This is a genomic window from Harryflintia acetispora, assembly GCA_004340125.1.
In the GTDB taxonomy this organism is placed as follows: Bacteria; Bacillota; Clostridia; order Oscillospirales; family Ruminococcaceae; genus Harryflintia; species Harryflintia acetispora.
Genome location: SLUK01000009.1, coordinates 68,381 through 124,197, shown reverse-complemented (window position 1 = coordinate 124,197; position 55,817 = coordinate 68,381). Strand labels below are relative to the sequence as shown.

The following is a 55,817-nucleotide window of genomic DNA, read 5'->3' as shown; positions in this document are numbered from 1 at the left end:
GGCGCAGGCAAGCGGGGAGAGCTCCATGTCGTCCACAAAGTAGATTTTTTTCAGCGTATCGCTCAGCGGCAGCCCCAGCGCCGCCCCGGCGGGGCTGACGTGCTTGAAGGAGGCGGCCGCCGGCAGCCCGGTGGCCGCTTTCAGCTCGCGCACCAGCTGCCAGCTGTTGAAGGCGTCGAGGAAATTGATGTACCCCGGCTTGCCGTTTAACACCTCGATGGGCAGCTCGCCCTGCTTCATGAAAATTTTCGACGGCTTTTGGTTGGGGTTGCAGCCGTATTTGAGTTCCAGTTCCTTCGCCATGGCAGACACTCCTCTCCCTTACTGATGTTTGTTGACGATCTGGTTGTCGGTCTGCCCGGTGCGAACGTCGATGAAGCGCACGAAGAGGGAGACCTTGTTCTGTTCATTGAGGCTCTCCCACACCCGTTCGGTGAACCCGTCGATGTCGTCCTCGATTGCCACCAGCTCGGGCTCCCCCTCGAAGGAGGGGATGGGGTTGCCGTCACAGCGGTAGGTGTGGATGAAATGCCCCTGCCCGGGGATGGGGTCCTGGTACTCGTAGAAGTACCGCCGCGCCGCCCGCTCGTCCCCCTCGGCGCTCTTGAGGATTGAGAGCTTGTAGTCGAATCCCCTGAGCACCCCGGAGATGCGGGGGGTGAAGTTCGGCCCGTCCGGCTCGAAGGTGCGGGTGCGCAGCGCCTCCTCGAAGGTCCTCCCGTTCTTTAAAAACTCATAGACCGTATCGGTCTGGTCCCCGTTGGTGACGATGGTGGTCTCCCCCAAAACCCGTACCGGGGAATAGATCACCAGCGAGGGGTCCACCATTTTCTGCGGGTCGTGCGCCTGGGTGCGCAGTCCGCCGCCGTCCTCGACGAACACCCGGTTGCGGCTGTTCTCGCTGCGGCCCATGATGAAATAGGCGATGACCGCCTTTTCCCCGTCCTTACTGCGCCCGATCATGATCCCCCGCCCGGGATAATCGTTGCCGCGCAGCAGCTCATAAAAGCTCTCACATTTCATTTAGCTTACCTCCCCTTCTGCCTGCTCGCAGACGAGCTCCACCGCCCTGGGCAGCAGCTCCCATTCCGCCTGCTCCATGATCCGGCGCTGCAGCGTCTCGGGAGTGTCCCCCTCCAGCACCGGCACCGCCTTTTGCAGGATGATCCTTCCCCCGTCGGTGATCTCGTTGACAAAGTGCACCGTCGCGCCGCTCACCTTGACGCCATACGCCAGCGCCGCCTCGTGCACCCGCAGCCCGTAAAAGCCGTCGCCGCAAAACGACGGGATCAGCGAGGGATGGACATTAATGATCCTATTTGTATATTTTTTGCAAAATTCTCCCGAAAGGATACACAAAAAACCCGCCAGGACGACGATTTTCGCCCCGTACCGCGAAAGCGCCTCATCCAGCGCGCGGGAATATTCCTCCTTGCCGGGGTAGGCCTTTCTCGGCACCACCTCGGCCGGGATCCCGGCGGCCCCGGCCCGCTGCAGGGCATACGCCCCCTCCTTGGAGGAGAGCACGCAGACAAAATTGACGTGGGGCAGCTTGCCCGCCGCCTGCGCATCGATGAGGGCCTGCAGGTTGGTCCCGCCGCCCGACACCAGTACCGCCACGTTTACCACTTCGATCATTTCCCTTCCGCGCCCGCTCCCCGGGCGTTTAATCCAGCACGACCGAGCCGTCGCCCGCCATGACCTCGCCGATGATCTGCGCGCGCTCGCCGCACCCATTTAGAATGCGCACCGCCTCGTCCGCCTGCGCGGCGGGCAGGACGGCGATCATGCCGATCCCCATGTTGAAGGTGTTGTACATGTCCCGTTCGGGGATGTTCCCCTCCTTCTGGATCAGGGGGAAGATGGGGGGCAGCGGGAAGCTGCCCTTGTGGATGACGGCGTTCACGTCCTTGGTCAGCGCGCGCGGGATGTTCTCATAAAACCCGCCGCCGGTGACGTGGCAGACCGACTTGACCGCTATTTTTTCAAAAAGGGCGAGCATCGGCTTCACATAAATCCTGGTCGGGGTCAGCAGGGTCCCGAGCAGGGAACCCGAGAGCTCGGGGACCTGCTTATCAAACGAGCGGTCCTCCCCGATCCCGAACACCTTGCGCACCAGCGAGAAGCCGTTGGAATGCACCCCGCTCGAGGAGAGCCCGACGATCGCGTCGCCGGGGCAAATCGCAGTCTTGTCCAGGACCTTTGCGCGGTCCACCACCCCGACCGAGAAGCCGGCCAGGTCGTATTCGTCGACGCCGTAGAAGCCGGGCATCTCGGCGGTCTCGCCGCCCACCAGGGCGCAGCCCGCCTGCACGCAGCCCTCCGCCACGCCCGAAACGATCTCGGCGACCCGCTCGGGGACGTTTTTGCCCACCGCCAGGTAATCGAGGAAGAGCAGCGGCTTCGCCCCGCAGCAGATGATGTCGTTGACGCACATCGCCACGCAGTCGATCCCGATGGTGTCGTGCTTGTCCGCGATCTGGGCGAGGCGCAGCTTGGTGCCCACCCCGTCGGTCCCGCTGACCAGCACCGGGCGGGTGAGCCCCGTCATGTCCAGCTCGAACATCCCGCCAAAGCCGCCGATCCCGTCGATCGAGCCGGCGGTCATGGTGCGCGCGACGTGCTGCTTCATCAGCTCCACCGCACGGTAGCCCGCGGTGACGTCCACCCCGGCCGCCTTGTAACTTTCACTAAAGCTTTTCTGCATAGCTGTCCCGTCCTCCATGTCGCACTGGGCGACGGTAATGTATTGTGTGGCGGACCCGAGAACGGGTCCTCTATTTTTTCTTGTTCTTGACCGATTCGGGGATCGGGCAGTCGAACTTATTGGCGGGCATCTCGGCCGGCACCTCGATGGGATATTTGCCGGTGAAGCACCCGGTACAGAAGCCGCAGTGCGCCCCCTCGGCGATCCGCTCGACGTCGGGCACGCTCAAAAACCCGATCGAGTCCACCCCGGTCTCCCTGGCGATCTCGGGCAGCGAGAGCCGGCAGGCGATCAGCTTGTCCCGGCTGTCGATGTCGGTACCGAAATAGCAGGGGTTCATAAAGGGCGGGGAGGAGATGCGCATATGCACCTCCCTGGCGCCCGCGGCGCGCAGCAGCTCGACGATGTGGGCGGTGGTCGTGCCGCGCACGATCGAGTCGTCCACCATCACCACCCGCTTATCCTTGACGGTGGCGGCCACGGCGTTTAATTTGATCCGCACCAGCGCCTCGCGCTCCATCTGGGTGGGCTGGATGAAGGTGCGCCCGACATAGCGGTTCTTGATGAAGCCCACCCCATAGGGGATCCCGCTCTCGCGGGCGTAGCCCATCGCGGCGTCCAGCCCGCTGTCCGGCACGCCAATGACCACATCCGCCTCTACGGGATGCTCCTTGGCCAGGAACGCCCCCGCGCGCTGGCGGGCCATATGTACGCTCGCCCCCTCGATCACCGAGTCGGGCCGCGCGAAGTAGACATATTCAAAGACGCAGACGTTGCCCCTGCGGCCGCAGTGCGTCTCGATCGAGCGCTCGCCCTTCGGGTCCACCACCACGATCTCGCCGGGACGCAGGTCCCGCACGAAGGTGGCCCCAATGCTGTCGAAGGCGCAGGTCTCGGAGGCGAAGACGATCTGATCGTCCCCGATCCTGCCCATCGACAGCGGCCGAAAGCCCCATGGGTCGCGCACCGCGATCAGCTTGGTGGGCGAGGAGATCACCATCGAGAAGGCGCCGCGAAGTCTCGGCACCGCGCGCTCGACCGCGACCTCGATCGAAGGGGCACTCAGCCGCTCGCGGGTGATCATGTAGGAGATGACCTCGGCGTCGGTGTCGGTGTGGAAAATGCCGCCGCTGCGCTCGATCTCCTCGCGCAGCTCGTGGGCGTTGACCAGCGCCCCGTTGGTGCCCAGGGCCATCGGCCCCTTGACGTGGCGCACCATCAGCGGCTGCGCGCTCGAGCGCGACTGGACCGGCTTGGCGGCGTAGAGCACATGCCCGATGGCGATCTGCCCCTTGCCAAGCCGCTCGAGCGCGCCGTGCCCAAACACGTCGGGCACCAGTCCGCGGTCCTTGTGCGAGCGCATGACGCCCTCGTCGTTGACCACGATCCCGCAGGTCTCCTGCCCGCGGTGCTGCAGCGCGTAGAGCGCCAGGTAGGTCTTGGCCGCCACCTCGTCCTCGCCGCTGCGGTCGTAGATGCCGAATACCCCGCATTCCTCGTGTAGCTTCTCGTTTTGCATGCGCAGGCCTCCCTTATTCGCCCAGCAGGCGCTTCATGACTTCCTTGTAAGCGTCCTCGACCCCGCCCATGTCGCGGCGGAAGCGGTCCTTGTCCAGCTTTTCGCCGGTGGTGGAATCCCAGAAGCGGCAGGTGTCCGGAGAAATCTCGTCGGCCAGGATGATGGTGCCGTCCGAGGTCTTGCCGAACTCCAGCTTGAAGTCGATCAGCTCGATGTTCAGGTCCTTCAGGTACTCGCTGAGGATTTCGTTGACCTTCAGCGCGTAGCCCGCGATGGTCTCGAGCTCCTCCTTGGTGGCCAGGCCCATGGCGGCGATGTGGTAGTCGTTGACCATCGGGTCGCCCAGCGCGTCGTCCTTATAGGAATATTCGAGCACGGTGGATTTCATCTTGGTGCCCTCGGGCAGGCCCAGGCGCTTGGAAAGGCTGCCGGCGGCAATGTTGCGCACGATGACCTCGAGCGGCACGATGGTGACTTTCTTGACCACCGTCTCGCGCTCGGAAATCTCCTCGACAAAGTGGGTGGGGATGCCGTGGGTCTCGAGCATTTTCATCAGGTGGTTGCTCACCCGGTTGTTGATGACCCCCTTGCCCATGATGGTGCCCTTCTTCTCGCCGTTGAAGGCGGTGGCGTCGTCCTTGTAATCGACGATGTAAAGCTCCGGGTCGTCGGTCTTAAAGACCTTTTTCGCTTTTCCCTCGTACAGCTGCTCCAACTTTTTCATGCTTGCTTCCTCCTGTATCGTCTTATATTGTTTATGTATTAGTACTGCTCCTGCAGCTTCTGGTCCTTTTTGACGACCCCTTCGGTCATTTCCTTCTTCATCGCCGCGAGCTTCGTTTCCAACTCCCCGTCGCTCACCGCCAGAATCTGGATGGCCAGCAGCGCGGCGTTCTTCGCCCCGTCGATGGCCACAGTCGCCACCGGGATCCCGCTTGGCATCTGCACCGTCGCCAGCAGCGCGTCCAGCCCGTCGAGTGTGGAGCTTTTCACCGGAATCCCGATCACCGGCAGGGTGGTGTGCGCCGCGAGCACCCCGGCCAGGTGCGCGGCCTTGCCCGCCGCCGCAATGATCGCCCCGAAGCCGTTCTCCCGGGCATTGGCGGCGAAGGAGCAGGCGAGCTCGGGCGTGCGGTGCGCGCTCATGACGTGCGCCTCCACCGGTACCCCATATTCCTTCAGCGTCTCGACCGCGGCCTTGACGATCCCCCAGTCGCTGTCGCTGCCCATGATGACCGCAACCTTTTTCGACATCCTGCATCCATCCTTTCGTATTCAAAACGTAAAAGGACTGCGGCCCACTAAAGGGGTCGCAGTCCTGCTATGCGCCTATCGAATCTGAGCCGGGAGGCAGTCCGCCAGCTTACAGCTTTCCCGCATATGGGAGAAGGGGCTGCCGATGAGAGAGCGGGTGAAAAACGCCATTGTGTTTCCTCCGGTACTGCCTGTCGGTTTAAATTCACTACTTATCCAGTGTAAACCATCGCCAGGTAAAATTCAATGGTTTTTCCCCGTTTCGGCAAAAATCAGCAGAAAGCAGAGAAGCCCTTTGACGCTTCCAATCGGATTTAGGCAGATTGACGGCAGGGTGCCGCTGCCGGTTCGCGAAGCAAAGCGAACTCACAGCGGAGCTGTTTACCCCGCGTTCTAAGTAAAAGGGTTCCAAGGGGGCGACGCCCCTTTGGCGGGTGCGGGCAGTTAGGCGCACGCATTTTTGGCGCCCGACCAAAAATGCAGGCTCGCTTTGCGAGCGGTGCGCCTCACGGGCTAGAAACGAGCCGTTTCCCTAGACGCCTTTTAAGACGTTGGACCCCCTTTCGGGTTTATTTTTGGTTTCCAAAGGACTAAGTCCTTTGGAAACCGATCGGGAAAGCTCCGACGAGGGAGACCCCCTGCGCGGGGAAACGCACAATCGTCGTTGCAATCAGTGTCCTGCGCGGGCAAAAAGCCCCGCTCCGGAAAACCGGAGCGGGGCTTCGCATTTCGCGGCGAGCGCAAATGTGTATAGTCCGCGCGTGGTCGCGCGTGGGGTGGTCTCAAAGGAGGGGCGTCCCCTCCTTTGTTTGCTTCTTTTGGGTCTTTTCTTTCAAACAAAGAAAAGACCTCAGGGTTTGGAGCGGACAGCCCCACAAAAAGAGACTACTATTTTGTAATTTTTCTCCATATCCCCGAGCGCTCCAGCACCGTGTGGAAGGCCGGTGCGAGCAGCACCGCCACCACCACGGCCAGCAACGCGTTGAGCAGCGACGCACCCGCCTTGGTCGCCAGCAGCGCCATGACGGTGGGCATGGGATTCTTAATCAGGAAATACTGCTCGATGAAATTTTTAACCAGATACAGCACGATGTAGCTGACGCTCCCCACGCACGCGCCGAGGATGTTGGAGCCCATCTTTTTGCCCTGCCTGCCGCCCCGGTTGGCGATCAGGCCCGCGAAAAAGCCGATCACGAATTTCATGATGAACGTCAGCGGCGCTTCCGCCGCATAGAGCGGGTTGGTCAGATCGTAAAAGAAGCCGCCCAGTCCCGCGCAAAGTCCCCCGCGCACCGCGCCGAGCAAAATACCCGACAGCACGCAGAACACGTTGCCGAAGTGGATTCTTGTCACATCTCCGATCGGGATGGAAAGAAAGTTTGCCGCAAAGACCACCGCCGCCATCACGCCCACCAGCACAATGTCGTAGGTGTTGAATTTCCGTTTCTCCTGCGTGTTTTCCATAGTAAGCCCTCCCCGGAATACATGTTGTGGCGAAAGGACCAAATGTGTTTAGAGCAGGCTGAAGCTCTTGCTGACCTCGCGGCTCTCCAGCAGCCCGATGTCCCGCTCGAACATCACGCCGAAGCGGGGGTCGCTGCTGTAGCTGAAGGTGTTTTTGATGGTGCGCTCCAAAAACCCGGTCGCGCGCGCCATCGCGATGGGCAGGCTGTCCCCGCGCAGGAAGCCGCCGACCAGGACGCTGGCGAACATGTCCCCCGTCCCCGGGTAGCTCACCGGCGTGTAGTCGCACCCCACCATCCAGTAGCTGCCGCGTTCCCGGTCAAACCCGAGGTTGGCGATCTTCCCGTCGGCCATCTGCACCCCGGTGATCACCGCGTACTTCGGTCCGAGCTCGCAAAGGCGGGCCAGCATGCTCTTGGCCTGCGTGCGCGTCAGCGGCTCGAAGCGGTAATCCTCGTGCAGCAGCATGCACGCCTCGGTCAGGTTGGGGGTGATCACGTCGGCCCCCGCCACCAGCTCCCCCATCCGCCGGATCATGTCGGCGTTCATGGTGCGGTACGCTTTTCCGTGGTCGCCCATCACCGGGTCCACCACCGCCAGCGCCTTTGGATAGAGCGCCAGCGCCCGCAGGCAGGAGTCGATCTGCCCCGCCCCGCCGAGAAAGCCGGTGTACACGCACTCAAAGTCGATGCCCAGCCGCTCATAGTGCGCCAGCGCGGGGGCGATGAAGTCGGTCAGGTCGCGCATCTCCACGTCCCCCAGGTTTCCCGTGTGGGTGCTGAGCACCGCCGTGGGCAGCGGGCAGACCTGTACCCCCATCGCCGACAGGATCGGCAGGATCACCGTGAGGGAGCAGCGCCCGAACCCCGAAAGGTCATGGATCGCCAGCACCCTGCCTGGTCTGTTTTCCATAAGGTTCCTCCACAATCGGGCGGGTCTCCCCGTCCTGCATTTATTCTAGTCTTTGCCCTCTATTTTATCAAAATCTAAAAAAATTGCTATCCCAAGCGTGTTTTTGTACGATTCCTCCACAGAATACTATTATTTAAATTTGGTATTTATATATATTGACGGCAAATCCATCCAGCATCTTCCGCCCGAAATCCGCCCCGGTCGGATTGCACAACCGGATGGAGGCAATCTGGTTTTCCCGTTGTACAAATTGTAGAATTCCCGCTCCCAGACTTTTTCTCGGTTAGCAGGAAGTGCCCCGGACAAACTAATACCGGTTTGCCGGGCAGACCAAAGAAAAAACGGGGAGATGAAGAATTTGAACAAGATGGTTTCCAACGCACTGACCGGGGTTGCCGTCACCATGGCGGTCGGGACCGCCGCTTATATGATGACCCAGAAGAGCCCCGCCAAGAAGCGCCGCCAGATGAAGAAGACCGCCGACCGCGCCATCCACGCCGTGGGCGAGATCGTGGACGGGATTTCCTCGGTCATGCACTAACCCTCCCAAAAAAGCAGCCGGTCCCCTGCACAGTACATGCTGTGCAGGGGACCGGCTGATCTATGTAAAACCCTGCCGCTATGCGCGGGAGGGATGTCAGCGAAGCGCCATCCAGGCGTAGGTCTTCCCGGTCTGGTTGAGGATCGGCCCGACCCCGATCACCGAGTCCTCGACGTTTTCCACCGAAAAGCCGGTATCGCTCAGCGTGATCCCCATGCTGGCGCCGTTTTCGGTGGCCACCCCCGAATAAAGGTCGGCGGTGCGGTAGTTCCAGTCGTAGTAGATCAGCGGCTGCCCCACGGCATAGACCAATAAAAATTTCGGCTTGAAGCCGACCGTGACCTGCCGCGACGAGGTGCCGTCCCCGCTGTAGCTGCCGTATTCCATCGGGGCGCGCAGCCACCCGTGCTCCTCCTCGCTCAGATGAAGCGTCGCATTGGCCGCGTGGGCCCCCAGCGCGGCGTCCAGCTTTTCGTTGTCCAGGTTAAAGTCGTCCATCTTCGGCTTGTCGCTGCCGGTCCATTTGTTGAGCCCGTAGTTTGGCGTCTTGTAAGTGCTTGGCATAATTCACTCCTCTTTTATTGGCGCGGGCTTTACAGCATATCCCCCGCCAGGTCGAATTCCTCCCAGGTGAAGTCCCGCTCGTCGAACCTATCGCAGTCCCACCCCTTTTCCTCGAAATCCACCCAGGTCATCTCCCCGATGACCAGCTCGTACTCCAGATGGGCGGGCAGCATTTTCCCGATCATCGCCTTGAGCTTGTCCAGGGTGGTAAACTCCCCCAGCAGCTCCAAAAACACGACCTCCAGGCGCTCCTCGGCCGGATGCTCGATCAGCTGCGAATGGAGCCCCGCCGCGCGCAGCGAGGCGAGCATCCCCTCGTGGGTGAAGTCGCTCTGCGCCACGCTCAGGCGGTAGATGATCAGCTCCCGCCGCCGCTCCAGCGTCAGCTTGGGGTTGAAGGGGAGCGAGAGCAGCCGTTCATAGCGCGCCACCGTCTCCTCGCTCGCCGTTTGGATGTACATATCCCGCCAGAGGGTAGAAAGTTCCTCCTGGACGAGCGCCAGCGCGCAGAGGTAGCTTTCCAGCTCGGCCTCGATCAGGCTGCCCTGCAGCCGGTAGATCCCCAAAGAGCCCATCAGCGAATAGACCGAGCGGCGGCAATCAAAGCGCTCCATCACACGACCTCCATCCTGGCGATCGCGATCTCTCCGGGGCGGATGATCTCGTCCGCCGCCGCGCGCACGTCGGCGGCCGGGGAGAGTAGCGTGACGTTGCGCACCCCCTCCAGTGCGCAGAGTGCCGCCAGGAGCCTTGCGCACATCAGGCTCTCCCCCACCTGCTGCGACAAAAAGTAGTCGTGCAGCGCCGCCTGGCACCGGGCCTTGACCTCCTCGAAGGAATCGTTCTCCATAGGATCCAGCAGCAGCGAGAGATCGGCCCTTTTTTCGACGGCGTTTTTGACCAGCACGTCCACGTTGATCTCCTTCTTCTGCGCCAGCGACTGCTGCAGCTGCTGCACCCGCCCGGCCGGCAGGTCCTCCAAAAACCCGCTGACCGCGATGTCCACCGTCCCCCGGCCGCGCACGCGCGGCAGCACCGCCGCCGAGGCGACGAACTCATGCTGTGTGACCTCGCCGTAGTAAAAGGCGCTGTTGGTGCTGTTCGAGACCGAGCGGTAGCTCTCAAAGAGCCGCTCGCGCAGCTGCTCGTCGCTCTCCTCGTCGGTGCCCCCCGTAAAGGGGGCCGGGTTCTGCACCCCGCTGATCCCCACCACCGGGGTCACCATGGTGTCGATCCGGTTCGCCGCCAGGTTCCCGCCCGCCCCCGCGGTGCAGGCGCTGGCAGGCGCCTGCACCGTCAGCTCGCCCGCCGCCAGGGTCGCCGCCGCATCGGTGGCAAACTCCACCCCGCCGCCCGAGACGAGCGTCCCCTGCGGGATGAGCAGGTCCTCCTCCCCGGCGCTGCGGCGGGAAAAGGTGAGCGTGCCCCGCGCGAAAAGCGCGCCCTTGCGTGAAAGGCCCCGCGTCTCGGCATGCCTTTCCAGGCTCTCGCCCCCCGCGGTGGCCGGGAAGAGCTCCCGGCGCAGCTGCGCGCATTCCTCGAGGAGGCTTGCGACCTGCTCGCTGAGCACCGCCATGCGGATTCCCACGTCCGACCCGTCGTCCGGATCGAACCCGGCCAGCTCGGCGTACCGCGTCTTCATCATCTGTAAAATCTCCTGCTGTCCCACTAAAGCGCCACCCCCAATTCCACTGTTTTTTTGCTCTCCCGCAGCGTCAGGCTGACGTGTACGGTGAGCCTGTCTCCCGCGTAGGCGCAGGAGGCCCCGTCCACCTGCACCCCCCGCAGCGGGCCCAGCGCCTCCTGTACATAGCCGCTCACCAGGGCATTCGCCCCGGCCGTGTCGCGGGGAAGGCGCCAAAGCAGGCTCCCCAGCTCCCGGTTCAGCGGGAAGCTGCCCTTTTTCACCATCAGGCGGATCATGGCGTTCTGTATGAGCAGCCCGTCCGCATCGAGCGGGATGCTCAGCCCCCGCGCGTCCCGCGCATGGTCCCCGTTTTTCAGCTTACTGTCCATTGCTTCCCTCCGTCTTGCCGACGATCTCCCCGTTTTGGGAGACGGTCAGCCCGTTTAGCTTGATCGTCCCGTCGGCGCACAGCCGCAGCACGGCACCGCCGGTGCTGCGCAGCTCCACCTCGCCGGGCCGCAGCCCACCGTCACCCTCGTCGATCACCCCGGCGATCACCTGCTCTCCCCCCGCGTTCAGCAGGAGCAGCCGGTCCCCCTCGCTGGGGATGTAGCGGCAGCCGCCGTACAGATAGCGCGGGTCCTGGAGGGTGGTGTCCCCCTGTACGGTCACCTTGCCCTCCTTAGCGTCGATGACGCGCACCGCCTGTGCGTTCGGGCGCCCCGGCGCGCCGGGGCGCATCCGCTCGGTCATCCACATCCTTTCCCTTCCTTTCCATCATCTGATAAAGCGGTGGTCCCGCAGCTCGACCTCCTCGCGAAAGCCGTCCTCGTTGAGAATATAGCGCACCTCCCACACCGCCCAGCCGATTTCGCTGTCATACGGCTCGTAGAAGTCGCCCGGGTAAATGGCACGGTAGTGCGCAAGCACCTCACGCCGCACCAGTCTGGTTGCGGCCGCCCGCTTGTATGCGTTGTACTGGCTCTGCCACCATTTACTCTCGTCCTCCACGCCGGCCGAATAGAGGTACCGCCGCCGGGTGATCCCGAGCTCGGGGGTATACTCCCGGCTGTAGACCAGCCGGCCCAGCTCGTCCAAAATCCCTGTCTCGGAGACGTATTGGGTCCGGTCGATCTCCTGTCCGAAGGCGAGATGCACCCCCTTGATCCGGCCGCCCTCGACGGGCAGCCCCCGCTCAGGGACATACTCGGTGCGCACCACCCCATCCCGGTCGATGTACGGGTCGGGCCTCCAGGAGGCCCGGCAATAATTTTTGAGCACGTCCCATTCGCTCATCCCCTTGCGCACCACAAATTCCGAGGGGCGCGTCTCGAAGCTGTCCGAAAGGCGGGTGAAGCCGTAGGGCTCGATATGCCGCTCGAAGATCCGCCCGATCGAGGGGTTGTAGTAGGTCTGCGGCTTTGCCTCGCAGTCGAGCAGGCAGGCCCCCCTGGTGCGCGCCTCGATTTTTAAAAGGCTCCCGTCCCTCTCCTCGCTGTAGCACTGCTTGTCCATCAGCCCGTCGAAGAGGGTCTCGCCGTCGAGCAGGAGGCGCACCGTTTTCTGCTCGGGCAGCGGACCGCTCATGGCGAAGGACGCCTTGCAGCTGTAAACCGGGGAGGCGAAGGGGCGCACCACCTCGAAGCCGATGCAGCTGTAAAGGGTGGTGTCCTCCCCGCCGGTCCCGGTAAAACAGGCCGTAACCGTCATATGCCGCCCTCCAGCGTGCGCCGCTGGTCCTCGATGAAGCGAAAGGAAAAGCGCAGCGTCACCCCACCCTGCCCGACCGCCTCGAGATAGGCGAAATAGGCGTACATCGGCCCGGCCACCGGGGAGATCAGCAGCGCCGGCTCCTGGGCGCGGTAGCTCTGGCAAAGCGCCTCCCACTGGGCGGCCACGTCGCCGCCGAACAGCTCGCCCTCGCCCTCGATGATCCGCGCGTTCTCCCCGATGTTCTGCGCATCCTGCCACCTGCCCGGGCAGCTGCGCAGCCGGATGTTCTTCTCCTGCCGCAGCACGATCCTCGACGGGTTATACCGGAACTGGTAGTCCCCGAACTGCATGATCGCCGCAATTTTCTCCAAACCTTGCCCCTCCTTTAAAAGTCCTCTTCCACCCGCGGGTATTGCCGCGACTCGAATTCCATCTCATCCGAAATCTCTCTGAGCGCCACCCGCCTCTGGCGCGGGTAGAGCACCTCGCGCGGCTGCGGCCCCGTCCTCTGCTCCTCCTGTGCGGGGGCGGCCACCTCGTAGACATCCATGGGGGCCCCCACGGTGACCCCCGCAGTGATTCCGGCCGTGCGCGCCGCCGTACCCTGCGCGAAGGCCGGCCTCGATGGCTGATACGTGCTCGGCGCGTAAAGCGCCGGCTCCTGCCGCGGCTGCTGCGGCAGGGACCAAGCCTCGTGCTCCTCACCGGTCTGCCGCGGCGGCGCCTCTTCCCCGGCCTCCCGCAGCAGGGAGGCGACGGGGCGCCTCCCCGCGGATGCGCGCTCCTGCCGCGCGGACTGCTCCTGCAGCTCTAACAGTTCCTCAAGCATGCTCCCCCTCCTCCTGCTGCCGATAGAGGGCGGCGAGAGACGCGATCTGCTCCATCGGCAGGAGCGCCGCCACCTGCTGTGGCGTGTAAAGCTCTTGTCCCTGCTCGTCGCACAGCGCCAGAGAGAGCAGCGCGATGTTGCGGCAGAGCGGCAGCAGCCGCCCAGCGTCCGGGTAATGCGGCAGAAACTCTCCCAGCAGCCCGCGCACCAGCTCGTGCTCGCAGAGCATGCGCCCGGCCGGCACCTGCCGCAGGAACACCCCGTCCCCAAGCGGCGTCATCTTTTTTGGCAGCGCCATCAGCGCACCTCCATGCGCTTTTGGGCCACCAGCGAGATCCACTCGATCACCGTGTCGTTGAGATTGGCGTTTTCGCTGATCTCGCTCCACTCGCAGCCCGAGTAGATCAGCTTGCGGTCGGGCTTCACGATCACCAGGTTGAAGCCGGAAAGCGCATAAAAGTCGACCCCGTCGCTCAGGGCCCCCTCGCTGATCACGACCCTGGAAAGCTCCACCACATGCCGGGTCCTCCCGCCGATCGTCCCGACCGGCTCCTCGCTTCCGAACGCCTCGACGTACCGGCTCTCGCGGGTGGTTTTCACCTTGTAGCTCTGCGCCACCGCCAGCTTTTGCCCGTTGATCTCGATGTAGATGTCCCGGCTGGTCGGCACCGTAATAATTGCCATTCTTCTATCCCCCTCAAACCGTAATCTGCGCGACGATGCGGATCTGGCTGATCACGCCCGCCACATGGAACCCGACCTCGAGCAGCAGCACCCCCGGCTCGTCCGGCTGTTCGCTGACGAGCGGCACGTCGAAGTCGTCGATCAGCCCCTCGTCCTGCTTTGCCGCCAGCTCGATGGTCGCCTGCGAGGCGATCGCCCCGCGGGTGAGCGCGTTGTTGCGCGCGCCGCGCAGGCGCTGCTTCATCGCGGTGCGCAGGGCGGCCATCACCTCGTCGATGATCAGCATGGTGTTGAGTGCCGCGAGGCTGTAGTCCGCCGCGCCGCCGCTCATGCTGCGGGTGGTCAGCGCCTTTACGCACTGAACCTGCCCGCCCACGCTCTCGAAGGCGCAGACGCCGAGGCCCAGCATCTCCTCGAGCGCGCTCTCGCTGATCGCCTCGACAAGCGCATCCACCCCGCCGAGTACCAGCCCGTTGAGGTTGTAGCCGGCGCTCTCGGCCGTCAGCACCCCGGCCGCGAAGGCCGCGGCGGTGAAGGCCGCGCTCTCCCCTTCCCCATACCGGGCCGCCGGGGCGCAGAGCACCATCCGCTCGCAGCCCAGGCTCTGCGCCAGTACAGGCGCACCACTGCTCTCCTTCGCCCCGCAAAAGCCGAGGCGTTCCTTCTGGCGCTCGCTGCAGTAAACGCAGTGGCCGCGCAGCTCCTGCAGTACCGCTTCCTCCCCGCTGTCGCAGACGACGGCGTAGAGGTTTTCGATCCCCTCGAGCCGCGCGAAGGCCGCCTTGTAGTCCTCGGCCGTCGCCCCCGTAGGCACCGGCGCGCAGTAAACCTTGCTCACCCCGCCCTCCAGCAGGATTTTGCAAAGCGGGTAAAGCCCCGCGTCCCCCTGGCTTGGCAGGGCGGCGGCGAGCTCTTCCACGCTCTTTACTTCATAGAGCGCCTCGGGGTTCTCCCCCGTATAGACGCCGACCGCCGCCGCAAATTTCTGCGAGCTTGCCGCCGCGTACCGGCTCTTGACCGTATATTCGGAATAGACCCCCGGCCGCTTGGTCCAAAAGCTCAATCTTCCTTCCTCCTTATCACAACGTTTTGATATCCCCCGCTCTCCTCCTGGCGGGTGATCAGGCAGCGCAGGGTGAAGCGGCAGCATAGGCTGACGCTGCGCTCGGCCGCGTCATACTGCGCGCGCTCGGTCTGCACGCTGTGCAGATAGAGCTCTCCCGCCTCAAAAAACAGCACCTGCAATACGCTGTCCAGCAGCTCGTAGCACCCCTTTGCGCCGCGCTCCCCGCCGAGGAGGACCATGCGCAGGGTCAGATCCACCAGCCGCCCGCGCAGCAGGGCTTCCTCCTGAGAGCTTAGAGCGCCGAGATAGTCGTTTGCGTTCTCTACCGTCTCGGCCCCTTCGAGCGAGAGGGTCACCGTCCTGCGCGGCGCTCCCGGCCCGGCGTTCTGGGGGTCGTACGCGGTGACGATACGCACCCCCGGCAGGGCGGGGCGAAGCAGCTCCTGCACATGCTCCAGCAGGTCCCACAGATGGTTCACGTCGCGTCCTCCTCTCCCAGCTCCTCGCAGAGCCCCGTGCGGTAGATTTCATGCTCCCCAAGCCAGTAGCCGCTCACCTGCAGCAGTAGATACCGCTTCCCGTCCGCTTGCAGCACCTCGTGCTCGCGGGCGCACGCCTCCCCGGGGAGCGCATAGTACCGCCACAGGGCGCGGCGAAGGCCTCCGCTCTCCCCGAGACGGTACCCTTCGCCCGGGTCCTCGCTGTGGGGGAAGAGCAGCGCCTTGTGCCCGCTGCCCGCTTTCCCCTCCACCGAGACCTGCCGCCCGTATTGGCGCAGCAGGGTGGCGAGTGTTTGCTCCAAATTCATGCCGCCCACCCCGCTACACACAAAAGAACTGCGCGCCCTCGGGCAGCAGCAGCTCTCCGATCAGCAGCCGCCATTCGTCCGGGGAGGGCTCACTGCGCCCAGCGCTCACCGACAGCTCGCCCAGGCGCACCGAGCTCTGGGAGCCGGATGACTCGTACCGCTCGCGCATCCAATAGGCCGCCGCAAGTGCCAGCCGCCCGCTGTTTTCCCCGCAGTCCGCCCCCGGGCGCAGCCGGGAGCGGATCGCCCCGGCTGCGGCCTCGGCGAGGGAGGCGTACTGCTGCGCCTGCTCGCTTGTCAGCGCGCAGAGCTTGCCGAATTCCTCCAGAATCGCTTCGATCGTCATACCGCTATGCCTTCAGTCCCAGCACCTTGACCGCCTGCGGGAAGATCTTGGCAAAGCCGGCGGTCGCGGTGATGGCGGTGCGCTCGAGCTGGCAGTCGATCAGCCGGTCGGAATCCACCGACACCTCCCCGGCGCAAACCATCTCCAGCGCACAGCGGCTGTCCAGGGCCACGATGGTCCCGGCCGGCACCGCGCTCGAACGGATGAGGGAGGCGCCCAGCGGGGTCGCCAGCTTCCCGGTGCCCTGGAAGTTGAGCCCGGCCGCCGCGTCCTGCATCTCGGGCAGGGCCAGGACTTTGAGCATCATGTCGGGCGAGGCGAGCAGCACGTTCATCTCATAGTCCTCGAACTCGCCCCACAGCCCGACGAGATCCCCATAGGAGAGCTTTCCGCTCTCGGCGGTTTCGATCCGGTCGGCGGCGTTGTCGTTGCCGTCCCCGTCGATCAGGACGCGCACCGCGTCGGCGAACTGGCTCTTGGCGATGTAGGCGCCGATCTGCTTGAGCGCGACGCTGAAGAGGTCGATGTGCTGGAATTTGATCGCCTCATAGGAGGCCGCGAGCATCCTGCCGCGCTTATAGAGCCGCACGAGGTTGTCCTTGAGGCGGATCTGCACCTGCGGGATCATGCCGCCCTCGAGCACCACCTTGAGCTCCTTGTCGTCCTCGCTAAAGTCGGTGGTGATGGTGCGGTAATCCAAAGAATTGATCATGGTCTTGGCCGCGATGACGCTCCCCAGATGATCACTCTGCTCCATCCCGGCGCCCACCGCCCTGGCCACGTACTCCGGGAAGAGGCTGGCGCTCTCGCCGGTGGAGAAGAACTTCTGCAGCAGGTCGCTGCGCTCGCCCGAAACCTTGATGTCGAAGCGCTTGAGCTGGCGCTCAAAGGCGTCGAGCCCGGCCAGCTCGCCGCTGTAGCCGGCGCTCGGATCGAGCCGCTCGAGCTGGCTGGTCAGCCGCTCGCCGTTTTTGTACATATCCTTGGTGATCGCAATATTCTGATAATTCATTCGCTTTCCTCCTACAGTATGATGGTGGCCGCGCCGTTTTCCGCCGAGACCACTGTGACCGCGCGCCCGGCACTCTCGCCCTCGCCCAGGGCGGCGATCCCGCCGTTCGCGTCCGCCTTGAGCGTGGTGTAGCCGAGTGCGGGCGCCGTGCCGCTATAGGGCACGCTGACAGCGCCGCTCGTCTGCACCAGCGCATAGTCCCCCACAACCCCCGCGATGAAACCGATAAACGCCCCGCTGGTGCAGGGGCCGACGGTGCCGTTTTGGGTGATGGTGGCGGCGCTCCCCTTTTTGCAGCCCTCGTCCGCGCGCATCGTCACAAATTTGGTGTCGTACCCTTGAATGCTAATATCCATTTTTACATTCCTTCCTTTCGCTCTCAAATTCTAAATTGACTTTCGCCCTTTGCTTCCTGCCTGCCCGGCAGCTCCCCCAGCAGCTGGGAATGGATCGGCAGCTGCTGCGCCGCTTTCTTTTGCAGCGCCGCGCTGAGCATCTGAAGCTCGCCGCTCTCCAGGCGGCCCGCGATGGCGCGCAGCGACTTGCAGTCCACCCCTTCGAGGCTCAGCAGCCCGCAGCGCACCAGCTCGTCCTCCTGGCGTCGCCTCCACTCGCCGCCCAGGCGGGCGGCCTCCCGGGTCTGCCGCAGGTATCCTTTGAGCCGCTCGGCGGCCTCCCCCTCAAGGGCGCCGCCCTGGAGCAGGCCGTCGAGGTCCTCCTGGCAAAAATGCTTGCTCGTCGCGCTGCGCACCCCGGCCCCGGCCTGGGCGGGCACCGCCACGAAGGACCATTCATAGGCGTCGCTGGGCCCATCCAGGATATGGTGGCAGAGCGCCCCGTCCGGGTGGGGGTAGCGCTTCCCCTTTTCATGGGCGCAAGGCCCCTCGCGCTGGTCGGCCCCACAGACCGAGCAGACGGCCCTGTCCATCCTGCAGCTGACGCTGACCTCCTTCTTGATCCCCGCGTCGATCTCCAAGATCAGGTCGCGGTTGTGCTCCCCGCGCACCATATACGCCTGGGCGAGCAGGTAGTGGTAGGCCTCCCCCGCCGAGGTGGTCCTGTCCGAATCCCGGACCACCTCGGCGCGGTAAATGCGCGCTTGCTGGTTCTCCCCCTTGGGGTTGTGGTCGAAGATCCCCGTCTTGCCGACGAAGAGCTCGCAAAGCCCCTGCAGCGCCTCACAGGAGAACCGCTCATAGTCCCGGTCGACCTCGTTGTCACAGAGCACCACCGGGAAGGTATAGACCTCCTCCTCGCTCAGCTGGCGCCGGGTATAGCGGTTGATGAGGTCCATGTCCCCCGCCTCGGTGCCAAGCGGCGCCTGCGGCGCAAAGGTGTTTTCAAACTCCTTCTTCGTTTTCTTCTCCTCCTTTGGTGCAGGCCTGCGCGTGGAGCAGCTCGGCCCTGGCCTGCTCCACCTCGTCCTGCAGGTTGATGGCGGACCACTCCACCTGCACTTCGTCCGGCAGGGCGCGCAGCCGCAAAAAGAGCGACACCACCCGCCGGATCACCGGCTCGAGCAGGCTGCGGTAGTACTCCAGCTCGGTGGTCAGGATGTCCGCCTGCTGCTTGCTCATGCGCTCGGTGGTACTCCAGCTCAGCCCCAGCATGAAGGGCGGGATGCCGAGCTTGCTGACGATCTCCTCGAGCATCTGCCGCACCGGCACCTCGGTGTCGATCATCTGGTTGTCCGCGCCGATCACCTTGATGTCCACGTCCCCCACCGCCACGAAGTCGCGCACCACCCCGTCGCGAAGCCCCGAGACCGAGTGCCGCCACTCCTTGGCGATGTTCTGGGCGATCTCCTTGGCGTTCGCCCGGTCCAGCGCCGAAGCGCCGGGGCGGTAGGTCACCGCATAGCGCAGGTTCCCGATCCGCTCGAAGTTCTGTCCCATCGAGCGGTAGATTTTGTGCAGAATCGAGGTGACGAAGGGCAGCCCCTCCAAAAGCGAGCGTCCCACAATCTCCCCCGCCTTGGGCGCGAGGGCCGAAAAGAGGATGAGCTGCGGATAGGGCACCTCATGCAGCTGCCCCGTCTGCCCCCGCACCTTGATCACCGGCTCGAGCCGGGCCTGGTCGAGCGTCAGTTCAATGTTTTTTAGCGGTGCCAGGTACAGCCCGTGGATTTCCTTTCCCGAGGGCTCAAGCACGATCTCCCCCACCGCGTTGCCGTAGGTCAGCAGATCGCCAAGGTACCCCCACAAAAACTTTTGCAGCCCCTCGGTGTACCCGCCGACCGGCACCTCGCGCAGGAAGCGCTCGGCCTCCCGCTGCGCCGTCCTGTCGGCGCAGCAGACCGAAAATTCCCCGCTCAGGCGCACAATCTTGTCCAGCGCCGCATCGATGATCGGGATGGTCGCGCGCATCGCCTCGAACAGCTCGTACCGTCCTGCGCCGAGGCGGGAGGAGCCCTCCCATTTTTCCAGGAAGACGTCCTGCTGCGGCATGGTCTGCACGCTGAGCGCCCCCGGCGCTTTTCCCCGCCTTCCCCATAGTTTTTTTAAGTCCAATCACAGTCTCCTTCCTGCCGCGCGGGCGAAAGCGCGTAGAACCCGCTCTGCGGCGAACGGGCAACCGTCATACACAGATAACGCATCTCGTCCATCGCGTGGTCGTTTCTTTTGATGGGCGCGTCCTGGGCGCTGTTTTGGTCCCAGCGGTAGAGCCCGAACTCCCGCAGGATCCCGCCGCAGCTTTGGTGAAAGCGCAGCTGTCCCGAACGCAGCATGTCGCTGACCACCCGGATCCCGTCGAGCACGTCGTTGCAAGCCGGGATCACCAGGAATCTTCCGTGCCTGCGAATGCAGGTGATGAAGCTCGCCGCACTCGGGTCCACCACCACCGCCTCGATCTCCCGCTCGCCCGCCAGAGCGCACAGCGCCTCGTAGTACTCCTCGTCGGTGCGCACGATTCCGCTCTCGCGCGCGTCGTGGTAGTATTCCGCCGCCCGGTACCACACCCCGTCCCGCTCTCCCCACAGCCCGATGGAGGTGGGGTTCAGGGTACCGTAGTCGCAGGAGAGGTACCAGCGCTCACAGTCCGGAACCGTGTCCACCACATGCCGCTCCCGCTCGAACATCGGATAGACCGCCCCCTCGGCGGCCACCCACTTGCCGAGCACGAAGCGCTCGTAAAACGCCCCGGTGTAAAGGCTGTGGTACCGCCGCACAATCTCCTCCCCCAGTGCCGGGTTGTCCGAGAGGGCGAAGTGCAGATAGAGCATGTTACGCTCGCGCCGCTTCTTGATCCACTCGTTGTAAAACCAGTGGAAGGGGTGCTCGGGGTTGCAGTTGAACCAGAAGGTCGAGCCCGCAACCGAGCAGCGCGCCAGCGCCTGCTCGACGAACGAGCGGGGCATGAGCGCCACCTCGTCGAAGAGCACGCCGCCCAGCGTGATCCCCTGGATGAGCGCGCCCGAGCCCTCGTCCTTCCCCCCGAAGAGGTAGAAGCGCCCGGTGCGCTCCCCCATCGTCAGCTCGAAGTAGTTTTTCGACACCTTCTCCCGGCACTCAAAGCCGAGCTGCCGCAGCACCCCCAGCAGCGGGGTCACCACATTGCGCCGCAGCGAGGCGATGGTCTTGCCGCACAGCGCGAAGCTCTGCCCCGAAAAGCGCCAGAGCGCCCAGGCCGCGAAGGAAACCGACATGCACAGCGTCTTGCCGCTGCGCACCGCCCCGTCGCAGATCAGTCCGCTCCTGTGCGCCTCCTTCGAGCCGGGGGTCCACCAGGTCAGCGCCAGCAGCTGCTTTGGGGAAAACTCCTTAAACTCCATCCTCGTCCTCCCGCGGCTCCTGCGCGCCCTTGCCCGCCGAGATGAGCGCGCTGTAGAAGCTCCTCGCCTCGTCCGGGACCTTTTTCTCTCCCGCCCCCAGCGCCTCGAGGGCCCGCAGCCGGTCGTACAGCCCGATTTCCACCCCGCCCCCCTTGAGGGTCTTGATCGAGGACACGCCGTAAAGGTCCAGCCTTTCCAGCTCCTCGTCGCCCAGCTCCTCGGGGTGCAGGGCCAATTTGACCGCGTCGCGGTTGTCTACTGCGGCCAGCCGCCCGAGCCCCAGGCGTGCCAGGCTCTGCAGGCGCTCCTGCTCGAGCTCCCAAAGCCTGTGTACCTCGGCGGTTACCTTCTCCTTACCGATCAGCTCGATCGCCTGCTGAAGCGACAGCCCTGCTCTCGCCGCCGCGTGTTCGGCGTCGCAGCCGTGGGCGTAATGATAGCAAAAACAGCGCTCACGGCCTGTCAATTTTTCCTGTGTGCTCACTGAAGTTTAAACCAGCCCCTTTCCCGCTGTTGTCACGCTTTCGCGTGCAACCCCGGGATAAAACCTTTAAAATCTAACCGTTTTCGTCTATTTTTCTACACACCCTGCTTTTTTTCCTGGTCGGCGGATGGAAAAATCCTGGCAGAAGCCCGCCCATCCCCCTTGACGGATCGGGCCGTTTGGTGGTAAATTATCATCAGTAATGTAACAGTTGTTTCATCTATCTGGTTATGATTACGACATGAAGTGATTCTTTTCACCGCCCCGGCGGGAAACGAAAACCTCACCCCCAAAAGGAGATGATTCCGGATGCCCTCGCTGAACCTGGTCCTGGTCGAGCCGCAGATTCCCCAGAACACCGGCAACATCGCGCGCACCTGCGCGGCGACCGGCGCGCGGCTGCACCTGGTCGGGCCGATGGGCTTTTCGGTCGACGACCGCAAGCTCAAGCGGGCGGGGCTGGATTACTGGCACTATCTGGACATCAACTATTACCAGGGGCTCGAGGACTTCTTTTCGCGCACCAGCGGGAATTACTACTACTTCTCGACCAAGGCGCGGCAGGTCCATTCGGACGTTTCCTATCCCGACGAAAGCTATCTCCTTTTCGGACGGGAGGACGCCGGGCTGCCGGAGGAGTTGCTTTTTTCGCACCCGCAGCGCTGCGTGCGCATCCCCATGCAGCCCGGGCTGCGCAGCCTGAACCTCAGCAACAGCGCGGCCATCGCCGCCTATGAGGTGCTGCGGCAGTGGGGCTACCCCGCGCTGCAGAACAGCGGCCGGCTGACGAAATTTAACTGGGAGGACTACCATGAGTAAGATCAAGCTGATAACCGATACCACCTCGGATATCCCGTCCGCCCTCGCAAAGGAGCTCGGGATTGAAATTAAAAACATCCCCATCGCGATCGACGGCACGGGTTATCTCGAAGGGGTGGATTTCTCGAACGAGGAGTTCTACGAGCGTCTGCTCGCCGCCAAGGAGATCCCCGCCACCTCCCGGATCAACTGCGCGGAATACCTCGAATCCTTCACCCGCGCCGCCGCCGAGGGCTACACCGACCTGATCTGCGTGACCATCAACGGCAAGGGCTCGGGCACCCTCGAGTCGGCGCACCTGGCGCGCGAGCAGTTTCTGCGCGACGAGCCCGTCCTCGCCGCCGGGATGAAGATCACCATCATCGACTCGAAGAGCTACTCCCTGGGCTACGGCTACCCGGTGATGGAGGCGGCCAAGATGATTGCAGCGGGCGAGGCGCCCGGGGAGATCATCGCGTACATCCAGGACTGGGCGGACAGCGCCGAAATATTCCTGGCCTGCTATACGCTGGACTTTGCAAAAAAGAGCGGGCGGATCAGCTCGGCCGCCGCCTTTGTGGGCGAGCTGCTGGGCCTGCGCCCGATCATCCACATGGTGGACGGCGGCAACAACGTACTCGAGAAGGTGCGCGGGGATAAGAACGTCGTCCCGCGGGTGTGCGCGCTCTGCCAGAAGGCGATCGCCGCGGGCGGCGAGTATATCATCGTGCGCGGGATGCTCGATGAGCCCGCCGAGGAGCTTTCTGCCCTGCTCGAGGAAAAGCTCGGCTATCCGCCGAAGGGGGTCTATACCATCGGAGCCTCGGTTTCGATCAACGCCGGCCCAAGGATCATCGCGGTGGTGGTGCGCGGCCAGAAGCGCCCTCAGTAAGCAAAACAAAAAAGGAGCTGCGAAACGAATCGTTTCGCAGCTCCTTTTGACTTTTTTGTTATCCCAGCTCGTCCTCCCCGGGATAGGGGTATCCGATCCGGCGCAGGAAGTCCGCCATCTGCCAGCAATCGGCATAGCCGTACTCGTCCCCCGCATAGGCCTTCCTCGCCTGCCTGCCCTCGAACATTTCGTCGGTCCAGAGTGTGAGGTAACGCTCCACCTCCCCGGCATGAAAGCCGCCGATATAACGTTCCAGCTTCTCGGCGTCCCCCGACCAGGAGTCGTATTCCTCCCGCTCCATCCCATCCTCCCAGTAGTCCGGGATGGGACAGAAGCGGTCCTTTTCCACGCCGCAGCAGAACAGCCGGTACATCCAGAGCGCCTCGTCATGGATATGCAGGTAGAGCACGGCGTCGCCGTCCTCCTGGGAGGCGAACCGCGCGAAGGCCTCGCCCTCGGCGCAATCCTCGTTGAGCAGGATGAAGGTGCCGCGCTCCCGCGCAAAGCACATGCATTCCTGCGCAATCAGGGCGCATTCGTCCTCCTGCGAGCGCTTCTCGAACCGTTTGAGCAGCTCCTTAGCCGCCGGCACCTCCTGCCGCGCCAAAACCACCGCTTCCAAGAATAATCCCATCTTGGCACCTCCGTCCAAAAGCTCCATTTCCCGCATCAAACGGGCTCTTTCCAGCTGTGCTTCCCTGTCCTTCATCGGGCCTCCATGTCTACATTCTATCATCTTTTTGTAATGGTTTCAATCTGTCAAGGGACGGTATTCCATCCGGCATGCCATTCTTCCCATCATCCCATAGCATAACCAGTTGCGGCAAGGCGTTCTATCAAGACTGTGTAAAATTTCGCCGGACCAATTCTGCTAAGCCGAGCGCCGGCCAGATGTTGACCACAGTTCAAATCTGGGGCGCCGAACAAAAACACGAGCGCCCTTCCTGTCGGAAGGGCGCTCGCTTTTTGGAGGCGCCGACCAGATTTGAACTGGTGAATGAAGGTTTTGCAGACCTCTGCCTTACCTCTTGGCTACGGCGCCAGATAAATTTTGAAAGCGCGCGCCACTTTATCATCTAAAGTGGCGCGGCTTTTTGGAGCGGGTTACGAGGCTCGAACTCGCTACCTCCACCTTGGCAAGGTGGCGCTCTACCGGATGAGCTAAACCCGCATGTGTTGCACCGCTTTGAGAGAACTTACCGTTTTCACATCCGCTATGTGCATTTTATATCAGCCTATGCGGCTAATAGACGATTGGTGCCTTCGGTCGGAATCGAACCAACGACACGAGGATTTTCAGTCCTCTGCTCTACCAACTGAGCTACAAAGGCAAATGGGCGGCCCAGGCTTCTCCTGAACCACAAGCTCTGCCATAAAAGAAAATTGGCGACCCGGATGAACGGGCTCTACCCGCGGCCTAAAATCGTGCCACTGGCACGATTCCCCCGCTCTTGCAAGCGGTCGGCCGTTCTCGCCCCATCCGGGACAGGAACCGTGCGAAAAGGCAAATTGGCGACCCGGATGGGGCTCGAACCCACGACCTCTAGCGTGACAGGCTAGCGTTCTAACCAACTGAACTACCGGGCCAGATAACTGCAAGACCTGACAAACGCAGGCTTCCAACATATAGAAAAGCGCCTTTCAGCGACGAAATTTATTATACTATACCCTCGATTCGTTGTCAACCCGCTTTTACCAAATTTATCAGAAAAACCACTTTCGCAGCTCCCCTTTATTATATGCGCTCCACCACAAAAAAACACTGTGCCTAAAAAATTTTAAAACGCTGCTGCGGGAATTGCCTGCCACAAGGATAAAGCGGCCCCGGCGGATGATGTCCGCCGGGGCCGCCTTGATCGTTTATCCGTTCTCGGCCTGCTTTTGGGTAAACTCCAAATTGTCGAAGGACACGGCGTGGATCACCCCGTCCCCGGTCTCGACATACTCGAGCGTCACCTGGTCCCCCTCCCTGGTGATGGCCAGCTCGTCGCTGACGGTGCTGTCCGCGATGAAGATCACATCCTGCTTGCTGTCCAGAATCAGCTTGTAAATCTCCTGCTTCTCGCTCTGCTCAGAGGCGATGCGCAGCACCGCGCCGGTGGCCTTCTCAGTTTCGGCCGATTCCTGCAGCGCGGCCGAGCTGCCGCCGTTGCGCAGCGCCTGGCTGTAATCCCTGCGCGCGTCGGCGATGGTCTCCCCGGTGCCGACGGTGGAATAGTTAACCACCGACACGAAGGCGTACTGCTTGATCAGCCCCGCGTTGTCCTTGAGGGTCATGAAGTAGGTCGGCTGCCCGTCGAGGTTGATGATGATCGGGAAGGAGGCGTCATATTTGAGGTTTTGCACCTTCCCCTCGGCCGAGCGCTGGCCCATGTCCTCGGTCGCGCCGTTGATCTGGTAGCGGATGGGCTCCTTGGTCACCATATCCACCATCATGAAGCCGATGGCGCTCTCGTCCCGCCCGACGCTGGTGAGCCCGGTGAAGAGGTAGCAGTTGCCGCCGTTGTAGACGATGTTGTGCCCCTCGCTCTGGCGGAACTTGTCCTTGTCGGCAAAGTTAAAGATGCCGTGCACATAGGCGCCCTGGTTGTTGATCTGGTTGAGGATAAAGTCCTCGGGCTGCACCCGGTCCACCCACTCGGGCACGTCGGCGATGGAATACTTCTCCTTCTCCCCGGTGGTCGCGTTGACCACGATCACCCCGGTCGCCTCGGGCAGGGCAAAGCCCCGGCGGTTGCGGTAGGTGCTCACCACCCAGTAGGGCTGCCCGTTATCGTCCAGCTCGAAGGAATAGTCCACGATCCCCTCAAACAGCGCTCCACCGAAGCGCACGTTGCGCTTGAGATCGTGCAGCAGGTAGCTGTTCGGCTGGATTTTGATCTTATGGTCCTCCACATAGCTGACGTCATTGACGTTGGTGGCCGAAACGGTGATGTACCCCGCGCTGCCCGACATGTTGGTCAGCCACTTGAAGAAGCCGGAATGCTGCAGCGGCACCGCCCAGATCAGCTTGCCGTCCACCATCTGGATGGTCGGCTCGCCCAGGACCACCTGGCTGCCCAGCGAGGGCTTCTCGCCCAGCTTCTTGTTGGCCAGGTTATAGGCGAGCTCCTGGTCCACGATCGGCACCTGGGACATGTCCACCGCCTGGATGTCGCTGGAGAACTCCCGCTCCTGCACCTCGCCCAGCTGGTCGCGGTAAGCCCCCCAGCTGATCAGGGGGGAGGAGATGATCATCATGACCGCCAGGAATGCCCAGGGCGCCGCGATGATGAACTTGACGACTTTCGGAAACTTGCACTTGGGCACATAGTTAAAGGGCCGCTGCGCCCCGCTCATCCCCGCCTCCAGCCGCTGGAAGGTGAACTCCCCAAAGTGGAAGAGCGCCCAGATCAGCAGATACAGCGAGATCACAAGAGCCCAGAAGATGGCTCCTTCGGAATAGAAGGGGCTCAAATTCACCGACTCCACAAAAACATAAAGGGCCAACAGCAGCGTAACCGCTCCATAAACGCCCAGTCTAACCTTTTTCACTTCTTTCCCTCCAATTAACGGATGGTAAACAGTATATCACATCTCGGCCGCCTGTGGGCCGATTTAACGAAAACTTAATACTTGGCCTGGTACCGGCAGCCCTGCACGCTGTCCCGGCGGCGCAGCTCCTTGTCGATCTCGTTGAGCACGCAGAGCTTTTTGCGGCTCCACTGCGGGCCCAGCAGCTCCCCGGGCGCGCCGTCGCCGGTCAGGCGCTGGATCACCGTCTGTGGCGGCAGCAGCTCGAGCTGGTCGCAGATAATGTCCACATATTCCTCCCTCGAGAGCAGCCGCAGCTCCCCGCGCTCATAGCGCTCGCCGATCACGGTGCCGCGCACCGCGTAGAGCAGATGGAGCTTGAGCGCGTCCACCCGAAGCTCCCCGACCTTTCTGGCGCTCTCGGCCATCATCCCCCGGTCCTCCCCCGGCAGCCCGTCGATCAGGTGGACGCAGACGGCGATTCCCCGCTCGCGCAGCCTCCAGAAGCACTCGAGGAACTCCTCCCAGGTGTGCTGGCAGTTGAGCGCCGCCGCCGTCCTGTCGTGGCAGGTCTGCACCCCGAGCTCGACGCTCAGATCGGTGCGCCGGGCCAGCTCTCCGAGATAGTCCAACGCCTCGGGCGCGATGGCGTCCGGGCGGGTGGCGATACTGAGCCCCACCGTGTCCGGCAGCGCCAGCGCCGCCTCATAGAGCTCCCGCAGCCGCCACAGCGGCGCAAAGGTCCCGGTAAAGGCCTGGAAGTAGGGGATGTACTTTGCCTGCGGCCATTTCTTCACCGTTCCCGCGCGCACCTGCCGCGCCTGCTGCGCGATGGGCAGGGCAGCGTCTCCGGCGAACTCCCCGCTGCCCGCGCCCGAGCAAAAATCGCAGCCGCCCACCCCCTTGGTGCCGTCCCGGTTGGGGCAGGAAAACCCTCCCGACAGCGGGATCCGGCAGACCTTGCAGCCGTAGCGGTGCCGCAGGTAATAGTCATAGGTGTGGTAGCGCTTGCCCCGGTCGGAGTAGGCGAACGCCTCCTGCATACTGCTCCCTCCCGGTTTTCTCCCTTGCACGATGCAGGCCGTTGATGAAATCAACGGCCTGCATCCCTTCATCCTTGTCGTTATTCTTCCGAAGAATCCTCAGGGGAACTCTCAGTGGAGGAATCCTCCTCAAAGCCGTCATCCTCCGGCTCATCGGAAGAGCTCTCCCCGGCGCTGGACGAGCCGTCCTCCTGTGAGGAGGATGCCAAAGCCCCTTCCTCCCCTTCGCCGTAGACGCCGCCCTCCCCGTCCGGAAGCGTCTCGTCCTCCCCGACGCTGGCGATCGCCCCGTCGGGAACCGAAGCCTCGGTCCCGTAGCCGACCTGCTTCTCGGGCGGCGGGTCCTTGATGGCGGTCAGCTGATAATGCTTATCCAGCCTTTTCAGCTCATAGATCATAAACTTGTGCGGGTCGGGCTCGGTCTTGTTCCCGGCGATGTCGGTGTTCCAGGCGGTGCCCGGCGGGATATATCCCACCAACAGGGAATAGGTGTCCCCGTCGCGGGTGATCTCGTCCACGCGCGGGGTATACAGCGCGCTGGCGCTCATGACCGGCACATGGTAGGCCTTGGTGGCCTCGTTGTACTCATAGGAGATGCCGAAGTCCGAGAAGGACTGGTGCTCGAGCTCAAGCTCGGGCCCGAACAGCTGGGTCGAGGTCACGTCCACGTCCGAGGAGGGGACGATCAGGTTGCCCTGCGCGTCGAAGGGATAGGTCTCCCGCTTGTCGCCGAGCATGGTCGCCCAGAGCGCGGCCTGCAGCACGGTGAACTTATCCAGCGTCGTCACGTCCTCGAAGGGCGGCGGGTCGAACATCAGCACCGGCTGGATGATCTTCTCAAACTTCTGCTTCTCCCGCGAATTATCGAGAATCTGCGAGGTCAGGTTGACGCCCAAAATGATCAGCGCCACCAGCCCTGCCGCGGCGAGGATGAGCACCAGCGCCCCGATGGGGGCGGCGGCCCTGTTTTTGCGCCGCCGGTGCACCTCGCGCAGAGAATTGTATTCCGTCATCGTCAATTCCTTTCGTGATACCGGTTTGCGGGTTTCCCCGCGACTACTAGCCAGTATACCACATTGGCGCGTATTCTTTCAAGCAAAGCCCTTAGAATTCACAAACGGTTCAAGTTTGCGCTCAGCGCACCTGCCCGCTGCCGAAGAGGATATATTTGTCGGTGGTCAGCTCCCGCAGCCCCATCGGCCCGCGGATATGCAGCTTCTGGGTGGAGATGCCGATCTCCGCCCCCAGCCCGAAGACCCCCCCGTCGGTGAACCGGGTCGAGGCATTGACATAAACCGCCGCCGCGTCCACCCTTGCCGTGAAAATTTCGGCGCTTTCATAGCTTTCGGTCACGATGCATTCCGAGTGGCCCGAGGAGTAGCGCGCGATGTGCAAAAGCGCCTCCTCCATGTTCTCCACCACCCGGCAGGCGAGGATGTAGTCGCCGTATTCGGTCTCCCAGTCCGTCTCGTTTGCCTTCTTGATCCCCGGCAGGATCTCACAGCTGCGCGCATCCCCGCGCCACTCCACGTTTGCGTGCGCCAGCGCCGCCTTCGCCGCCGGCAGGAAGCGTCCGGCAATGTCCCGATGGACCAACACCGTCTCGCAGGCGTTGCAGACCGACGGGCGGGAGGTCTTGGCGTTGTCCAGGATCCTCACCGCCATCTCGAGGTCGGCGTGCGCGTCGATATAGGTGTGGCAGTTGCCCACCCCGGTTTCGATCACCGGGACGGTGGCGTTCTCCACCACCGTGCGGATCAGCCCGGCGCCCCCGCGCGGGATGAGCAGGTCGAGGTAGCCGTTTAAGGTCATCATGGCGTTCGCGCTCTCGCGGGTGGTATCCTCCACCAGCAGGATGCAGTCCCCGGGCAGGCCCGCCTTGTCCAGCGCGCCGCGCATGACGTTTGCCAGCGCGATGTTCGAGCGGATCGCCTCCTTCGAGCCGCGCAGCAGGCAGACGTTGCCCGACTTGAGGCAGAGCGCCGCCGCGTCCACCGTGACGTTCGGCCGCGCCTCATAGATCATCCCGACCACCCCGAAGGGCACCTTGGTCTTAACGAGCCGGATCCCGTTTTCCAAGGTCCGCCCGCTCTCCACCACCCCGACGGGGTCCTGGAGCATGACGATCTCCTCCACCGCCGCGGCGATGCCCTCGATCCGTTCCCCGCTCAGCTGTAGTCTGTCGAGGAAAGCCTTTGTCATCCCGCGCTCGCGCGCGGCGGCCATGTCCGCCCCGTTTTCTTTTAAAATCGCGGGCGCGTTTTCGCGCAGCGCCGCAGCGATCGCGCGCAGCGCTTTGTCCCGCTGGGCCGCGCCCGCGCAGGAGAGGACCCGGCTCGCGGCCTTCGCGCGCTTGCCCAAGCTGATTAAATCCACCATTTCAAAGCCCTCCTCGTCTAGGCCGTCACATTTTCCGGTTTTGCCTGCCTGCTGTAAAAGCGTGTTCCGACCGACTCCCCTTCGAGCAGCCGGTAGATCAGCGCCGGGTCGGTGCCCGACATCACCACCGTGTCGATCCCGGCTTCCCCGGCGACCTCGGCGGCATGAATCTTGGTGATCATCCCGCCGGTCCCCCGCGCGCTGCCCGCGCCGTGGGCGATCGAGAGGATGTAATCGTCGATCTCGGTCACCGCCCGGATCAGGGTGGCGTCGGGGTTGGTGCGCGGGTTGTCGGTATAGAGCCCGTCGATGTCCGAAAGGATGATGAGCAAGTCGGCGTCGCACAGGGTGGCCACCACTGCCGAAAGGGTGTCGTTGTCTCCGAATTCGATCTCCTCGACCGCCACCGTGTCGTTCTCGTTGACCACCGGGATCACCCCATACTCCAGCAGGCGGGAGAAGGTGTTGCGGCAGAGCGCACACCGCCGCTCGTCCTCCACCACGTCCCGGGTGAGCAGCACCTGGGAGATGACGTGGTTGTATTCGGAAAATTGCCGGTCGTAGATGTACATCAGCTCGCACTGGCCGATGGCGGCGGCCGCCTGCTTGGAGCGGGTATCCGACGGGCGCTCCTTGAGCCCGAGCTTGCCCACCCCGACGCCGATGGCGCCCGAGGTGACCAGGACGATCTCCTTGCCCATATTTTTGAGGTCGGCCAGCACCTTGACGAACTGCTCGATCCGGCGGATGTTGATCAGCCCGCTCGGATGGGTGAGCGTCGAGGTTCCGACCTTGACCACGATCCGGTTTGCCGCTTTGATTTCCATTTCACTCAAACTCCCCTTAAGCTCGCGCCCGCGCGCGGACCGGCCGCGGCCCGGGCGAAAAATGGCCTCTGCCATAAAAATGCTGTAATGGCCGTCATGCGGCTATTATAGCATACACCGCTTTGCGTTTCATCCCCTTTTTTCCGATTTCCTGCATTTCTTCCTCTTTCGCGCCGGCGCGCGCATATAATCGGGGCGTTGGGTTCATATATTTAGAAGGTAACCAGCAAAGCTATTTTTGAGGGGGTCTGCCCTGTGGGCGTCATCAAACTGCGTGAACTTCTGCTTTCCCTGGCCGCGTCGGCCGCCGCCTCGCTGCTCGGCACATTGCTCGGCGGCGATATGTCAAGCGCCTACCATGCCATGAACCTGCCCGCCCTGGCTCCGCCGGCGGCGGTCTTTCCCATCGTCTGGACCATCCTCTATGTGCTGATGGCCCTCGCGCTGTACCATCTGCTGATCACCCCGCAGACCGACTACTACCTGCGGCGCAGCACCCTGGTGCTCTATTTTTCGGGGCTTCTGCTCAGCGCCCTGTGGCCGGGCGCCTTTTTTAGGCTCGGGCAGTACACCCTCTCCTTCTTTATGATCGTGGCCATGATCGCGCTGGGGGTGCTCACCGTCACCCGCATGCGCCGCATCTGCGAGCGCAGCGCCTGGCTCTACCTGCCCTACCTCGTCTGGCTGGTCTATGCGCTCTATCTGTGCTATGGGGTGGCGCGGCTGAACCGTTGATTATTTCGCCGCCATGATGTACACTAAGGAAAAGAGCAAAAGGAGAAACTCTCATGCTGTTAAAAAACGCGGAAGTATATCATACCGATTTTACCTTTCATAAGGCCGACATCCTGATGGAGGACGGCGAAATCAAGTCCGTCGCCCCCTCCCTCCCCGGAACGGGCGAGGACCTTGGCGGGCTGCGGGTGATCCCGGGGCTTTTGGACATTCATTCCCACGGCTGCGTCGGGTGCGACTGGTCGCGCGGGGGCGAGGACAATTACTACAAGATGGCCCGCTACTACGCCGAAAACGGGGTGACCTCCCTGCTCGCGACCACCATGTCCCTGCCGGCGGACACCCTCGATTCCATCATGCACGAGCTGCGCGCCTTCATCGCCGCCCCCCGCAAGGGCGCAAAGGTGCTGGGGATCAACATGGAGGGCCCCTTCTTCTCCAAGGAAAAGAAGGGCGCGCAAAACGAGGCGAACCTGATCGATCCGGACGCCGGCCTCTTCCGGCGGCTGCAGGAGGCTTCGGGGAACCATATCCTGCTGTGCGACATCGCGCCCGAGCTGCCCGGGGCCGAAGAATTCATCAAGGCGCTGAAGGATGAGGTGCGCATCTCTTTGGCCCACACCGCCGCCGGCTATGACACCGCCATGCACGCCGTCTCGCTGGGCGCGCGCCACGCCACCCACCTCTACAACGCCATGACTCCCTTCACCCACCGCTCCCCTGGCGTGGTGGGCGCCGTCTTTGACAGCGACATCGACGCCGAGATGATCTCGGACGGGATCCATCTGGACCCCGCCGTGGTGCGGATCACCTTTAAGGTGCTCGGGCCGGGGCGGATCGCGCTGATCTCGGACAGCATGGAGGCCTGCGGCATGCCCAACGGCATGTACGAGCTGGGCGGCCAGGCGGTCACCGTTAAGGACGGGCTGGCCACCATCGCCAGCGGCTCGATCGCGGGCAGCGCCACCAACCAGTTCGAGTGCATGCGCCGGGCCATCCGCTTCGGGGTGCGCGAGGAGGACGCAATCCGCGCCGCCACCCATTCCCCCGCCCGGATGATCGGGATGCAGGACAGGGTCGGCGTGATCGCCCCGGGAGCCGTCGCCGACCTGGTGGTGGTGGACCGGGATTATGACATCAAGGCCGTCTATACCGCGGGCGAGCGGCTCGCCTAAATACCATGAAACAATTGGGAGGCCAGCGTCTTTGACGCTGGCCTCCCCTTTTCAGCTTTCCGGACGGGACGCTTCCCCCGGCCCTCAGGCGTTCACACCGGATAGGGTATAAGGGTGCCCGGAAAAGACCTTCAGCACCGGCACCGCCACCGTGCCAAGGCCCGTAATGTCGGCGCTCCCCCACTCCCAGGCGCTGGCAGCGCCGCCGGGGCTGAGAAAGCTAAAAGTATCCTGCTGTCCCGCCGCCACCTCGTAAATGCCTGATATCGCAGAACTGTTACTGTTCGTTATACCGCTAACCGTCCGGATATAGGAGAGTGCCGGCAGCGACGGGTCGGTAATGTTCTGGTAGCCGATTCCGTCGATTACGCAGAGATCGTTCATGCTCCCGTTGATGGTGCCCGCGTAGTTGGTCCCGTAGGCCTTGACCGAATAGGGGATGGCGTAGCACCGGCGCACAGTCGAGTAATCCGGCCCGGCATGGCTGGAGAAGGAACCGGCCAGCCCGCCGGCGTAACAGGCCTGCAAGGTGATCCCGGCTGCATAGCAGTCCTCCACTGTCGAGTTCATTGGCTGAGACACAAGGCCGCCCGCCGAAGACTGGGGATTTTCAGCCGTCTGGACGGTCGCAACGAACTGCCCGCCGAGTGCGAAGCAGCGCCGCAGCGCCGAGTCGTAGCACCCCGCCGCAATCGCACCGGCCATTCCCCGGGGTGTCGACAGGTTTGCGCCGACCACCCCGAGGTTTTGCACCGTGGCCCCCTCGATGGCCCCGAACAGGCCGGACCGGTCCCTCCCCGTGCAGGTGAGCCCGCTCACGGTGTAGCCGTTCCCATCATAGGTTCCGGTGAAGCTGTCCTGACTGTTTCCGCCCAGCGGCGTCCAGTTGGCGTAGCCGCCGAGATCCAGGTCCGCCATCTGCACGAACTTCTTGTCCAGATGCGCGTTCACATGCTGCAGCTGCTGCGGGCTCGCCACCGCGAAGGGGACTGTTTCCCCGTCGCCGTAGAGGAAGCCGCCCGCCGTCCCGGACGGACAACCGCAGCTGAAAGGGGCTTCAAACTCCCGGCTGACCGTATGGGGCCGCTCGAATCCCGCGCGCTGGGGGTCGACGTTGGCCGTGACCTCCAGCAAATAGCTTTTGGGCGCGGCGATGTCATAGTCGGCGGGCAGGAAGACGCCGCTGTCTCCCTTTGCAGCGTCCACAGTGCCGAGCGCAGCGCCGCTGTCCTTCTCCTTGAGCGTAAAGGTATAATCCTTGGCGCGGGCGGAGCCGGTGAAGGTGATTTCGAAGCCGCGCTGCGGCAGGCTTCCGTCCGAGCCGGCGCGTGTGCTGGTCGCGCTGCGCAGCGAAAGGCCCAGCGTCTCCCCCTGCGCGAGCGCCGGCACCCCCGTCAAGGCCAGCAGCGCGGCCGCCTGGGCTACGCAAACAAACCGCTTGATCATGCCATTCCCTCCGTTTCAAAAATGACCGATAGTATAGGTATCAACCTATCGTCCGGCGTGGGGGATGGAGGCAAAAAACGGTAGATTTGCTTGCATTTCCCGGAAAAACAGGATATAATTAGGTGAAGATTTCCAATTGCTGGGCAAAACCCGGCTATCAGATAGGAAGAAAAACGCAAAGAAGGCCCATAGCTACCTATACTATCGGTCTTCTTTTTTTAAGCGGTCGCGCACAAAAAAAGCCGCGGCAATGCCGCGGCTTTTTTCGTTCTATTTGGGTATCAATGGTTCTTACTTGTGGTCGACCTTGTTCATGTGCTCGATGAGCATCAGGACCTTGTTGGAATAGCCCCACTCGTTGTCGTACCAGGAAACCAGCTTGACGAACTTGTCGGTCAGGGCGATACCGGCCTTCGCATCGAAGATGGAGGTGTGCGGGTCGGTGATGAAGTCGGAAGAGACGACCATATCCTCGGTGTAAGCGAGGATGCCCTTCATCTCGTTCTCAGAAGCCTTCTTGACCGCGGCGCAAATCTCATCGTAGGAAGCGGGCTTCGCGAGGTTGACGGTCAGGTCAACAACCGAAACGTCCAGGGTCGGAACGCGGAACGCCATACCGGTCAGCTTGCCGTTGAGCTCGGGGATGACCTTGCCGACCGCCTTCGCAGCGCCGGTGGAGGACGGGATGATGTTGCCCGCAGCGGCGCGGCCGCCTCTCCAGTCCTTCTTGGAAGGGCCGTCAACGGTCTTCTGGGTGGCGGTGGTGGAATGAACGGTGGTCATCAGGCCGTCGACGATACCGAAGTTGTCGTTGATGACCTTGGCCAGAGGCGCCAGGCAGTTGGTGGTGCAGGACGCATTGGAAACCACGTCCATGCTCTTGTCGTATTTATCATTGTTGACGCCCATGACGAACATCGGGGCATCCTTGCTGGGGGCAGAGATGACAACCTTCTTCGCGCCGGCCTTCAGGTGGGCGGAAGCCTTGTCGACGGTGGTGAACACGCCGGTGGACTCCACGACGTACTCAGCGCCGCACTCGCCCCACGGAATCTCCTCAGGGTTCATCTTGTCAAAAACGCAGATCTCCTTGCCGTTGACGCAGAGCTTGTCGCCCTTGATCTCGGCGGTGCCGTCGAAACGGCCATGGATGGAGTCATACTTGGTCATATAGACCATGTAGTCCAGCGCGATGAACGGATCGTTGACACCCACGACCTCATACACATCAGGCTGCGCCATTGCCGCGCGGAAAACAAGACGTCCGATACGGCCGAAACCATTAATACCAATTTTAATTGCCATTGGAATCTACCTCCCATATTTTAAGCTGATTCTATTCTATACCATATTTGTGAAAACTACAAGCCGATTGACAAACTTTTAACCTCTTTTTTAAAATTTTGTAATATCTGCGCAGCGCCGTCCCGGCCGCATGCAAGCGAAAAGATTGCAAGCCCGGCGCACATCATGTATAATGGGTTCCGGAATACATAAACAAATAGAGAGAAAAGCAAAAATCAACACTGTTTGGGGAAATGAAAATATGGGAATATGGGAGGACTGCCCGCATGCGCGGACGGTTATTGATCTGTATGACGACTCCAGCCAACCGACCGCGGTGGTGGACGAAGAACTGCGTATAGTCTGGACGAACAAACGCGCGCTCGCGCTCTACGGCAGCTTCAAGGTTCCGGACGGGCTTTCGTCCATGCTCTCGGCGGAGGACCGCCATCGGGTGGGCGAGGAGCTTTGCGCAGACCGCAGCGTGACGGTCAGCACCGGGCGGCTGCCGCTGGGCACCACCGAGCTCTTCTTCGTGCCGTTTTGCACATTCGGGGGAACCCGATTTGCGCTCGTCCACCTCAGCCCGGCCAACGCGCAGGGCACCGCGCTCGACCCGCTGGGTGCCAACCGGGTGGTGTCCACCTTCTCCAACCAGCTGCGCGGGCCGCTCTCCTCCATCTTCGCCTCCCTCTCGGCCATGTCCCGGATGGAGGAGCTCAAAAAGGAGCGCTCGCTGCGCGAGCATCTGCTGCACATCAACCAGAACAGCTATAAGATTCTGCGCCACTGCGTGAATCTCACCGAATATACCCGCTTTACCAGCGCCATCAACCCCTTCGAGCCGGTCACGGTCGACCTGCGCGAGCTGCTGCGCCAGCTCGGGGATGCCGTCCAAATGCTGGCGCAGGACCTGGGAATCCCGCTGCACGTCTCGCTGCCCGAGAGGCCGCTGCTCTGCCAGTGCGACCAGGAAAAGCTGCAAAACGCCCTGCTCAACGTGCTCTCGAATTCGCTGCGCTATACCCGCTCGGACAACGAAATCACCCTCGCGCTCGAGGAGGTTTCCGGCAGCGCTCGGATCACCGTGACGGACCGTGGGCTCGGGATCGAGCCGGAAATCTATCCTTATATCTGCGACCCCTTCTTCAGCCACGATCCGACCGGCTACGAGGCCGCGGGCGGAGGCTTGGGGCTGACGGTGGCCAAGCTCTCGATGGCCGCCCACGGCGGGACCTTGATGATCGACTCGGTGGAGGGCAGCGGCACCAAGGTGGTGCTCACCCTCCCCCTGCGCCAGAAGCAGGAGGGCTTTTCGGGCGAGGGCGTGCTGCGCGCGCCGAACAGCGCCGACTATATTTGTGACCGTTTCTCGCCGGTGCACATCCTGCTCGCCGACGTCTGCCGCACCCCCGAGCCCTGATTTTGCCCGGCTCCTCTTGCAATGCGGCGGTGAATCCTGTATAATTCTGGTAGACGCTGCCGGATTTTAGGGGTAAGGCCCGGCGGCGCTTGGGGATAGGGCGGTGTCCGATGGGGGGATCGGTGGCTCCGCCTTCAAAATTGGGGGCAAAATTGCATATGCCGGCTGTGCCGTAGTATACGGCAGGCTTTGCCCATCCATGTTACCCGGTAAGATGGATGGGCTTTGTTGTCTTGCGCCTTGCCGGGCGCAGCGGCCGGTGGGCCGGGCCCGTCATGGCGGGCCCGGGTGTATGGTTTGTGCCACCAAACAAATTGGGGGCATTTTTATGTGGAAAAAACTTGGTTCGATTCTTCTTTCTCTCACCCTGGTCCTGGGAACGGTGTCCGTGGCGGGGGCCGCCGGGGAGACTGTCGGCTCCTCCATCGAGGTGGAGACCGCGCTGCTCGACGAGGAAACCCTGCCGAGGGTGCAGGCCTCCCCAAAAGCGCAGGCGCGTGTGGCCGCCGCGCTGCCGGTGCGCGGGCTGACGGTGCGCTTTACCGGGAGCGGGCATGCCGGCTCCTATACCTTTACCCTGCAAAGGAAGGGCAGCGGCACCATCCTCGATTCCGTCGAGACAAGCGGCGGCACCTCCGCCGTCTTTTTGCAGGCGGACTTTAGCCTGGCCGGGCCCGAAACCTTTGTCATCACCGCAACGGCCAACGTGCCCGCGGCGCAAAGCGGCTTCCATACCGCCGGGCGGATCACCAGGGAATACACCACCGGCTATGTCTGCGGGTGTGATTCCAGCGCGCAGGGCGGCTACTTTTTCGGGGACGGCTCCCCGGGCAACCCGTTTTTGATTGCCTCCCCCGCCCAGCTCGCACACATCGAGCAGCACAATGCCAGTAGCCTTAAGCAGGTACAGGACATCGCGCTTGGCGGGACATGGACGCCCATTTCGTCCTTTGGCGGCGTTTTCGACGGGAATGGTTGTTCCATCAGCGGCCTTCGGATCACCGACGCCTCCCTCTCCAGTGATGCCGCGGGGATGTTTGCCAGTGTCTCGGGAAGCGGCTGCATCGTCAAAAACGCCGCCTTAGTTTCCCCCTATGTCGCCGTATCGTCCGCCCATGCCGGCTCCCTCGTCGCCCAGCTGAGCGGCGGCGCCGTCCTCCAGGATTGCACCGTCACCAACCCGACGGTACAGGCAAGCGGGGAATGGTATAAAGTGGGCGGTCTGGTATCCAATGTCTTTTCCGGCAGCGCCCTGCGGTGCAAGGTCATCGGCGGCACGGTGAAGCAGCTGCATACCTACGGCACCGCCGGGGGCATCACCGGTTACAGCAAGGATTCCTCCTTCGTCGAATGCGCCTCGTCCGCAGCCAACACCGCCGCCTACACCGGAGGGATTTCCGGATACGCGGAAGGGTCCATCGTCCTGCAAAACTGCCGCTGGACGAGCCCCAGCCACGCCGTCTATCTCTATGGTTACGGGAATTACACCCCCAACAGCGGCGGCAGCTTCGGCAACTCCCAGGTCGGCAGTATCGGTTAACCATCCCGCAAGGGGCCGCATAGCGCTGCTATGCGGCCCCTTGTTTTCGATTGCTATGAAAACAATGATCCGCTCATTCATTTCATAGTATATTGCGTTTTGAGAGCGGGCGAATTATGATTTCTACAGAAGAACGGAAAGGGTGGTGCTCCCATGAAAATCACAAAAATTGATCTGCTCCTCGCAAAACCGGTCGAGCTCGGCTGGACCCCGCCGCTCTGCCGCGTGTATACCGACAGCGGGATCTACGGCGACGGCGAGGCGGCCCTCTCCTACGGCGGCGCGCAGCGCGCCGCCGTAGGGATGCTGCAGGACCTCGCCCGGCGGCTGATTGGCCTGAACCCGCTCGAGCACGAGGCCGTCTGGCAGAAGCTCTACCGGGACTGCTTCTGGGGACGAAACGGCGGACCGGTCGTTTTCGGCGGGATCAGCGCCCTGGATATCGCTTTGTGGGACATCAAGGGCAAGGCCTACGGCGCGCCGGTGCACGAGCTGCTGGGCGGCAGGCAGCGCCAGAGCCTGCGCGCCTATGCCAGCCAGCTGCAAAACGGCTGGGACGGCAAGCCGGCCAGGAAGCCGGAGGACTATGCGCGCGAAGCCAAAGCCGCGGTGGACAAGGGTTTCGACGCGGTGAAGATCGATTTCTTTAACTTCAAAGAGGATGCGGGCCGCTTCACCGACGCCGAGCGCACCGGCCTGCTCGCCCCGCGCCAAATGCAGATGCTGCGCGCGCGCATCGCCGCCACCCGCGAGGCCGTCGGCCCTGGGGTGGACATCATCCTGGAGAACCACTGCTACACCGACGCGCAGTCCGCCGTGCAGATGGGCAACATGGCCAAGGAGTACGGGATATTCTACTTTGAAGAGCCCACCACGCCCCACGCCGAGCTGCTGCGCTATGTGCACCGGGAGACCGGGTTGCCCATCGCCAGCGGCGAGCGGATCTATTCGCGCTGGCAGTACAATAAGTGCTTTCGTCAGGACGCGCTGCAGATCGCGCAGCCGGACATCGGCACCTGCGGCGGGATCACCGAGGCGAAGAAAATCTGCGACCTGGCCTATATCTACGAGGCCGGCGTGCAGTTCCACGTCTGCGGCAGCCCCCTGCTGACGGCGGCCTCCCTGCAGCTGGAATGCGCCATCCCGAACTTCGTCATCCACGAGTACAACGTGAACACCATCGGCCCCAGGATGCGCGCGCTGGCCGTTTTCGACTACCAGCCGGTGGACGGCCAATACACCGTGCCCGACCTCCCGGGGATCGGCAACGAAATTTCCGATGCCGCCTTTCGGGACGGCGAGGTGGTCACCATCGGATGACCCGCCGCGAAAAGCCCTCCTGCCGGCATGCCGGCAGGAGGGCTTTTATGCTTTTTATGCGCGCTGCGCTTTTTTCATTTAGCGGATTCTCGACCCGTTGGGCACGTCGTGGTCGATAAAAACCACCCGCACGTCACTGTCCCCGGCGTCAGCGGCGAGGATCATGCCGTTCGACTCCACCCCACGCAGCTTGGCGGGCTTTAGGTTGGCCACCACGACCACCTTTTTGCCGATGAGGTCCTGCGGCTCGTACCACGGGTGGATCCCCGACACCACCTGCCGGCCGCCCTGCCCGTCGTCGAGCTCCAGACGCAGCAGCTTGTCGGCCTTGGGCACCGGCTCGCAGGCAGTCACCTCGGCCACCCGCAGCTCGACCTTCATAAAGTCGTCGATGGTGATGATCCCGGGGACTTCGGCCTTCGCTTCCTTCTCCTCGGGCTTGGCCTCTGCCTTGGGCGCTTCCAGCGCCGCCTTGGCCGCCGTCTTCTGGGCCTCCACCAGCGCGTCGAGCTCCTCGAGCTCCTTCTTGGCATCGATCCGCGGGAAGAGCGCCTCGCCCTTGCTGGTCGTCACATCCGGCGGCAGCAGCCCGAACTTCCCGGCGCTCTCCCAGGAGGAGATTTCCTCCCCGGCCCCGATCTGGCAAAGGATCCGGGGGCCTGTGGCGGGCATACAGGGGGTGATCAGGATCGCGGTGATCCGAATGCACTCCAGCAGGTTATACAGCACGCTCGCCAGCCGCGCGCGCTTCCCTTCGTCCTTGCCCAGGCTCCAGGGCATGGTCTCGTCGATATACTTGTTGCAGCGGCTGACCAGCTTAAAGATTTCTGTCAGCGCGACCGGGAACTGCATCCCGTCATAGGCCGCCTCGACCCGCGCGCAAAGCCCCTGCGCCAGGGCGGTCAGCTCGTCGTCCAGCGCGTCCGCTTCCCGCTCGGCGGGCAGGGTGCCGCCGAAATATTTCCCCGCCATCGACACGGTGCGGGACACCAGGTTGCCAAGGTCGTTGGCAAGGTCGGAGTTGATCCGCCCGATGAGCGCCTCGTTGGAGAAGACGCCGTCCGAGCCGAAGGGGATCTCCCGCAGCAGGAAGTAGCGGATCGCATCGGTGGAGTACCGCTCGCAGAGCAGGAACGGGTCGACCACGTTCCCCTTGCTCTTGCTCATCTTGCCCCCGTCCATCAGCAGCCACCCGTGGCCGTAAACCTTCTTGGGCAGCGGCAGGCCCAGCGCCATCAGGATGGCCGGCCAGATGATCGCGTGGAAGCGCATGATCTCCTTGCCCACCAGGTGCACGTCGGCAGGCCAGTACTTGTCAAAATCATCGTATTTTTCGTTTTCGTACCCGAGCGCCGTGATGTAGTTGGAGAGCGCATCCACCCAGACGTAGACCACATGTTTTTCGTCGAAGGTCACCGGGATGCCCCACTTGAAGGTGGTGCGCGAGACGCACAAATCCTCGAGCCCGGGCTTGATGAAATTATTGACCATCTCGTTAAAGCGGGCTTGCGGCTCCATGAAATCGGGGTGCTCCTCGTAGTATTTCACCAGCCGCTCGGCATAGGCGGACAGGCGGAAGAAATAGGCCTCCTCGTGCGCCTCGGCGACCTCGCGCCCGCAGTCGGGGCACTTGCCGTCGACGAGCTGGCTCTCGGTCCAGAACGCCTCGCAGGGGGTGCAATACTTGCCGACGTACTCGCCCTTGTAGATGTCCCCCTGCTCGTAGAGGCGCCGAAATATTTTTTGCACCGCTTCGACGTGGTAGTCGTCGGTGGTGCGGATGAAGCGGTCGTTGGAGATTTCAAAGCACTCCCAGAGCTTTTTGAAATTGGCGACGATCCTGTCGACATACTCCTTGGGGGTGACCCCGGCCTCCTTGGCCTTGTCCTCGATCTTCTGGCCGTGCTCGTCGGTGCCGGTAAGGAACATGACATCAAACCCCTGCATTCGCTTATACCTCGCCATAGCGTCCGCCGCGACGGTGCAGTAGCCGTGCCCGATATGCGGCTGCCCGGACGGATAATAGATCGGCGTGGTGATGTAGAATGTCTTGCTCATTTTACTTTCCTCCAAATTCGGTTTGATGCGGGGGCTGCTTGCAGCTGTTTTGTTATTTTACCACTTTTGCCCTGATAATACAACCTTTCCCTGACGGAAGGCGGCGAAATTCCATCCCCCGCCGGGAGGGCGAAAAAACAAAAAAGACCGCTAGCAAGGACTGCTTGGGGCCTTTTTTCTCGCCAATTTTTCCAGTTCCTTCATAATCCGAACCAGCAACTGGTAATGTTACCCTAATTATACCCTTTTCTGGCGGGTTTTGCAAGGAAAACGGACAAAATCCACCCCCTTCCCGCCCGGTACAGACCGCCAGCAGTCCTTGCTAACGGTCTTTTTCTCTGCCCCAAATCAGGAGGGGTCCCCTTTGAAAAAGCTGATGATTGCCGTCTGCCTGCTGATCCTGCTCGCCTGCCCGGCGCGCGTCCACGCCGCGGCGGGCTTGAGCGTCGAGCTCCTATCGGGCAAAGAATGCGACTACGGGCTCAATATTCCTTTCACCCGCTCGCCGCGCACAAAGGACTACACCTTCGAGGTTTATCCCGGTGCCTCGGCCGCCGGCTCCCCCATGGTGCAGGCCCGGGTCACGATCACCGCCGCCGGGCAGGTCACGGTCCATCTCCCCTGCGCCGTCGATCCCGCAGGTCCGGCGGACTATACGCTGAAGGTCACCGCCCATGTCGCCCCCGGCCGCGCGGGGCTGGACCGAGAGGGGACGCTCAGCAAAACCTTCACCACCGCCCCCACCTGCGGCTGTGCCGCCGGGACGGCCGGGGCCTTCTACGCCGGAAATGGCACCATGCAAAGCCCCTACCGGGTCAGCACCCCGGCGCAGCTGCAGCATCTGAACCGCCACTTGGATGCGGGGCTTTGCTTTTTGCAGATCAACGACATCGACCTTACCGGCTACGACAGCGACGGCAACGCCGCCAACGGCAACTGGACGCCGATCGGCATCTCCTCCGCCCTCTTCTCCGGCACCTACGACGGCGGCGGTTACACCGTCAGCCACGCCACCTGCTCACTAACGCAGAATTATCCCGGGCTGTTTGGCCGCAACAGCGGGACTATCCAAAACCTCGGTGTGACCGACTCCTCCTTTTATACTTCCAGAGACAACGGCGGCGTCCTTTGCGGCCTCAGCACAGGCTCCATCGATCGCTGCTATGCTCAAAACTCGTCCATTACCGTCGGCGGCCTCACCGCCGGCGGACTGGTCGGCTATTATTCCGGTGGCCAGAAGGTCAGCGACTGCTACACCATCTCCTGCACCGCAAACAACTCGGGCAGCTTTTCTGGAGGGCTGGTCGGCGCAATCGACTCAGGCAGCATCCTGCGCTGTTACTCCTTAGGCTCCACCGTATCCGGCCCCGCTTCCGGCGGGCTCATCGGCGGCGTGCAGCCCAACAGCGGCGGGACCGCCTCCATTTCGGGCTGCTACTGGCAGAGCGCCAGCGCCTCTCACGCCTTCGGCCTGTCCAACGCCGGCGGGCTGGATGCGGGCTGTGTGCAGCTCGCCGCCTCCGGCTTCGCCACAGCCTCCAACCTGCCCGCCCTCTCCATCGGGCAGGAGGGCAGCGCCTGGGAGCTCCTGCCCGGGGCCTCCCACCCCACCCTCAAGGTGTTCCAGACCCACTGAACCGGGCTGAAAGCACAAAGCCGCGCACGGCAGTATCCCCTGCCGTGCGCGGCTTTGTCAGGTATCGTTGCGGATAAACTCCCGGATGTTCTTGTTGCGGTACACCAAATCCTCACGGGACGTGAACCCGTTCGCCTCCCAGAACCGGTTGCCGTCCCGGTTGCGTCCGAACACGACGAGCGCGACCTTGTTGATCCCTTCGCGCTCCAGCGCATCGAACGCGGCGGCGAGCAGCGCGCTGCCGATCCCCTGCCGGCGCTCGGGGACGGCGACCGCCGTGTGGTAGATGTAGCCCCGGCGCCCGTCGTGCCCGCTCATGATCGCGCCGACGATCCGTCCCTCCTTCTGCGCGACGAAGCAGGTCCCGGGATTGCGCCGCAGGTACCGCTCGATCCCCTCGCGCGAATCGTCGAGGTTGTTGAGTCCCATTCCCGGCGTGTCCAGCCACAGCCGGTAGACTCCGTCGTAGTCGTCCGCCGTCATTTTCCTGATCTCCATGTTATCCACCCTCTCATTTCTTGACCGCCTTCTGAAAGCTGATCTCCCCGGCGAAGGGCGAGAAATAGATGCCGCTCACCTTTTTGGGGGTCACATAGTAGCTGGTCTGATAATAAAGCGGCACCAACACCGCATCCTGATAAAGCAGCTCCTCGGCCTCCTTGCAGGCGGCGAGCAGTTCCTCCTTGCCGCGGGCCTTTTCGGCCCTCTCGAGCAGCGCGTCGTAAGTTTTGCTTTGGTACCCCGCCAGGTTGCGCCCCGAGCTGGAGCGGAAGTCCGCGAGCATCTCCTCGGGCCGGGAGGAGGCCGGGCGCATGGGCAGGATGGCGATCTGGTACTGCCCGTCCTGCACCAGGGCGCTCAGCTCATCGAGCGGGTGCTGCTCCATGTTGACCACCAGCGCCAAATCGTCCCGCCAGCTCTTTTGCACCGCCCCGGCGGTCATCGGGTGGGAGGAGCCCTCGGCAGTCAGCAGGGTGAGCACCGGCGGCTCCCCGGCCTCCTGTAGCGCCCTGGCCCAGCTCTCTTTGGCCTCCTTGGGCCGGTAGCTGCCCTCCCGCGTAAAGCCGGCCAGCTTGCGGTAGCTCTCCGAGTAGATCGTCAGCGATGGGGGCAGGAAGGTGGCCGAATCAATCAGGTCATTGCCCAGCAGCGGCGCAAAGGCGGCATGGTTTACCGCCCCCGCAAGGGCCTTGCGGGCGTTGCGGTTTTCTAAAAACGGCACCCGTTGGTTGAAGACCATCACCCAGACGATATCCTCGAACTGCTCATAGTTTATCTGCTGCGTCCTCAGCTGCTGCAGCTCGTCATAGCTGAGCACCGCCGCATCGGTCTTCCCGCTTTGGAAGCGCCGCAAATGCTCCTGCCCGTCTGTGACGCTGAGCGTCACCCGCGCGGGATAAGTCTCCTGCGGCGCGCGGTAATCATCGCTCTTGCGCAGCTGGATGTATTCCTCCGGCTCCCAGAGCCGCACATAGAAGGGCCCGTTATACAGCAGCATGTCCGCCGACAGGCCGTAGCGGCCCTTGGTCTCGGTGAAAAACACCTCGTTGCAGGGCATGGCGGCCGTCGAGCAGAGCAGCTCGGGCAGCTGGGGGGCGGGGTATTCCAGCGTGATTTCCAAGGTGTAGGTCCCCGTCGCCTTCACCCCCAGCGCGGAGGGCGGCATGCTGCCGCCGAGGATCGCCTGCGCATTTTTCAGGCAGAGGAAATCGTCGGCAAACGGGCTTTGATAATCCCGGTTATAGAGGCGCTTGAGAGCGAATTCAAAATCGTTCGCAGTGATGGGGGTCTGCGCCTCGTCCGACCAGTGCATCCCCTCGCGCAGCTGGAAGGTGTAGACCAGCCCGTCGGCCGAAATCCCATAGCTCTCGGCGGCGGCGGGTACGGCTTTGCCCTCCTCATCGTAGCAAAACAGCCCCTCGAAGACGTTGCGGATGACCATCTTGGCGTCCTCCCCGTCGGCGTACTGCGGGTCCAGGTTGGTGATCACCGTGGAAATATCATAACGCAAGGCGGCCCCTGTGCCGTCGCTGCAGGCGGCCAGAGGCAAGATTAACGAGAATATCAGAAATAAAGACAGGATTCTTTGCAGATACTTCTTCATGCCCTTATTATAGCATGCGGCTTGTCGAAAGCAATGAACCGATTGTTAAATCGGGTCGGACCGGCATGGTAGTTTGTGGGGGCAGCGAGCTCCACCTTTCCGCCGGCCGCAGGCTGGGGTTCGCCCGTACAACGGCGCCCCAGCCCGCAGCCGGGCAAACCCTGCGGCCGAGGGGAAACCCCTTGATAGGGTTTCCCCTCGCAAAAACCTCCCACTGGGAGCTTTTTGCTCCCTTCCTGATCCTTGGAAAGATTTCGTCACGGCGAGTATCAGCAATCCGGAAAAGTCGCGGGCTCTGCCCGCACCCGCCCAAAGGGCATGGCGCCGTCGGCGCCTTGGCCCCTTGGGAATCCTATTTATCCGCCTTACTGCCACTCTTCCTGCGGCACCGGCTTCCCCTCCTCCAGCGAGCGGCGCACATCCAGCACCCGCTGGTTGCGGCTGCCGGCAAAGCGCTTTTCGAGGGTGCGCTCGGCCAGGATAAACCGTCCGTCGATCAGCACGTCGCAGAGCTCCAGGAGCTCTTTCACCGGCGGCCGGCTCTTCCCCATCTCCACCAACTCCTCAAAGGTGTACCCGCTGTAGGAGCAAAGGTGCAGCCCCTTCCCCTTGACCAGCTTCGCCAAGGGGAGCAGCGCCTCGGCCTGGCAGAAGGGCTCGCCGCCCGACAGGGTCACTCCCGAAATAAGCGGGTTCTTTTCCATGTGGGTGAAGATTTCCCCGGCGCTCAGCGCCTCCCCCCCCTCGAAGGGGTGGGTCTGCGGATTGTGACATCCCTCGCAGTGATGGGGGCACCCCTGCACGAAAACGGTGAAGCGCAGCCCCAGCCCATCCACGATCGACTCGGGCACCAGCCCCGCGACCATGATCTTCTTTTCCTCCATCCCTCTTCCTCCGAATAAAACGGGGCGGCCCGGCGCCCATGCGGGAACCCGGACCGCCCTCAATCATTTTTTACAGGGCCACGCTGTGCTTGACCCGGTCGTGTTCCTCGGCGCGCTTGGCGTTGTTGAAGCGTTCCACCGTCCCGACGAGGTATCCGGTGATCCGGCGGATCCGCTCAAAGTGCGGGCCCTCCTCCTCGGCGCGGTGGCAGTGGGGGCACTCGTCCCCGATGATCCCGGTGTACCCGCAGACCGGGTCCCGGTCCACCGGATGGTTGATCGACCCGTAGCCCACGCCGCTCTCCTTCATGCAGCGCACGATCGCCTCGAAGGCGTCGAGGTTCTGCAGCGGGTCGCCGTCGAGCTCGACGTAGGAGATGTGCCCGGCGTTGGTCATCGCATGGTAGGGTGCTTCGATCTTAATCTTGTCAAACGCCGAAATTCCGTAATAGACCGGAACATGGAAGGAATTTGTGTAGTATTCCCGGTCGGTCACCCCTTCGATCACGCCGTAGCGCTCCCGGTCGAGCTTCACAAACCGTCCGGAGAGTCCCTCCGCCGGAGTGGCGATCAGGGTGTAGTTGAAGCCGGTCTCCCGGGTGTAGTCGTCCATACGCTTGCGCATGTAGCCCACGATATCCAGCCCCAGGTTCTGCGCCTCGGGGCTCTCGCCGTGGTGCTTGCCCACCAGCGCCTTGAGGCATTCGGCCAGCCCGATGAAGCCCAGCGTCAGCGTGCCGTGCTTGAGCACCTCACCCACCGTGTCCTCGGGGCCCAGCTTGTCCGAATCCAGCCAGACGCCCTGCCCCATCAGGAAGGGGTAGTTTTTGACCTTCTTGCCCGCCTGGATTTTGTAGCGCTCCATCAGCTGTTCGGCGATGAGCTGGATCTTGTCCTCGAGCATCTCGAAGAAGAGGTCCACGTTGCCCCCCGCCTTGATGGCCAGCCGCGGCAGGTTGACCGAGGTGAAGCTCAGGTTCCCCCGCCCGTTCACGATCTCGCGCGACGGGTCGTAGTTGTTGCCGATCACCCTCGTGCGGCAGCCCATGTAGGCGATCTCGGTCTCGGGATGGCCGGGGCGGTAGTACTGCAGGTTGAAGGGCGCGTCGAGGAAGGAAAAGTTCGGGAACAACCGTTTGGCCGAAACCTTACAGGCGAGCTTAAAGAGGTCGTAGTTCGGCTCGCCGGGGTTGTAGTTGACCCCTTCCTTGACCTTGAAGATGTGGATCGGGAAGATGGCGGTCTCGCCGTTGCCCAGCCCCGCATCGGTCGCCATCAGGATGGAACGGATCACCAGCCGCCCCTCGGGCGAGGTGTCCATGCCGTAGTTTAAGGACGAGAAGGGGATCTGCGCCCCGGCGCGGGAATGCATGGTGTTGAGGTTGTGCACCAGCGCCTCCATCGCCTGATAGGTCGCATCCTCGGTCTCGGCCTTGGCCTCCTTCTCGGTAAAGCGCAGCACCTTGCCGGCCATGCGCTCGTCGCAAAGCTCCGCGAGCTTTGCGAGCAGCAGCTTGCCGAAGCCGTTGCCGTTTTCCAGCAGCGGGCTCTTGCCGCTCTCCTCCTCGATGGCCCGGATCAGCTCCTTGGCCTTTTTATGCGGCTCCTCACAGTCGACCAGGATTTCCAGCGCCTTGCCGAGGTTCTGGATATACTGCTTGCGGTAGGTCTTCGCCACCCCCTTGGCCATGGCGTAATCGAAGTTGGGCACGCTCTGCCCGCCGTGCTGGTCGTTCTGGTTCGACTGGATGGCGATGCATGCCAAGGCCGCGTAGGTGCGGATCTCCCCCGGCTCGCGCAGGAAGCCGTGCCCGGTGCAAAAGCCCCCGGTAAAGAGCTTGTCCAGGTCGATCTGGGTACAGGTGGTAGTCAGGGTATAGAAGTCCATGTCGTGGATATGGATGTCCCCGTCCGCGTGCGCTTGGGAAAACTTTGGGTTGATGATGAACATCTGATAGAACTGCTTGGCGCCCTCGCTGCCGTATTTGAGCATAGAGCCCATCGCGGTGTCCCCATCGATGTTGGCATTCTCCCGCTTGATGTCGTTGTCCTTGGCATCCTTGAAGGTGATGTCCTCATAGATTTTCATCAGCTTGGTGTTCATCTCCCGCACCCGCGAGCGCTGGGCCCGGTAGATAATGAACTCCTTGGCGGTGCGCGCATGGCCGCTGTCCACGAGCACCTCCTCCACCGTATCCTGGATATGCTCCACGCTCGGCGTGGTCGCCCCCTCCTCCTCGAGGCGGCGCACCACCTCTTTTGCGAGCTCCAGCGCCGTGTCAAAGTCCTGCCCGCCCAGCGCCTGCGCCGCCTTGAAGATGGCCTGCGCGATCTTCTGGATGTCAAAGAGCACCGTTCTGCCGTCGCGTTTCACAATCGTCGTAATCATTGCCGCAATTCCCCTTTGTCTTAGTAAAGCCGGTTTCCCCGTCTAAAATTCTCCAAATGATATTCTACCTCCCGGCACCTACTTTGTCAACGGACAAACCATACATTTTGATATTAAATTTTTATATAACCACAATATATTGTGGATAGCGGCTATACGGCTGGTATAAAGCCCCTCCCATTTTATGTCTGCTCCCGGACGGGATTCGTCCCAAAACGGCATGGTATCACGCCGCGGGGCAGCTTCCACCGATAGCGGTCAACCGCAAAAAAATTTATCCCAACCACCATATCTTGGGGGTGTCCGTCATAGCCCTTCCAGCGCCCCGCCCTCCCGGCCTCCCGCGCAGCCCAAGGGGAGCGCCGCCCGGCGGCTCCCTTCTCCCGAATCCGTGTGGGAATCTACCCGCGGCAGAACCTGGCTGCCACAGGCAGCCCAAACGCGCCTTGCTGCCTGTTCGATTCCCGTACGGGCAAAAATAAAAAAGCCATCCGAGGATGGCTTTTTATTTTTGGTGACCCGTGCGGGAATCGAACCCGCGATACCGCCGTGAAAGGGCGGTGTCTTAACCTCTTGACCAACGGGCCAGGCTGTCCCGCCATGTCGGCAGGCATATATGAAAAAAACCGTTTGACACGGTTTTATTCGCATGGTAGCGGTAAGTGGACTTGAACCACCGACACTTCGGGTATGAACCGAATGCTCTAGCCAACTGAGCTATACCGCCATATGTTTGTCCGTTTTTCAGAACGAGTATTATTATACCCGAAAAAGCGCTTTAAGTCAACGTCTTTTTTACAAAAAATTTTCCAATCTTTTTTCGCTTTGTCCCAGCGTCAAGAGAGCGAAAACGGGGCCCTGCCGCGGCCCCGTTTACCCTGTGATCATATGCAGCACCAGGATCCCGATCACCCCCGGCACCCCATAGAGCACCGACGTGATTGCCGAAAAGAGGTTGAAGGTCACCCCCAGCGAAAAGGTGCCCGACAGGAGGCTCACCACCCCCAGCGAGCCCAACCCGCTGACCGCGCTGAGCAGCAGCCCCCGCACCAGGATCCGCTGGCGGATCAGCGCGGTGAGCATAACGATTGCCGAGACCAGTAAGAATCCCCCAAGATAAATGGTGTCCAGCATGTTTTGCCTCCCCGTTGTCATTTTTCGTCTTTCAAAGGGTCACGCAGTCGGGCAGCCGCTCCCGTGGCACCGTGAGCCCGTCCTGCTTGGCCAGCTTGATCAGGTAGCGGTACCGCGCCATCAGCGCGTTCTGCTCGTAGATGATCGACTCGAGCAGATCGTCGTCGCAGACCAGGTCGAAGCGCGCGCTGCTCTCGCGCAGCTGCCGCAGCACCTCGTCGATGTCCTCCAGGATGGGGCTGCGCACCACTCTGAGCCTGCCTGCCGCGTCCTTTGGCGTCCCCTCGCCCTTGGCGTTTAAAGAAACGAATCTCAAACAACAACCCGTCCTTTCGTTATCCATTCTATTTGCAGTTTTGGCATTTTATTCCGCCTTATGCAAATATGGGATAAAATGGAAGTCTCATAGAAAGAGAAGGCTCTCCCGGGCTGACGCCCGCCGGGAGAGCCTTTGTTTTCTGCCTAGTCCAGCTAATCCAGCACATAGACGTTGACGTACCGCACCCCGTTGAGACAGCTTTCGGTGTAGCTGTCATAGAACAGGTCGAGATCGATGCTGCCGTCGATCAGCCCGGTGCCGGTGTCCGCCGCGATGGCGTAGCCATAGACGAAGGAATTGTCGGGCGAGGCGATGTACAGCTTGGTGCCGTAGGGGATTACCTCGGTGTTCACCGCGACGTGGCCCGCCACGGCGTACCGCCCGCTGGCCGTCTTGGTGCCGGGGCGCGCGCTGTAGCCGGTGGCCTTCTGCTCGGTGAGCAGCCGGGTATAGCCGACCGGCGCGCCGCTTTCATCCATCTCATAGCCGAAGTCCAGCGGCGAGACCGCCGCCGCGGCGCCGACAAGCACCTCCTGCGCGACGGGCTCGGCCACCACGCGGGTGGAGACCTCCTCCTCGCTTTGCAGCTGGCCGTCGCAGAGCTTCTGGGAGTAGGTGGTGACCTCCTTGCCGTCCTGCCCAGGGGTCAGCACCTTGGTCTGCCCGGGGCGCAGCAGGGAGGTTTTGGTCGCAACGGTCTCGAAGGGGATTTCCCGCTCCTCGACCCGGGTGGTAAAGTCCACCCGCTGCACGACGACATGGTCGTCCTCGCACAGCGCGCGCTTCATCGGCAGGTTTACCTTGTCGCTGCCGTCGAGGGTGATCCCCTCGCTCTGCAGCAGGTCGGCCACCGTCTTGTCGGCCACCTGCAGGGTCCTGGTCTCCCCGTCGGCCGTCAGCTTGACCGGGAAGGCCCGCTTGATCTCGACCTCGGCCGTGCTCGAGGTGAAACCGGAAAACTCGACGACGTCGCTCCCCGAGACTTCGATCCCTTCCTTTTGCAGAAGGTCCTCAACGTCGTCGCTCATGGTGTAGGCGAGCGTGACGCTCTCGCCGTCGCGGATGTACACCGCGTGCGTCAAATCAGATATTTCATAGATTGTAAATGCCATTACTACCGCCAGCGCACCTACTGCAAAAGCACGGGAGCGCAGGGCCTTGCAGGCGCTCAGTGCTTTTCGTAATATGCTAACCATAAACCGCTCCTTTTTTGAAAGCAGCCTCGTTGGGCGCGCGCGGGCTTTCACCGCGCTTGCTTTCGCTCTTGTTGTGAATAATCTGTCCGGCAGGTTCTCCCGCTTTTGGATTTGGGAGCCCGCCACACTAACTATTTTTACCAAGGCAGTTGCCATTATATTCAACCCGCAAATTTTTGTCAAACTTCCGGTACTTGTCCGAAAACGGCATTTTGAGGGACACTTTGTCCAAAACCGGCCCAAATTCCAGAGAGATCACCAAAGGCTTTCTGTATGTGGCAAAAAAAATCATGAAGTTTTCACGAATTTCACAATTTGGAATATTTTAACATTTTCTTCCTTTTCGACCCGCACCTTATGATTTCGCCAAAAGCTGATCACAAAGCCATTTAAGTCAGCCTGAACCGCCTCGATTTTTTCCAGTCCCAGTCGATTTCCAGTTCTTCGCGGACGAGCGCGGCTTGTACAGTATCCGCCCTTTACGTACAAAGCGGCCCGGCCCCTGCCACCCAATGGGCGGCAGGGGCCGGGCCCTTACCTATATATATGCAATTTTCTACACAAAAAACGAACCCGTCAATGCGTATAGTCCAAAAGCCTAATGCCTTCCCCCAAATCTTTTGCGATCAATTCCTTCATCTTTTTGGCGAACGGGCAGGGGTAGCCGATCGGGGTCCCCTTCTGGACGCAGCTCGCAAAAGCGACCGTATCGGCTCCCCTTTTGACAAGCTCCCGCGCCCGCAGCACGGCTTTCTTCCCCGGGCAGCCGCCGCAGCCGATGAACCCGATGATTTCTATCTCCTCCGATACGCCTTGAAAGGCCCCGGTCTTTTCTTTGATTGCGCGAAAGTCCGTTGTACCCGGGCAGTAGTCCTCTGTTTGCAGGCACCGAATAATTCCCAGTTTCATGGTCCTACCCTCCTTTTTTCGTTACAGCTCCCCGGCGGCAGCCGGGGCCTCCTCCGTCTCTCCCTGGCGCAGGTCGCTGCGCCCGAAGAGCACCAGCAGGCAGCCCAGCACGCACAGCAGGATGACCAGGATCAGCGGGTAAACCTGGTTGGAGTCGCTGAGCGCCCCGATGATCGACCCGAAGGGCGCCGAAACGCCCAACACGATGACATAGAGCATGCCGAACACCTTCGAGCGGTCGTGCTTATCCACAAAGAGGGTGAGCAGCGCATCCTTGCGCGGCATGACGAAGGCGTAGGCCACCGCCTCGAGCGGGATATAGATGTAAAGGCCAATGAGGCTCTCGCGCGCCAGGATCAGGCTGACGAAGCCCACGATGTAGATGAGCAGCCCGATGATCATCACCGGCTTATAGGGCAGGGAGTTGATCCAGTGCTGCACGCCGAACATGAAGAGCAGCAGGATGGCCGCGCGCACCAGCGGCACATAGCCCACAACGGCGTCGGACACGCCGAGGGTATTGGAGATGTAAAGGGAAAAGAAGTTGTTGCAGACCACTGTGATCACGTTGGCGATGATCACGATCGCCAGCAGCAGGAAGGTCGCGGGGGTCTTAAAGATGATCCCCAGCACCCCGCGGTAGCCGGCGAACATCTTGTAAAGCGGGATGTCGCGCGTCTCCGCCATACGGCGTTTGCCCATCTCGGTTTCATGGTCGAAGTGGTAGAGCAGCAGGATCTTCATGCTGATGGTCACGGTGGCGATCCCGTAGATGACCCGCATGGTGGGCACCAGGTCGTAGCGGTCGATGAAGAAGATGGCGATCGGCGCCAGGAAGGTGGTCAGCAGCTGGATGACCTGAAGTCCGCTGAAGACCAGCGAAATCTTGTCCGGCTCGCAGTCCTCGCCGATCAGCCCGTTCCAGGCGTTGTTCGAGGCCTGGAACAGCCCGTAAAACCCCTGGGCGATGACGAAGTACCAGAAGTTGTGGGCCACCGCCATCAACAGGGCCGAGGTGACGTAGGCCACCGCGTCGAAGAGCAGGTTGCTTTTTCGCCGCCCGATCTTGTCGGTGACCATTCCGCCGATGAAGGAGCTGGCCATCTGGGAGATCAGCCCCACGGTGACCACCGTGCCGATCTGCGAGTCCGAAAGCCCCAGCTCCTTCATATAGAGGGAGGCGAAGGGGGTGTAAAGGGAATAGACGATCATCTGGAACGGAAGGGTCAGGATACAGTACTTCGCGTTACCTTCGATGCTCAGCAGCTCGTCGAGAAACCGGTTCCGGCGCAGCAGAGCGGAAATTGCCTTCATGTTGACCACCCTTTACCTAATAGAATTGTTCCATCGCTGGCGGGACCCGCCGTCCCGAGCGCGGCGATGGCGATGAGCATACGCCCCTCCAAAGGTATCTAATCTTTTTATATCAATATAGCACATATTCTCCTCTGCGCCTATCACTTTTTCCAGCGGGATAAAAATTTTTCGCCTTTCCGCCGGGCCGCTCCCGGCAGATGACAGGGCGCGCGTGCGGTGGTATAATGGTGACAGCAAGCCGCCGCTGCCGCGCGGCCAACATCGAAAATGGGAGGTAGGGTATCCATGCCGATGAAGAAACTGAGCCTGATCGACCCGCCCGGGGCCGAGGGCGTCCACCACAAGCTGCCGCCGGAGGCACAGAGCGACCTTTCGGTGGATTTTATCTGCGCCGAGGTGAGCGACAAGCCGGCAGAGCGCGCGCTCATCAAGAGCCTACTGACCGGCAACCTGACGCCCGACCCGCGCGCGGTCGAATACCGCTGCGCCATCTTCGAGGACGTCTACCGCTTCCCGGGGCTCTGCGAGCGGGTGCAGGAGCTCCTGGACAAGATCGACTTTCTGCGCAGCTACGGCAGCTTCCTCAAGGAAAACGAGGAGGCCTCCAGCCTGTGGGAGCTGATCCACCGGCTCAACGAGATCGGGGACTATATCGTCTGCATCGAGGAGCTCTATGACTGCCTTTGCGGGGAGGAGCTGCGCTCCGAGGGACTCTGCCTGCTGCGGGACTATGTGCGGGAGATCTACGAGGACAGCGGCTTTGCGCATCTCAAGAAGGACATCGCCGCGCTCAAGCAGGATACCGAGCGGATCCGCAGCGTCACGCTGGGGGTCAACCTCAACGAGCGGTACGAGCCCAACGGGGTAGGGATCATCTCGGTCAACAGCCGCAGCTTTCAAAAAACGGGGATCATCTCCAACTTCTGCGACTTCCTGGGCCGGGAGGACGACATCCAGGATTCGCTGGAGGTGAAGCCGGGGGCCGCCATCCGCGCGGTGAAGGACGAGAACAAATTAAACCGCAAGAAGGTTTTGAAGCCCCTGATCCCCACCCTGCCCGAGGACCCCGAATCGGGGGATTTGATGAACGTGCTGGACCGGGTCGTCAGCCACATGCTCGCGGGGACCACCAAAAAGCTCAAGCGCATGCTCTCCGAGCATGTGGAGATCAGCAGCTATGTCATCACCTCGCTGATCCCCCAGTTCATGTTCTACGTGCGCTTTGCCGCGTACATCCGGAAATGCCGCTCGCAGGGCTTCGCCTTCTGCCGCCCGCAGGTCAGCGGCGAGGGCGCGCGGGACATGCAGGCCGAGGGGCTCTATAACCTCAAGCTCATCAAGGGGGCCAGCGAGGGGGAGGGCCCCGCCTCGATCGTGCCGAACGATCTCGACTTTTGCGCGCAGCACCGGCTGTATATCCTGACCGGGGCCAACCGGGGCGGGAAGACCACCCTCACCCAGGCGGTGGGGATCGCCTTCCTGCTGGCGCAAAACGGGATCTTCGTTCCGGCGCAGAGCTTTCGCTTCTCCCCCGCCGACAACATCTTCACCCACTTCCCGGCGGACGAGAACAAGACGATGGACCTCGGGCGCCTGGGCGAGGAGGCCAAGCGCTTCCGGGAGCTGTATACGCAGGCGGGCGCGCACAGCCTCATCCTGCTCAACGAGTCCTTCTCCTCCACCTCCTTCGAGGAGGGGTTCTACATCGCCTACGACGTGGTGAAATCCTTAAAGCTCCTGGGGGCCCGCACCATCTACAACACCCATATGCACAAGCTGGCCCAGCAGGTCGACGAGCTTAACGGCACGGTGGAGAGCGACAGCCAGGCGGCCAGTCTGATGATGGGGGACCAGAGCGGCAGCCGCTCCTACAAGGTACATGTGGCGCCTCCCGAGGGGCGCAGCTATGCGCAGGACATCGCCCGGAAGTACGGCGTCACCTTCGAGCAGCTCACCGGGCGCGCATAGTCTTTTGCCGCCCAATGTATACATCCCGGGGAAAGAAAAAAGCACCGCTCTGGCGAGCGGTGCTTTTTGTAATACTATCTCTTGGAGAACTGGGGCGCGCGACGGGCCGACATTTGCTTCGCAAACATCGGTGCCCCCGCTCGCTTACGCTCGGGGATGGCAAAAAGCAACCCGTCGCAAAAAAAGAACCACTCTGGCGAGTGGTTCCTTTGAATGATTATCTCTT

General features: G+C 62.3%; 58 protein-coding genes and 6 tRNA genes (1 of these 64 cut by a window edge). 11 read left to right on the top strand and 53 right to left on the bottom strand.

The window, feature by feature from the left end:
* The 9 genes from EDD78_RS10740 to EDD78_RS10695 form a co-directional block, all read right to left on the bottom strand.
* On the bottom strand, positions 1-303 hold the 5' end (the start) of the coding sequence (locus EDD78_RS10740) for a phosphoribosylaminoimidazolecarboxamide formyltransferase (RefSeq protein WP_132084926.1). Its footprint begins 873 nt before the window's first position; only the first 303 of its 1,176 coding nucleotides appear in the window; the start codon lies at positions 301-303; the stop codon falls past the left edge of the window.
* A gap of 18 nt (positions 304-321) precedes the next feature.
* A complete protein-coding gene (locus EDD78_RS10735; RefSeq protein WP_132084925.1) occupies positions 322-1,023 on the bottom strand; it encodes an IMP cyclohydrolase in 702 nt (233 codons plus the stop codon).
* Positions 1,024-1,629: a phosphoribosylglycinamide formyltransferase gene (gene purN / locus EDD78_RS10730; protein ID WP_079698703.1), complete on the bottom strand. Its 606-nt coding sequence runs from the start codon at positions 1,627-1,629 to the stop codon at positions 1,024-1,026.
* 37 nt (positions 1,630-1,666) lie between these two features.
* Positions 1,667-2,707, bottom strand: coding sequence for a phosphoribosylformylglycinamidine cyclo-ligase (purM, locus tag EDD78_RS10725; protein WP_132084924.1), 1,041 nt, complete (start codon positions 2,705-2,707; stop codon positions 1,667-1,669).
* A 70-nt stretch (positions 2,708-2,777) separates the two neighbouring features.
* A complete protein-coding gene (gene purF, locus EDD78_RS10720; protein ID WP_079698688.1) occupies positions 2,778-4,226 on the bottom strand; it encodes an amidophosphoribosyltransferase in 1,449 nt (482 codons plus the stop codon).
* Between the two features lie 13 nt (positions 4,227-4,239).
* Positions 4,240-4,950, bottom strand: a complete 711-nt coding sequence (gene purC, locus EDD78_RS10715; RefSeq protein ID WP_079698687.1) for a phosphoribosylaminoimidazolesuccinocarboxamide synthase — start codon at positions 4,948-4,950, stop codon at positions 4,240-4,242.
* 38 nt (positions 4,951-4,988) lie between these two features.
* Positions 4,989-5,480, bottom strand: coding sequence for a 5-(carboxyamino)imidazole ribonucleotide mutase (gene purE, locus EDD78_RS10710; RefSeq protein ID WP_132084923.1), 492 nt, complete (start codon positions 5,478-5,480; stop codon positions 4,989-4,991).
* Between the two features lie 888 nt (positions 5,481-6,368).
* Positions 6,369-6,944 (bottom strand): ECF transporter S component, encoded by a 576-nt coding sequence (locus EDD78_RS10700; protein WP_132084921.1) that lies wholly within the window; start codon positions 6,942-6,944, stop codon positions 6,369-6,371.
* Between the two features lie 48 nt (positions 6,945-6,992).
* Positions 6,993-7,856: a pyridoxamine kinase gene (locus tag EDD78_RS10695; protein ID WP_132084920.1), complete on the bottom strand. Its 864-nt coding sequence runs from the start codon at positions 7,854-7,856 to the stop codon at positions 6,993-6,995.
* A 358-nt stretch (positions 7,857-8,214) separates the two neighbouring features.
* On the opposite strand from EDD78_RS10695, the gene EDD78_RS10690 reads away from it, so the two are divergent.
* A complete protein-coding gene (locus tag EDD78_RS10690) occupies positions 8,215-8,397 on the top strand; it encodes a hypothetical protein (RefSeq protein WP_143533544.1) in 183 nt (60 codons plus the stop codon).
* A gap of 96 nt (positions 8,398-8,493) precedes the next feature.
* Here EDD78_RS10690 and EDD78_RS10685 read toward each other — a convergent pair whose 3' ends face one another.
* From EDD78_RS10685 to EDD78_RS10590, 20 genes are read right to left on the bottom strand one after another with little or no spacing between them, the layout of a single operon-like run.
* Positions 8,494-8,961, bottom strand: a complete 468-nt coding sequence (locus tag EDD78_RS10685) for a hypothetical protein (RefSeq protein ID WP_132084919.1) — start codon at positions 8,959-8,961, stop codon at positions 8,494-8,496.
* Between the two features lie 29 nt (positions 8,962-8,990).
* Positions 8,991-9,575 (bottom strand): putative phage tail protein, encoded by a 585-nt coding sequence (locus EDD78_RS10680; protein WP_079698680.1) that lies wholly within the window; start codon positions 9,573-9,575, stop codon positions 8,991-8,993.
* Positions 9,575-10,606, bottom strand: a complete 1,032-nt coding sequence (locus EDD78_RS10675; RefSeq protein WP_117507847.1) for a baseplate J/gp47 family protein — start codon at positions 10,604-10,606, stop codon at positions 9,575-9,577. The genes EDD78_RS10680 and EDD78_RS10675 overlap by 1 nt, the downstream gene beginning before the upstream one ends.
* A gap of 23 nt (positions 10,607-10,629) precedes the next feature.
* Positions 10,630-10,977: a hypothetical protein gene (locus tag EDD78_RS10670; RefSeq protein WP_079698677.1), complete on the bottom strand. Its 348-nt coding sequence runs from the start codon at positions 10,975-10,977 to the stop codon at positions 10,630-10,632.
* Entirely contained in the window at positions 10,967-11,347 is a 381-nt protein-coding gene (locus tag EDD78_RS10665; RefSeq protein ID WP_132084918.1) for a hypothetical protein, read from the bottom strand. Before EDD78_RS10665 ends, EDD78_RS10670 begins: the two co-directional genes overlap by 11 nt.
* Before the next feature lie 18 nt (positions 11,348-11,365).
* Positions 11,366-12,298, bottom strand: a complete 933-nt coding sequence (locus EDD78_RS10660; RefSeq protein WP_132084917.1) for a hypothetical protein — start codon at positions 12,296-12,298, stop codon at positions 11,366-11,368.
* Entirely contained in the window at positions 12,295-12,672 is a 378-nt protein-coding gene (locus EDD78_RS10655) for a hypothetical protein (RefSeq protein ID WP_132084916.1), read from the bottom strand. The genes EDD78_RS10660 and EDD78_RS10655 overlap by 4 nt, the downstream gene beginning before the upstream one ends.
* A gap of 14 nt (positions 12,673-12,686) precedes the next feature.
* Positions 12,687-13,130: a hypothetical protein gene (locus tag EDD78_RS10650; protein WP_132084915.1), complete on the bottom strand. Its 444-nt coding sequence runs from the start codon at positions 13,128-13,130 to the stop codon at positions 12,687-12,689.
* On the bottom strand, positions 13,123-13,428 hold the full coding sequence (locus tag EDD78_RS10645) for a hypothetical protein (RefSeq protein WP_079698672.1): 306 nt from the start codon (positions 13,426-13,428) through the stop codon (positions 13,123-13,125). Before EDD78_RS10645 ends, EDD78_RS10650 begins: the two co-directional genes overlap by 8 nt.
* Positions 13,428-13,814: a hypothetical protein gene (locus EDD78_RS10640; protein WP_079698671.1), complete on the bottom strand. Its 387-nt coding sequence runs from the start codon at positions 13,812-13,814 to the stop codon at positions 13,428-13,430. The genes EDD78_RS10645 and EDD78_RS10640 overlap by 1 nt, the downstream gene beginning before the upstream one ends.
* Positions 13,815-13,827: 13 nt before the next feature.
* The gene (locus tag EDD78_RS10635) at positions 13,828-14,877 is read right to left on the bottom strand and encodes a hypothetical protein (RefSeq protein ID WP_165873198.1); all 1,050 of its coding nucleotides are present in this window, start codon (positions 14,875-14,877) and stop codon (positions 13,828-13,830) included.
* Entirely contained in the window at positions 14,874-15,359 is a 486-nt protein-coding gene (locus EDD78_RS10630) for a hypothetical protein (protein WP_117507849.1), read from the bottom strand. The genes EDD78_RS10635 and EDD78_RS10630 overlap by 4 nt, the downstream gene beginning before the upstream one ends.
* Positions 15,356-15,682, bottom strand: a complete 327-nt coding sequence (locus EDD78_RS10625) for a hypothetical protein (protein ID WP_132084913.1) — start codon at positions 15,680-15,682, stop codon at positions 15,356-15,358. Before EDD78_RS10625 ends, EDD78_RS10630 begins: the two co-directional genes overlap by 4 nt.
* Positions 15,683-15,701: 19 nt before the next feature.
* Positions 15,702-16,034 carry a hypothetical protein gene (locus EDD78_RS10620; protein ID WP_132084912.1) on the bottom strand — a complete coding sequence of 111 codons (333 nt, stop codon included), beginning with the start codon at positions 16,032-16,034 and terminating at the stop codon, positions 15,702-15,704.
* Positions 16,035-16,038: 4 nt separating this feature from the next.
* Positions 16,039-17,046 carry a phage major capsid protein gene (locus EDD78_RS10615; protein ID WP_079698667.1) on the bottom strand — a complete coding sequence of 336 codons (1,008 nt, stop codon included), beginning with the start codon at positions 17,044-17,046 and terminating at the stop codon, positions 16,039-16,041.
* Positions 17,047-17,057: 11 nt separating this feature from the next.
* Complete coding sequence (locus EDD78_RS10610; RefSeq protein ID WP_079698666.1) at positions 17,058-17,402, bottom strand: hypothetical protein; 345 nt, start codon at positions 17,400-17,402, stop codon at positions 17,058-17,060.
* A 23-nt stretch (positions 17,403-17,425) separates the two neighbouring features.
* Positions 17,426-18,340, bottom strand: coding sequence for a hypothetical protein (locus tag EDD78_RS10605; protein ID WP_286170855.1), 915 nt, complete (start codon positions 18,338-18,340; stop codon positions 17,426-17,428).
* Between the two features lie 46 nt (positions 18,341-18,386).
* A complete protein-coding gene (locus tag EDD78_RS10600) occupies positions 18,387-19,556 on the bottom strand; it encodes a phage portal protein (protein WP_132084911.1) in 1,170 nt (389 codons plus the stop codon).
* Positions 19,547-20,818 carry a PBSX family phage terminase large subunit gene (locus EDD78_RS10595; protein ID WP_132084910.1) on the bottom strand — a complete coding sequence of 424 codons (1,272 nt, stop codon included), beginning with the start codon at positions 20,816-20,818 and terminating at the stop codon, positions 19,547-19,549. The genes EDD78_RS10600 and EDD78_RS10595 overlap by 10 nt, the downstream gene beginning before the upstream one ends.
* Entirely contained in the window at positions 20,808-21,302 is a 495-nt protein-coding gene (locus EDD78_RS10590) for a terminase small subunit (RefSeq protein WP_132084909.1), read from the bottom strand. The genes EDD78_RS10595 and EDD78_RS10590 overlap by 11 nt, the downstream gene beginning before the upstream one ends.
* Positions 21,303-21,611: 309 nt before the next feature.
* Between EDD78_RS10590 and EDD78_RS10585 the strand changes: the two genes are divergently transcribed.
* Positions 21,612-22,121 (top strand): tRNA (cytidine(34)-2'-O)-methyltransferase, encoded by a 510-nt coding sequence (locus EDD78_RS10585; RefSeq protein ID WP_132084908.1) that lies wholly within the window; start codon positions 21,612-21,614, stop codon positions 22,119-22,121.
* Entirely contained in the window at positions 22,114-22,992 is an 879-nt protein-coding gene (locus tag EDD78_RS10580; protein WP_132084907.1) for a DegV family protein, read from the top strand. The genes EDD78_RS10585 and EDD78_RS10580 overlap by 8 nt, the downstream gene beginning before the upstream one ends.
* Positions 22,993-23,050: 58 nt before the next feature.
* Here EDD78_RS10580 and EDD78_RS10575 read toward each other — a convergent pair whose 3' ends face one another.
* The 10 genes from EDD78_RS10575 to proB all read right to left on the bottom strand — a co-directional run bounded on the left by EDD78_RS10575 (position 23,051) and on the right by proB (position 30,754).
* Entirely contained in the window at positions 23,051-23,626 is a 576-nt protein-coding gene (locus EDD78_RS10575; RefSeq protein ID WP_132084906.1) for a hypothetical protein, read from the bottom strand.
* Between the two features lie 333 nt (positions 23,627-23,959).
* A tRNA-Cys gene (locus EDD78_RS10570) sits at positions 23,960-24,034 on the bottom strand.
* 53 nt (positions 24,035-24,087) lie between these two features.
* Positions 24,088-24,163: transfer RNA gene (locus EDD78_RS10565), tRNA-Gly, on the bottom strand.
* 84 nt (positions 24,164-24,247) lie between these two features.
* Positions 24,248-24,323, bottom strand: a tRNA-Phe gene (locus EDD78_RS10560).
* 179 nt (positions 24,324-24,502) lie between these two features.
* Positions 24,503-24,579: transfer RNA gene (locus tag EDD78_RS10555), tRNA-Asp, on the bottom strand.
* Between the two features lie 273 nt (positions 24,580-24,852).
* Positions 24,853-26,526 carry a hypothetical protein gene (locus EDD78_RS10550; RefSeq protein ID WP_286170854.1) on the bottom strand — a complete coding sequence of 558 codons (1,674 nt, stop codon included), beginning with the start codon at positions 26,524-26,526 and terminating at the stop codon, positions 24,853-24,855.
* Between the two features lie 74 nt (positions 26,527-26,600).
* A complete protein-coding gene (gene mnmL, locus EDD78_RS10545; RefSeq protein ID WP_132084905.1) occupies positions 26,601-27,548 on the bottom strand; it encodes a tRNA modification radical SAM protein MnmL/YtqA in 948 nt (315 codons plus the stop codon).
* Between the two features lie 80 nt (positions 27,549-27,628).
* Complete coding sequence (locus EDD78_RS10540) at positions 27,629-28,561, bottom strand: hypothetical protein (protein WP_132084904.1); 933 nt, start codon at positions 28,559-28,561, stop codon at positions 27,629-27,631.
* A gap of 121 nt (positions 28,562-28,682) precedes the next feature.
* Positions 28,683-29,927, bottom strand: a complete 1,245-nt coding sequence (locus EDD78_RS10535) for a glutamate-5-semialdehyde dehydrogenase (RefSeq protein WP_132084903.1) — start codon at positions 29,925-29,927, stop codon at positions 28,683-28,685.
* Positions 29,928-29,944: 17 nt separating this feature from the next.
* Positions 29,945-30,754, bottom strand: a complete 810-nt coding sequence (gene proB, locus EDD78_RS10530; RefSeq protein ID WP_079698657.1) for a glutamate 5-kinase — start codon at positions 30,752-30,754, stop codon at positions 29,945-29,947.
* Positions 30,755-31,009: 255 nt separating this feature from the next.
* On the opposite strand from proB, the gene EDD78_RS10525 reads away from it, so the two are divergent.
* Together EDD78_RS10525 and nagA are read left to right on the top strand one after the other, a co-directional pair.
* A complete protein-coding gene (locus EDD78_RS10525) occupies positions 31,010-31,489 on the top strand; it encodes a TspO/MBR family protein (RefSeq protein ID WP_159448936.1) in 480 nt (159 codons plus the stop codon).
* A 53-nt stretch (positions 31,490-31,542) separates the two neighbouring features.
* On the top strand, positions 31,543-32,664 hold the full coding sequence (gene nagA, locus EDD78_RS10520) for an N-acetylglucosamine-6-phosphate deacetylase (protein WP_132084902.1): 1,122 nt from the start codon (positions 31,543-31,545) through the stop codon (positions 32,662-32,664).
* 84 nt (positions 32,665-32,748) lie between these two features.
* Here the strand turns inward: nagA and EDD78_RS10515 are convergent, their stop codons facing one another.
* Complete coding sequence (locus EDD78_RS10515; protein WP_132084901.1) at positions 32,749-34,110, bottom strand: hypothetical protein; 1,362 nt, start codon at positions 34,108-34,110, stop codon at positions 32,749-32,751.
* A 291-nt stretch (positions 34,111-34,401) separates the two neighbouring features.
* On the bottom strand, positions 34,402-35,415 hold the full coding sequence (gene gap, locus EDD78_RS10510) for a type I glyceraldehyde-3-phosphate dehydrogenase (protein ID WP_132084900.1): 1,014 nt from the start codon (positions 35,413-35,415) through the stop codon (positions 34,402-34,404).
* A 241-nt stretch (positions 35,416-35,656) separates the two neighbouring features.
* Between gap and EDD78_RS10505 the strand changes: the two genes are divergently transcribed.
* The 3 genes from EDD78_RS10505 to EDD78_RS10495 all read left to right on the top strand — a co-directional run bounded on the left by EDD78_RS10505 (position 35,657) and on the right by EDD78_RS10495 (position 39,677).
* Positions 35,657-36,817 (top strand): sensor histidine kinase, encoded by a 1,161-nt coding sequence (locus EDD78_RS10505; protein WP_159448935.1) that lies wholly within the window; start codon positions 35,657-35,659, stop codon positions 36,815-36,817.
* A 328-nt stretch (positions 36,818-37,145) separates the two neighbouring features.
* On the top strand, positions 37,146-38,357 hold the full coding sequence (locus EDD78_RS10500; RefSeq protein WP_132084899.1) for a hypothetical protein: 1,212 nt from the start codon (positions 37,146-37,148) through the stop codon (positions 38,355-38,357).
* Between the two features lie 153 nt (positions 38,358-38,510).
* Positions 38,511-39,677, top strand: a complete 1,167-nt coding sequence (locus tag EDD78_RS10495) for a mandelate racemase/muconate lactonizing enzyme family protein (protein ID WP_132084898.1) — start codon at positions 38,511-38,513, stop codon at positions 39,675-39,677.
* 78 nt (positions 39,678-39,755) lie between these two features.
* Here EDD78_RS10495 and metG read toward each other — a convergent pair whose 3' ends face one another.
* A complete protein-coding gene (gene metG / locus EDD78_RS10490) occupies positions 39,756-41,735 on the bottom strand; it encodes a methionine--tRNA ligase (protein WP_434059182.1) in 1,980 nt (659 codons plus the stop codon).
* A gap of 364 nt (positions 41,736-42,099) precedes the next feature.
* Here metG and EDD78_RS10485 point away from each other — a divergent pair, with 364 nt between their 5' ends.
* The gene (locus EDD78_RS10485; protein ID WP_132084896.1) at positions 42,100-43,371 is read left to right on the top strand and encodes a hypothetical protein; all 1,272 of its coding nucleotides are present in this window, start codon (positions 42,100-42,102) and stop codon (positions 43,369-43,371) included.
* A gap of 57 nt (positions 43,372-43,428) precedes the next feature.
* Here EDD78_RS10485 and EDD78_RS10480 read toward each other — a convergent pair whose 3' ends face one another.
* The 9 genes from EDD78_RS10480 to EDD78_RS10440 form a co-directional block, all read right to left on the bottom strand.
* Positions 43,429-43,869: a GNAT family N-acetyltransferase gene (locus tag EDD78_RS10480; RefSeq protein WP_132084895.1), complete on the bottom strand. Its 441-nt coding sequence runs from the start codon at positions 43,867-43,869 to the stop codon at positions 43,429-43,431.
* 13 nt (positions 43,870-43,882) lie between these two features.
* Positions 43,883-45,382, bottom strand: coding sequence for a peptide ABC transporter substrate-binding protein (locus tag EDD78_RS10475; RefSeq protein WP_165873197.1), 1,500 nt, complete (start codon positions 45,380-45,382; stop codon positions 43,883-43,885).
* A 458-nt stretch (positions 45,383-45,840) separates the two neighbouring features.
* Positions 45,841-46,359, bottom strand: a complete 519-nt coding sequence (gene nrdG, locus EDD78_RS10470; protein WP_132084893.1) for an anaerobic ribonucleoside-triphosphate reductase activating protein — start codon at positions 46,357-46,359, stop codon at positions 45,841-45,843.
* 70 nt (positions 46,360-46,429) lie between these two features.
* A complete protein-coding gene (locus EDD78_RS10465) occupies positions 46,430-48,748 on the bottom strand; it encodes an anaerobic ribonucleoside triphosphate reductase (RefSeq protein ID WP_132084892.1) in 2,319 nt (772 codons plus the stop codon).
* 512 nt (positions 48,749-49,260) lie between these two features.
* Positions 49,261-49,335, bottom strand: a tRNA-Glu gene (locus EDD78_RS10460).
* A gap of 63 nt (positions 49,336-49,398) precedes the next feature.
* A tRNA-Met gene (locus EDD78_RS10455) sits at positions 49,399-49,475 on the bottom strand.
* A gap of 146 nt (positions 49,476-49,621) precedes the next feature.
* Positions 49,622-49,882, bottom strand: a complete 261-nt coding sequence (locus EDD78_RS10450; protein ID WP_165873196.1) for a pro-sigmaK processing inhibitor BofA family protein — start codon at positions 49,880-49,882, stop codon at positions 49,622-49,624.
* Positions 49,883-49,913: 31 nt separating this feature from the next.
* The gene (locus EDD78_RS10445) at positions 49,914-50,198 is read right to left on the bottom strand and encodes a DUF2508 family protein (protein ID WP_159448933.1); all 285 of its coding nucleotides are present in this window, start codon (positions 50,196-50,198) and stop codon (positions 49,914-49,916) included.
* 155 nt (positions 50,199-50,353) lie between these two features.
* Complete coding sequence (locus EDD78_RS10440) at positions 50,354-51,313, bottom strand: resuscitation-promoting factor (RefSeq protein ID WP_159448932.1); 960 nt, start codon at positions 51,311-51,313, stop codon at positions 50,354-50,356.
* A gap of 46 nt (positions 51,314-51,359) precedes the next feature.
* On the opposite strand from EDD78_RS10440, the gene EDD78_RS14030 reads away from it, so the two are divergent.
* Positions 51,360-51,758, top strand: a complete 399-nt coding sequence (locus EDD78_RS14030) for a hypothetical protein (protein ID WP_165873195.1) — start codon at positions 51,360-51,362, stop codon at positions 51,756-51,758.
* 215 nt (positions 51,759-51,973) lie between these two features.
* Here EDD78_RS14030 and EDD78_RS10435 read toward each other — a convergent pair whose 3' ends face one another.
* Together EDD78_RS10435 and EDD78_RS10430 are read right to left on the bottom strand one after the other, a co-directional pair.
* On the bottom strand, positions 51,974-52,306 hold the full coding sequence (locus EDD78_RS10435; protein WP_079698636.1) for a CGGC domain-containing protein: 333 nt from the start codon (positions 52,304-52,306) through the stop codon (positions 51,974-51,976).
* A 21-nt stretch (positions 52,307-52,327) separates the two neighbouring features.
* Positions 52,328-53,620 (bottom strand): MFS transporter, encoded by a 1,293-nt coding sequence (locus EDD78_RS10430; protein WP_132084890.1) that lies wholly within the window; start codon positions 53,618-53,620, stop codon positions 52,328-52,330.
* Between the two features lie 288 nt (positions 53,621-53,908).
* Here EDD78_RS10430 and EDD78_RS10425 point away from each other — a divergent pair, with 288 nt between their 5' ends.
* Positions 53,909-55,591: a MutS-related protein gene (locus tag EDD78_RS10425; RefSeq protein WP_165873194.1), complete on the top strand. Its 1,683-nt coding sequence runs from the start codon at positions 53,909-53,911 to the stop codon at positions 55,589-55,591.
* Positions 55,592-55,817 lie beyond the last annotated feature (226 nt).

Bases quoted from the DNA above. Each gene is read 5' to 3' on its own strand.
- EDD78_RS10735 (WP_132084925.1), bottom strand. From the start codon at position 1,023: ATGAAATGTGAGAGCTTTTATGAGCTGCTGCGCGGCAACGATTATCCC.
- purM (WP_132084924.1), bottom strand. From the start codon at position 2,707: ATGCAGAAAAGCTTTAGTGAAAGTTACAAGGCGGCCGGGGTGGACGTC.
- purF (WP_079698688.1), bottom strand. From the start codon at position 4,226: ATGCAAAACGAGAAGCTACACGAGGAATGCGGGGTATTCGGCATCTAC.
- purC (WP_079698687.1), bottom strand. From the start codon at position 4,950: ATGAAAAAGTTGGAGCAGCTGTACGAGGGAAAAGCGAAAAAGGTCTTT.
- purE (WP_132084923.1), bottom strand. From the start codon at position 5,480: ATGTCGAAAAAGGTTGCGGTCATCATGGGCAGCGACAGCGACTGGGGG.
- EDD78_RS10700 (WP_132084921.1), bottom strand. From the start codon at position 6,944: ATGGAAAACACGCAGGAGAAACGGAAATTCAACACCTACGACATTGTG.
- EDD78_RS10695 (WP_132084920.1), bottom strand. From the start codon at position 7,856: ATGGAAAACAGACCAGGCAGGGTGCTGGCGATCCATGACCTTTCGGGG.
- EDD78_RS10685 (WP_132084919.1), bottom strand. From the start codon at position 8,961: ATGCCAAGCACTTACAAGACGCCAAACTACGGGCTCAACAAATGGACC.
- EDD78_RS10680 (WP_079698680.1), bottom strand. From the start codon at position 9,575: ATGGAGCGCTTTGATTGCCGCCGCTCGGTCTATTCGCTGATGGGCTCT.
- EDD78_RS10675 (WP_117507847.1), bottom strand. From the start codon at position 10,606: ATGATGAAGACGCGGTACGCCGAGCTGGCCGGGTTCGATCCGGACGAC.
- EDD78_RS10670 (WP_079698677.1), bottom strand. From the start codon at position 10,977: ATGGACAGTAAGCTGAAAAACGGGGACCATGCGCGGGACGCGCGGGGG.
- EDD78_RS10665 (WP_132084918.1), bottom strand. From the start codon at position 11,347: ATGTGGATGACCGAGCGGATGCGCCCCGGCGCGCCGGGGCGCCCGAAC.
- EDD78_RS10660 (WP_132084917.1), bottom strand. From the start codon at position 12,298: ATGACGGTTACGGCCTGTTTTACCGGGACCGGCGGGGAGGACACCACC.
- EDD78_RS10650 (WP_132084915.1), bottom strand. From the start codon at position 13,130: ATGCTTGAGGAACTGTTAGAGCTGCAGGAGCAGTCCGCGCGGCAGGAG.
- EDD78_RS10645 (WP_079698672.1), bottom strand. From the start codon at position 13,428: ATGGCGCTGCCAAAAAAGATGACGCCGCTTGGGGACGGGGTGTTCCTG.
- EDD78_RS10640 (WP_079698671.1), bottom strand. From the start codon at position 13,814: ATGGCAATTATTACGGTGCCGACCAGCCGGGACATCTACATCGAGATC.
- EDD78_RS10620 (WP_132084912.1), bottom strand. From the start codon at position 16,034: ATGACGATCGAAGCGATTCTGGAGGAATTCGGCAAGCTCTGCGCGCTG.
- EDD78_RS10615 (WP_079698667.1), bottom strand. From the start codon at position 17,046: ATGAATTATCAGAATATTGCGATCACCAAGGATATGTACAAAAACGGC.
- EDD78_RS10610 (WP_079698666.1), bottom strand. From the start codon at position 17,402: ATGGATATTAGCATTCAAGGGTACGACACCAAATTTGTGACGATGCGC.
- EDD78_RS10605 (WP_286170855.1), bottom strand. From the start codon at position 18,340: ATGGACCTCATCAACCGCTATACCCGGCGCCAGCTGAGCGAGGAGGAG.
- EDD78_RS10595 (WP_132084910.1), bottom strand. From the start codon at position 20,818: ATGGAGTTTAAGGAGTTTTCCCCAAAGCAGCTGCTGGCGCTGACCTGG.
- EDD78_RS10585 (WP_132084908.1), top strand. From the start codon at position 21,612: ATGCCCTCGCTGAACCTGGTCCTGGTCGAGCCGCAGATTCCCCAGAAC.
- EDD78_RS10580 (WP_132084907.1), top strand. From the start codon at position 22,114: ATGAGTAAGATCAAGCTGATAACCGATACCACCTCGGATATCCCGTCC.
- EDD78_RS10575 (WP_132084906.1), bottom strand. From the start codon at position 23,626: ATGGGATTATTCTTGGAAGCGGTGGTTTTGGCGCGGCAGGAGGTGCCG.
- mnmL (WP_132084905.1), bottom strand. From the start codon at position 27,548: ATGCAGGAGGCGTTCGCCTACTCCGACCGGGGCAAGCGCTACCACACC.
- EDD78_RS10540 (WP_132084904.1), bottom strand. From the start codon at position 28,561: ATGACGGAATACAATTCTCTGCGCGAGGTGCACCGGCGGCGCAAAAAC.
- EDD78_RS10535 (WP_132084903.1), bottom strand. From the start codon at position 29,927: ATGGTGGATTTAATCAGCTTGGGCAAGCGCGCGAAGGCCGCGAGCCGG.
- proB (WP_079698657.1), bottom strand. From the start codon at position 30,754: ATGGAAATCAAAGCGGCAAACCGGATCGTGGTCAAGGTCGGAACCTCG.
- nagA (WP_132084902.1), top strand. From the start codon at position 31,543: ATGCTGTTAAAAAACGCGGAAGTATATCATACCGATTTTACCTTTCAT.
- EDD78_RS10515 (WP_132084901.1), bottom strand. From the start codon at position 34,110: ATGATCAAGCGGTTTGTTTGCGTAGCCCAGGCGGCCGCGCTGCTGGCC.
- gap (WP_132084900.1), bottom strand. From the start codon at position 35,415: ATGGCAATTAAAATTGGTATTAATGGTTTCGGCCGTATCGGACGTCTT.
- EDD78_RS10505 (WP_159448935.1), top strand. From the start codon at position 35,657: ATGGGAATATGGGAGGACTGCCCGCATGCGCGGACGGTTATTGATCTG.
- EDD78_RS10500 (WP_132084899.1), top strand. From the start codon at position 37,146: ATGTGGAAAAAACTTGGTTCGATTCTTCTTTCTCTCACCCTGGTCCTG.
- EDD78_RS10495 (WP_132084898.1), top strand. From the start codon at position 38,511: ATGAAAATCACAAAAATTGATCTGCTCCTCGCAAAACCGGTCGAGCTC.
- metG (WP_434059182.1), bottom strand. From the start codon at position 41,735: ATGAGCAAGACATTCTACATCACCACGCCGATCTATTATCCGTCCGGG.
- EDD78_RS10480 (WP_132084895.1), bottom strand. From the start codon at position 43,869: ATGGAGATCAGGAAAATGACGGCGGACGACTACGACGGAGTCTACCGG.
- nrdG (WP_132084893.1), bottom strand. From the start codon at position 46,359: ATGGAGGAAAAGAAGATCATGGTCGCGGGGCTGGTGCCCGAGTCGATC.
- EDD78_RS10465 (WP_132084892.1), bottom strand. From the start codon at position 48,748: ATGATTACGACGATTGTGAAACGCGACGGCAGAACGGTGCTCTTTGAC.
- EDD78_RS10450 (WP_165873196.1), bottom strand. From the start codon at position 49,882: ATGCTGGACACCATTTATCTTGGGGGATTCTTACTGGTCTCGGCAATC.
- EDD78_RS10440 (WP_159448932.1), bottom strand. From the start codon at position 51,313: ATGGCATTTACAATCTATGAAATATCTGATTTGACGCACGCGGTGTAC.
- EDD78_RS10435 (WP_079698636.1), bottom strand. From the start codon at position 52,306: ATGAAACTGGGAATTATTCGGTGCCTGCAAACAGAGGACTACTGCCCG.
- EDD78_RS10430 (WP_132084890.1), bottom strand. From the start codon at position 53,620: ATGAAGGCAATTTCCGCTCTGCTGCGCCGGAACCGGTTTCTCGACGAG.
- EDD78_RS10425 (WP_165873194.1), top strand. From the start codon at position 53,909: ATGCCGATGAAGAAACTGAGCCTGATCGACCCGCCCGGGGCCGAGGGC.